Raw genomic sequence first — 44110 nt, forward strand, 5'->3', positions numbered from 1 at the left:
TTTCTGGAAGACGTTGCGCAGGGAAAGGGCAAGGACTTTTTGCAGGAGGTTGCGGACGCCTATCAGGCTGGAAGCGATGCAGCGGATACCCGAGGGAAGTGCGGGTACTCCATCGGGAGCCGCGAATATCTGGACCGCATGGAGCGGGTTGTTTTCCGACAGGATGTCCCAACCATGTACAGCGCCCGCTGGGGAAGCCCGGACTATGACGGGCTGTTGAAAAGTTCGCTGGAATCCATTGCTCACCAGTTGGAGCGGGACTTGGAGCGCAATGAGCGGGAGAACAATTACATCACCGATGATACCGCCAAAGAACTGAAGCTTGCCGTCGGCGAACTGGAGCGCTGCGGCAGCAGCACCGGCTCGGCCAGCAGTAAGATTGAAAAGCTGGCGTGGTTTGTGGGCGGCGACCCGGCAAAAATTCGGGAGCTGCAAAGTGGGCTGAATGCTTTGCATTTATCTAATCAATTGCTGGAAGATGGCGTTTATGGAAAGAAAACAGATTCCGCCCGATCTAATTTTATGGAAGAACTCATTCATGGTACAGTTCCTTCCCTCACATGGGTAGACCCACTGCAAAGTAATTGGACAGGGATTGCCGCTGTGACAAAGACCACAAAGGGTGGGCAGCAATTTTCAAAATTGGTATCGGTAGATTCATCTCTTCCGCTTTTTAGTGCGGATTTACACCCCTATCAAGGGAATCCAAATTATTATCATATTAATGTTAGAACTTCAGCAGAGGCATTTGCATGGCAAAAATCGCTGGCTTCACAGGTAGACCATATGGAGATTTCTAAAGAAGCCTACGATATTTTAAAGGATTTTCAACATTCCGCCAAGGTTGTAAAAACAGCCGGACGCATATTTCTAGTAGCGGGTGCAGCCTTGGACGCACTTGAGCTTGCCAATACGATTGATGATGATTTGCATGATGCAGATGGAAAGATTGGAAAGATTACTTATACGTCTGCCGCCAGCATCGGCGGCAGTTGGGCTGGCGGCGCACTGGGAGCAAAGGGCGGGGCGCTTGCCGGAGCTGCGATTGGAACTGCTATCCTCCCCGGAATTGGTACGGCGATTGGTGGTATTGCCGGAGGATTAATCCTTGGCGTGGCTGGTTCTTACGCCGGATCTTCCCTAGGCAAGTGGGTGATCAATATTACGGAGATTGGAGAATGAATATGTTCTTATGGCATAGTAAAAAAAAAGGGTCTTCTCCCAAGCCGGATGAATTCCGCCTGTCACAGGGCGATTTTCGGGACTATGAAGCTATGCCAGGATTCGTCAGCTATTATGGAATTCCCTCTTTTTTCTACAGGGAAAACGTACCCGAGCAGATAGAAAACGAAGAGAAATTTCATCGGGTTGCTCGCAGTACAATTAAGCGGTTGCTCAAGGGAAGTCCTTCCGTGATTTTGATAAAAGATCTGTCACGCGGAGGCGCAAATTTGTGGAATGATAAAATTCCTGAGATCAGGGAAATGGCAATTTCGGAGGGCGGTAAGCTGCTGGTGGTTCATGATGCCCGCTGCAAACAATATCTGTTTGTTTTTGACGCACTGCCGGATTCGTTTTTTGAGATGATTTATCAACTGATCAATCGAGATTGCCGCTATCAAAATATTTATATCACATATTCAGCTCTAGCAAACGGCAATCAAAAAGACGCTGATATTGCATCAATCAAAGAATCTGCGCTTTTAAACTTGCATATCGATGACGACCATCCGATTTTTATTATACAGGCTGTTCCGGAGTATCCGTTAGAAAAAATTTTCAATACTTTTACTACAACTTGTCAGTCAGTAGAATGGTCATTCTTTCCGCAATGAATTTTAATAATCCACCATGCATAATACATACAGTCTAACAAAAAATCCGCCGTTCTAAAGAACGGCGGATTTTTGCGAGCCACGTCAAATCTGGATATCATCATATTTTAAGAGGAGGACTTGAACTGCCATTACAAACGTAATAGGCAATTCACATGAACCTATCTCTTTACTCTCATTTCCTCTTAGGTGAATATAGGTGCTCGGAACATTCATTGCTTTTTGTGTTTGGATATTAATTTTATGATATCATAGACAAAAGCCGCCATACCCCAAAGCACAAGTGTAGCTCCGACGTAAATATTTATTGTCCATGGGCCTATACGTTCCGTTCGCGCCAATGTCGGGTAGATTAAATATACCCCCAGACCTATAAAACATAACAGCCCGATTATATTTGTTAATATGCTATTTTCTTTACTCAATCCCCAAGCAGCAATAATTATTACAAATGCAATAAGTATAGCATTAAGCCATTCAACACTCCCCATGCTTATCCCTATCAGGCACGCAAAAAACAGCAAATATAGTGGGATGAGCAAGATGAAAAACATTGATTTATTGTTCTTATTCAGCAATGAGCACATCCCCCTATGTATATATGGGCCTTTCTCTCCGCTAAATTGAAAAAGGCTCAGCCTTTGTACTATATCAATACATTGTTTTAGTATAGCATATATCGAGTATAAAACAAACCGGCAAATTTCATATCGAAATTTGCCGGTTTACGTGGTCCGAGTGGAATTACAGGACTTAAAGAAAGCCAGTAAAATCAAGGGTTTACAGGCATCAGACAAGCTGTATTTACAACAAAAAAGGAAATATCCCACGCAAGGGCCGCCCTATGGAGACTATGGGCGGCTTTTGTGTTTGATATAAACTGGGTAACGGCATCATCGCTACCCAAAGGGCTTAATCGAAAGATTAGGCCCTTTTTTCATGCCAAAAGGCAAAAAGGAGGTATTGATAAATGGCAAAGCAGAATAAAGCACCCGAACAGGACAGCGCCCCCGCTGTACAGCAGGATGCAGACATCATGGCCGAGGAGCAGCAGGGCGGGCAGCCAGAGGCCCCGCCTTTTGAGGCGGACACCCAGACGCCCGAAATGACCGCCGACCCCAGTGAGACTGTTACCCCATCGGAAGTCACCGAACAGCTCATTGCCGAGGAAAGCGGCGCAAATGACGCCACCGCAAAGGAGGCCGAGGCCGCCGCTGCGGTGATTGACTTCCCCCAGCAGGAGCCGCCCGAGGAGGATACCCGGCAGGAATGGGAAAAGCCGCTTGCCGAAATTGAGGCCGAGCAGCAGCCCAAGCGCCGGGGCCGCCCGCCCAAGGAGGATAAAGAAACCTCGGGCCAAGTTGGCCCGAAGTCCGAAAAGTCCTCTAAGGGCGAAAAGGCGGCAAAAGCCCCTAAGCCGCCCAAAAGCAAGCCCACCCAAGAGGAACCGCCCACCCCTGTTCAGCCAGAAACCCCGCCCGAGCCGCTGGATGCCACCCGTCCCGGCGAGATGGAGCAGATTATCTATCTCAATCTTTCCGACCTGCACCCGTTCAAAAACCACCCCTTTGAGGTGCGTAACGACGAAGAAATGCAGGCTATGGTTTCCAGCGTCAAAGACAAGGGCGTGACCCAGCCCGCTATTGTCCGCCCCCGTGAAGATGGCGGCTATGAAATCGTATCGGGCCACCGCCGCCACCGGGCCAGCGAATTGGCCGGGATGTTCAATATGCCCTGTATCGTCCGCAATATGACGGATGAACAGGCCATCATGCAGATGGTGGAGGACAACACAAACCAGCGTGAGTATATTTTGCCCAGCGAGCGTTCCAAGGCGCTGAAAATGCAGTTGGATGCCCTCAAGCGGCAGGGGTCGAGAGGCCCCGCCGAGGGTGCGGACGTTGGAAAGCGTTCCAATGAAATCGTGGCCGAGCGCAATAAAATGACCGTCAAGCAGATGCAGCGGTTTATCAAGCTGGGCGACCTTGTTCCCGACTTGATGGAAATGGTGGATAAAAAGGCCATCGGGTTTACCCCAGCGGTGGAGATGGCCTACATCAAGCCAAAGCAGCAGCGGTATATCGCCGTTGCCATCGAGGGGCAGCAGTCCGGCCCCTCCCTCTCGCAGGCCCAGAGGATGCGGGAACTCGACCAAAAGGGAATGTTAAACGCCGATGTCATCGACGGCATCATGCTTGAAGAAAAAAAGGAGGTAGACAAAGTGATTATTTCCAGCCAAGAGTTAGGCCAGTATTTCGGCAAGGACAAGACCCCCCGGGAGATGAAAGACCAGATTTTGGCCCTGCTGGACGATTGGAAGTCCAAGCAGCCGCCCGAGCAGGGCAAGGCCGAGAAAAAAGCCGAGCAAGAGAAGTAACGGACATCGGGCCAATTTGGCCCGATGTTTTGAATGGGTCGGTGGTGGAATATTCCCCGTCGCCGCTATACAGGTAGCACAACCGGGCAAAGTCTGTCAAGGGCCAAGCCGCCGTAGGCGGTGCGTAGCACCCTTGACCGACTTTCCCGGTCGTGCTTTAAGGCCGCCAGCGGCGGGGATATTCCCCCGAGCCACCCCCTTTCCAAGATTGGAAAGGGATGGGGAAAGGTTGACCACCTTGCAGACACTTGAAAGGAGTTGATTTCCATGAGAAGGCCCATCGCATATATCACCGCCGCTTGGAGTGGCGACAACAGGGCCGATACACAGCTTGCCGCCGGGTATTGCCGAGCAGTTTATGAGGCCGGATTTTCCCCGGTCTGCCCCATGCTCTATCTGCCTTTGTTTCTCAATGACGCTATCCCCGAGGAGCATAAAAGCGGCATTGACATTTGCCGGGATATGCTGCGGCGCTCCCATGTGCTGGTGGTCTGCGGCAGCAAGGCCAGCGAGGACGTGAAAAACGACATCGCTACCGCCCAGCGGCTTAATATCACCGCAACCACGCTGGACGGTATTCTGACCGTTAAACGGCAGGGCCAGACGGAGGCCCAGCAGTAGACTTCGGGTATCGGGGTCCCCGCAAAGCCGTGGGCTTTGTGGGGAGAGGAGGAGCAACGGAGCGGCGCAAACTTCGGGCCAATTTGGCCCGAAGTTGCGGAGTGCAGTTTGCGACGACGAGGCCCGATGTCATTTTAGGAAAGGGGGGTATCTTTGCAAGAGGAAGTAAACCACAAAACCGTTGCAATCACCGTCAAGGCAACGAAAGTCACAGGCCGGGTACTGTTGGCCGCCGTTCAAAAGTATCTGGCCTATCTGAAAAAGAAACAGGTGGAGCATTTCACCCCGCAAGGCCGCCAGAGCGTCAAGCAGCTTATGGGCCATAGGGTAAATACCAGCAGCATCCCGCTGAACGGTGATACCCGCCTGTTTGACCGGGTGGCCCGCAAATATGGCGTTGACTATGCCTTTCATAAGGTGGAGGATGGTAAATTTCTGCTGTTCTTTAAGGGAGGTCAAGCTGACGCCATCACCGCCGCTTTTTCCGACTACACAAAGCGGATGATGAACCGGCAACAGGAAAAACGCCCCTCTATCCTCGGGCAGCTCAAAAGGCTGCGGGAACTGGTGCGGGAGAAAGCCCCCACCAAGGAACGGGCAAGGGAGGCGGCGTATGAGGACAGATAACATCAGAAAATACATCCTGCCAAACCTGCCGTATCTGCTGATAGGCTGGGCCGCTTTGAAGATCGGCACAGCCTATCGCCTTGCCGCTGGCGTGTCTTTCGGTGACAAGCTGCTGGGAACGCTGAAAAATATAGGCCCGGCCTTTGAGACAATAGCGCCCGGCCTCGCTCCCTTTGACTGGCTGGTGGGCATATCCGGGGCGTTGTTATTCCGATTTCTCATTTATCAAAAGGTGAAGAACGCAAAGAAGTTTCGCCGGGATGCGGAGTATGGCAGCGCCCGATGGGGTACGCCCGCCGACATCAAGCTCTTTGTAGACCCCAAATTTGAAAACAACGTCATACTCACAGCTACCGAGCAGCTCACCATGAACACCCGGCCCCAAAACCCGGCCAATGCCCGCAATCTCAACTGCGCCGTTATCGGTTCGTCCGGTTCGGGGAAAACCCGTTTTTGGCTGACCCCACAGCTTTTGCAGGCCCATTCCTCCTATGTGGTGGTAGACCCCAAGGGCGGGCTGATAGACCAATGCGGAACCTTTCTACATCGGCATAAGGGCTATATAATCAAGATTTTTAACAGCATCGACTTTTCAAAAAGTATGCACTATAACCCGCTGGCCTACATCAAGAGCGAAAGCGATATTCTAAAGTTTGTCAATACCCTTATCAGCAACACCAAGGGCGATGGCAAGGAGGGCGACCCCTTTTGGACAAAGGCCGAAACGCTTTTGTACTGCGCCCTTATCGGCTATATCGTTTTTGAGGGGCCAGAGGAGGAACGAAACCTCAATACGCTGGTGGAAATGATAAACAGCATGGAAGTAAAGGAGGACGATGAAAGTTTCAAAAATGCCGTTGATTATATGTTTGACGGACTGGCAAAGCGCAAGTCGAACTCGTTTGCGGTGCGCCAATATGCCAAGTACAAATTAGCCAGCGGCAAAACCGCAAAATCCATTTTGATTAGCTGCGGCGCACGCTTGGCCCCCTTTGACATCGGGGAACTGCGGGAGATCATGCGCTACGATGAATTGGAGCTGGACAAGCTGGGCGACCGTAAAACGGCGCTCTTTTTTGTTATCTCGGACACCGACAGCACCTACAATTTCATTGTTGCGCTGGCCTTTTCCCAAATGTTCAATCTCCTGTGTGAGAGGGCCGATACCGTTTTCGGGGGCCGCTTGCCCCATCATGTGCGGGTACTTTGGGATGAGGCCGCAAATACGGGCCAAGTGCCCCAGCTTGAAAAGCTGGTGGCCGTTATTCGCTCCAGAGAATGTAGTCTGTGCCTCCTGTACCAGCAGCTATCGCAATGCAAAGCCATTTACAAGGACAACGCCGAAACGATTATGGGCAACATGGACAGCGTTGTTTTTCTTGGAGGTCGGGAAAGCTCCACCATCAAGGAGATTTCCGAGAACTGGCTGGGCAAGTCCACAATCTCCATGCAGACCGAAAGCCGCACCCGGGGCCAGTCGGAAAGCTACGGCCAGAATATGCAACGGCTGGGGCGGGAACTTCTGACGGCCAGCGAAATAACGACAATGCCCGGGAACAAGTGTATTTTGCAACTTAGAGGATTGCCGCCGTTTTTCTCCCCCAAGTACGACCTAAAGCAGCACCCCAATTACAAGTACACCGCCGAGGCCGACAAGAAAAATGCCTTTGACCTCGGCAAACTGATAAACCGCCGTTTGGCGCTCAATCCCAATGAGCAGTATGCGGCCTACGAAGTGGACGCCACCGCCGAGAGCATGGACGAGGACGAGGACATCCTCAACTATGACGACCTCGACAGCGTGGACGACTTCGAGTAAATAACATAACCTCGGGCCAAGTTGGCCCGAGGTTATGTTTAAACCATCGCTAAAAGCCTCTGTTTTCAATGGCTCTTTCTTTAATGACAATTCTATTTTCGTGACTAAACTCATATATGCTGGCAATAAATATTTGGTTTTTCACCAATTCTTCTGAAATTAATGTTTCAATGAGTTTTGTATTATCATCATCTAATTCTTTGCCTTTTGGGGAATCTAGTACCATGAATAAATGCGTATTCATGTCTTCTTCAATTACTTTCAAAAAAGCAACCTTAAAAGCAAAGACCATTTTTTGGAGTACGGCGCCAGACATTGATTTTAAGTCAGATGTAAAAATAAAATCCTTTTTTAATACCATTTTGTCGTCAACACCAAGCAACTCAGCATATTTGAATACATAATCATATATTTTTTTGATATATGGATTGTCGGCTTTAATTGTTGCTTTTATCTTCGAGCTAATGATTTTCAGTTCGTCAATTGTCTTATCCAGTAATTGTTCGACTAACTTTTGGTCTATGTTTAAAAGTGAAAGTTGCTTGTTGACAATAGTATCACCAGCCTCTTCGCTTGGGAACATAGTAATCTGCATATTCTTAATTTCTAATTCATTCAGTTTTGTTTTGAGATTCGATCTTTCTCGCTTAAGTCGTTCAATATCTGTAACTAAAATGCTTCTACGTGCCTTTAAATACTCGTAGTTAGCAGTTGAATTTACGAGCGTTTCTCTGTTTACTGGTATGATGATATCATTTTGACAAACAGATAAACGCATGGAATCTATATAATCGTAAAATTGCTTTTCTCTTAAAATGACAGCATTTACTTCTTTTAGTGATTTCATAATATCATCAATTTTTAAATCATAAAAAGCAATTTCGTCAGTGAGCATGTTTTCAGTATCAGTTACAAATATTTCTCCATTTTGCTCATGTACTTGCTCACTCAATTCATGCATGTTTAACATAGCCGAGTATATGTCCCTATTTAATTGAAGTTTACTCTTCTCTGCAAGCAAATCGTCAATATCAATTTTGTTTAGTCCAGACAATAATTCCTCAATGCTAAATTTGATTTTGCCTATGACAGTACCTCGATTAAGTAATGACCAACCTTTATCTTGATCAATGTAAATAAACCCCAAAAGATTTTTAAGAACTTTTACATTTTCATATTCAAAAATATACGACAAAAAAGCAAAATGTTCACTTGGTAAAGTATATGAAAATGTATCATTATCGACTTTTAGATTCAATAAATTACCTTCCCGAGATGCTATATATCGTTTGTTCTTTTCAACAAAGGTAATCTCAGTATATATTTGGGCGAAATCAATTCCTTTCATGGTTGGGATGGGATAGCCCAGGGCATAAAATATCAATCGAATATATGTAGATTTTCCCTTGGTGTTTTTTGAGGAAAAGATAAGGTTTTTTTGCGGGACAAAAATATCCTTATTGGTTTCCATTCCCTCTGTTAAGATAAGCTGTTCGATAATCATATCTTCATTCCCGCCCCCTTGCCGATTCTTTGTAGGTTTTTATAATTGCAAATAATTCGGAACATGAAAGCCTTGGTGATATATTCTCTTTCTTCGAGATCTTCAATATTACTAAATTCATTAAGAAACAAGTTATAGTGAGACTTTATAAAAACTTTTTCAACAGCGTCCAGACGATTCTCTTTCTTAAATTGGTTGAACTCTTGTAAGACACTATTGGAAAATTCGAATCTCTCGTGATAGAAGCATTCTGAGCTTTCTAATATTCGTTTTACTTCGTTAGTGATACATTTATCGGGGGTGAAAGTCAAGCAATCGTAAATTTCAGATAATTCGTTATCAATTAAAAATGCTGCGACAGGCCAGACAAAATCTGACTTTTTCAATTTCTTTTGAGATTCAGTATCTTTAATGGTCGAATTATGCTCAAAACGTAGTTGCCAATGCTCAAGCAGACGTTGTTTAATACTAATTGCATCATCTCTACTAAGTTTAATATCATCTACCAAGAAACTGAGAACAGCATCGCTAATTGATTGATATCGATTTTCCTCATTGCCCCAGTATGGATGAATGGTAGATATATATAGTGTGGATTTATCAAAATTTTCAACCATTTCTTTTGCAATTTGAATTCTGCGCCGCTTCTCTTGCTTTGTTTCAGCCGCTAGCTTTTTCTCAATTGATGCTATTGTTGACTGAATTGCTTTGTCTATTTCATCTTTTATACCAGACAAGCAATCAGTGTAAGGAACTACGGAATTATTAAAAACACCTGTAGCGGACTTGAAAGTATCTGGAACATTTGAAATATAAACCAATTTGTTTCCATCTTGCTTATTTCTCGCAAGTGAAACAATGGCATCTTTAAATTTTTCTTTTGTATCCTTAGCTACGGTAAAATCTTGTGATGATTTTGCTTGAGCAAAAACTTTGTTCCCATCCAGTAAAGTTATTTCAATATCCTGTAATTTAGATTCTATCTTAATGTCCTCTGCCTGCTGGATATACTTCAAAAACAAAAATATCCCCGCGTTAGACTGAAAATTCCACCCAAAAGAAGAAGCTGATGCGTCGTTATCAAAAACGCAATATTCTTCGTTCAAATAGTCCGACATATAGCCCCTCCTACACTTTATAAAAATTATTGAAAAGAAAATTTGAATTATAGCTATTATATCTCAAAAAATCACATAAAACAATATGAAAGGGAAGATGCTATTTGGCTCGTGCTCCTCCTAAGTATCCGCCATATATAAACTTCGGGCCAATTTGGCCCGAAGTTGTACCGCCAGAAATGGCGGCTTTTTTATGTTCAAAAATCAAATCAACTGATGGAGGTAACTATCTATGGAATTTTTTTCATCTGCAATCGACACTCTGCAAACCCTCGTGATTGCGCTGGGCGCTGGCCTCGGCGTGTGGGGCGTTGTCAACCTGCTGGAGGGCTACGGGTCGGATAACCCCGGGGCCAATGGGCAGTGTCCATAAGGAAGCAAGAAAATAATGTGATAGATAGCCAACGGACGAATGTATACAAGCAATATTTTTTGCAAAAACACTTGACCCTGTCGTTACGTCATAGTGTATAGTAGTAACATAGAGGTAGCAGAAACGGAGTTTATGATATGGAAATTAAAAGTGTCCGTTCGGACGAAATTTACAAAAAAATATTGAGCGCACCAACAGATAAAAAAGAGGATATTTATCGGTACGAGTTAATGAAGCCCTTTGAATTTAAGTGGTCTTGCTACAATATCCCTTTGAAAGCTCCGCAAAAAAATGGATATGATGTGATTATGGCAAGTAGTATGTTGGGGTTTCTAACACCAACATATGAACGAGTGGTACGCCAAGGACATTTCCAAGAAACGTCGAATAGTCAACAAACTCAAAGGCAATTCGGGTGTGCCTCTCTCCATGCCGCCCTATGGGTACATCAAAGACCCGGACGACCCCAAACGCTGGATAATTGACGAGGAGGCCGCCGCAGTAGTACGCCGCATTTTTCAAATGCGCTATGACGGCTACGGTATCGGGGAAATCTCCACAATACTTTCAGCCAACAAAATCTTGACCCCTACGGCCTACTGGCAAAGCAAAGGCATGGGGCGGGGCGGCAAAAAAACCGCCATTGACCCCAAAAATTGGCGGCACTCCACCATTGCCAAGTTGCTGTCTCTGCAAGGGTATTGCGGCGATGTGATTAACTTCAAGACCTTTTCCAAGTCGTACAAGATGAAAAAGCGCATTGCCAACGACGAACAGAACATGGCGATTTTCAAGGATGTGCATGAGCCAATCATTGAACGGGATATGTGGGAAAGCCTGCAAAAGAAAAAAGGCACTCGCCGCAAGCAACCAACGGTTAGCGGTGAGCGCAGTATATTTGCCGGGCTTTTGAAATGTTCTGATTGTGGTGGCAACCTCAATTTTCATTTCAATCAAGGCAACCACGATATTAAATATTTCAACTGTGGCAACAACAACGGCGGCTATCGCAACTGCCCTACCACACACTATATCCGACAAGACTTTTTAGAGCAGATTGTTTTGCAAGAGGTACAGCGGCTTACGCAGTTTGCAAACGAGTACGAGAACGACTTTGTAAAGTCTATTATCGGCCATTCAATGGACAAGGCGCAAAGTGACCGGGTAAAAAGGCAGAGGGAGTTGGACGCTCTGCTGGCCCGCGACAAAGAACTGGACAGGCTTTTTGAAAAGCTGTACGAGGACAATGTTTCGGGCAAACTCACCGATGAACGCTTTGCAAAGATGTCAAAGCGGTACGAGGAGGAGCAGGGAGAGAACGCCACAAAGGCAAAAGCCCTCAAAAAAGAGTTGAAAGACAATGGCGGCGAACTGATGACCGCAGACCTTTTTCTTGAAATGGTACGCCGCTATACGAATGTCACCGAGCTGTCCCAACGGCTGGTTACGGAACTCATTGACCATATTGTGGTGTACCACGCTGAAAAGGTGAGTGGACGCACAACGCAAAACATTGTCATTCACTATAACTTTATCGGGCCTTTCGCTGTGCCGCAAAAGAAAGACATTCCCGCAACTGCTGTCAAAATCAACACCCGACAGGGCGTAATGCTTGAATACACATCAAAAGCAGGATAAAAAACGGAGTGTCCTTATAGGATACTCAAATCCTATAAGGACACTCCGCATGGTCCGAGTGACAGGGTTCGAACCTGCGGCCTGATGGTCCCAAACCACCCGCGCTACCAACTGCGCTACACCCGGATATTTACTTTTTCGGTTTCTGGAAATTTCACTGTCTGTGATTAAATGCAATTTTGGGGTGCTTTTCGATGGACAATCAAATCCCGCAATCGCCTGTGTTTCAATGGCTTTCGGCATTTCTATTTCACTCAGCTCAGATACCGGCACGGCACTCCCAAACCAGGCGCGCTACCAACTGCGCTACACCCCGATATTCAGTTTCGCGTTGTTTTGGTGTCAGTTCCCAAACCCACCCGTGATGTAGGCACGCCTGCCCAAATCTTGCCTTCACCTATTTATACACCACGGGCGATGCAGCCGATATAACATATATAATTGCTGCCGCGTTGCTATTATACCAGCAACGCGGGCGAAGTTCAAGATAAATTACACGTAGGCGCTCCGTCGCCCTATGTACATATTTGAATCCGAGGCCGTCTCTCAGACTATCTCTTTAATTTTATCCAAATCCGCGCTGCACAGCGCTTCCAGATTGTCAAAAATTTTTTGAGGCGCCCAGTCCCACCATTTTAGACGCAACAAATAGTCTATTAGCTCGTCTTCAAACCGCTTGCGCAGAATTTTGCAGGGGTTCCCCCCGGCAACAGCATAGGGCGGAACATCCCTTGTAACCACGGAGTTTGCCGCAATAATTGCTCCGTCTCCGATGTGCACGCCGGGCATCACGGTGACATTCTGCCCAATCCACACGTCGTTTCCCACCACGGTATCTCCCTTGAATGGCAGGTCTTCCAGCGCCGGCGTCGCTTTCTCCCAGCCGCCGCCCATGATGTTGAAGGGATACGTGGTAACGCTGCACATGCGATGATTTGCGCCATTCATAACAAACTCAATGCCCTTGGCAATGGCGCAGAATTTTCCAATCATCAACTTATCGCCTAAAAACTCATAGTGGTGGGTGACGTGACTCTCAAACTGCTCCGGGCCGGTGTTGTCGTCATAATAGGTGTACTCCCCCACCGAAATATTGGGCCGGGTCACCACATTTTTAATAAAGCACACGCTTTTGATGGCCTCGTTGGGGTAAATTGCGTTGGGATTTGGCCCGTATTGCATTTCAAACCACCACTTTCATTCATCTGTCCGGTTTTGGCGCTGCGTTCCAATCTACCACACGGCCAGTAATGTCCACCCTTTTCCTGTATGTGTTTGGCTCCCTTATGATAACATATTTACGCGCACAGGTAAAGGCATGGCTTTCCTTTCAGGACGCCATGCCTTTTTCCCCTTCATGGAACGTCTGGTTTCCAATCCCGGACGGTGTTCCTTAAATGAACAGGTTCACATTGGACTCCTCCGCGTCGCCAAGGTACGCGCCCACGCCGCCCAGTTCCACGCCCTCGATCAGCTCTTCTTCCTTGATGCCCATGACATCCATGCTCATGGTACAAGCCACGATTTTCACGCCCTGCTTCATAGCCTTTTGAATCAAAGCCTCCAGAGAGTCTACGTTTTTGTCGTTCATGATTTTCTTCATCATGGCAGTTCCCATCCCCGCCATATTCATCCGGGAAATTTTCAGCTTCTCGCTGCCCCGGGGCAGCATTCCGCCAAACATGGATTCCATAAAGGTCTTCTTTATCGGCTGCTTTTCCGCCTTACGCAGGGCCGTCAGCCCCCAGAAGGTGAAGAACATGGTCACAGGACGGCCCATGGCCGCCGCGCCGTTGGCAATGATAAAACTGGCCAGCACCTTATCCAAATCGCCGGAAAAGACGATAATGGTCTTTCCCTGCGGCGTGTCGATCACCTGCGCGCCCGCGCCGACAGGAACGCCCGCCGCGCTTGCCGGAGTAGTTGCCGTCGACTCCGCCATGCCTTTGCGCACCAGAGCCACATAATCCGTCCCCCGCCGCTCGCTGACAATCAGCGTGTTTCCCGTGCGGCGGCACCATGCCCCGATATCCTTCACAAAGCCGGGGTCGGAGGCGGTGACCTCCAGCGTCTCCCCGTCCCCCATCTCCTTCATGGTTTCAAATACCTTCATGATGGGGCCGGGGCATTGCAGTCCGTTGCAGTCCAGCCGGATTGTCTCTTTGGGGACGACGGGTGCGGCGCTTTCCGCCGCCTGCCCGTTGTCTGAAACCGGCGGGGCCGACTGAACAGTCTCCCCAAACTGCCGATAGTGGGTGGACTGGTAGAACCGTGTCCCGGCGGGATAAAGCAGGATATTGGTGAAGCCCTTTTGCATCAGGACGCGGGACGCGTTATAGGAGCGCACACCAATGGCGCAGAACACCAAAACGGGCTTCGTGCGGTCCACCTCGTCCAGCCGGTCCCGCAGCTCTCCAAGAGGGATGTGAAGGGCGCTTTCCAGCGGAAACGCCATCCGCTCCGCGTCCTCCCGCACATCCAGCAAAACCGCATCCGGAAGCTTTTCCACCGCGTCCCAATCCGAGAAACGAATTTTCCCGGTAAGGACGTTTTCCGCTGTAAAGCCCAACATATTTACAGGGTCTTTGGCGGAGGAATAGGGCGGAGCATAGGCAAGTTCCAGCTCCGTCAGCTCCCGAACGCCGCCGCCAAGCCGCAGGGTTGCCGCGATGGTGTCAATCCGTTTATCCACGCCGTCATAGCCCACGATCTGCGCGCCGAACAGCTTCTTTCCGTCCATGGAGAACAAAAGCTTCAAAAACATTGGCACCGCGCCGGGATAATAGCCCGCGTGGGAGTTCTGGGTAATCACCGCCCGCTCATAGTCCCGGCCCGGAAGCATCCCACGCTGTGTAAGCGTCTTTTCGTTCACACCCGTAGTCCCGGCGGTTAGGTCAAAAACCTTGAAAATTGAGGTGCTCTGGGCGCCCCGGTAAACCGAGTTTCCTCCTGTGATGTTGTCCGCCGCAATGCGGCCCTGCTTGTTGGCGGGGCCTGCCAGCGGAGCCATGGCTCGCCCGCCGAACACCAGCTCGCCCACCTCCGCGATGTCGCCCACGGCGTAAATATCCGGGTCCGCCGTGCGCAAAGAATCGTCTACCACCACGCCGCCGCGCTGATTCAGCTCCAGCCCCGCGGCCTTGGCAAGCTCATTGTTGGGGCGCACGCCGATGGACAGCACCACGAAATCCACGGTGACCTCCCGTCCGCTTTTCAGCACGATGGTCACCTGCTTCCCGTCGTCCCTGAAAGAGTCCACCCCGTCGCCAAGGAACAGATGCACGCCGTTTGCCTCGATGTTTTCATGCAAAACTTGAGCCATCTCGTAGTCCATAGGGGCCATCACCTGATCCAGCATTTCCACAATGGTGGTGTCCAGACCCGAATGGTGAAGGTTTTCCGCCACCTCCAGTCCGATAAATCCGCCGCCGATGACCGCAGCCGAGCGTGCGCCGCTCTCCCGAGCCATGGCACGCAGCCGATCCGTGTCCGGCACGGTCCACAGGGTACGGATACGAGGAGAGTCAATCCCGGGGATGGGCGGGCGGATGGGAGAAGATCCGGTGGCCAACACCAGCTTGTCGTAAGGTTCCTGATAGACCTCCCCCGTGGCAAGATTTTTAATTTCTACGGTCTTTTCATTCCGGTCAATGAAAAGAGCCTCGTTCTGCGTGCGCACATCCACCCGAAACCGCTGGCGCATCACCTCGGGCTTTTGCACCAGCAGCGCGTCCCGGGAGCGAATCACGTCTCCCACATAATAAGGCAGCCCGCAGTTGGCGTAGGATATGTACTCCCCCCGCTCCAGCAGAACGATTTCCGCCGCCTCGTCCAGTCGGCGCAGCCGCGCAGCGCAGCTTGCTCCTCCGGCGACGCCGCCGATAATTACCACCTTTGACATAGCTTCTCCTCCTTGTCGTGCAGCCCTCTTTGGGCGCACGTCTATTTTTTAACAGTATATGCCCGCCGGCCCGGTTTTTCTGTGACGTTGTCACCGTCAGCGGCGGATTCCTGCCCGGTTAAAAAATTGACAGGCGGAAAATAACGGGTATAATCATAGTAGTATATAAACAGGCGGCGCTTTTTCAAAAGGCCGCATTGACGGGAGGCGTTGGCGCATGGAGCTGGAGGAATATTTTCCGGTTTGGAAGGAGCTGACCGAGAGAGAGCGGGCGCTGCTGGCGGGCGCGGCGGTGCGGCGCTCTGCGCCCAAGGGGACGCTTCTGCACGCCGGTGTCGCGGACTGCGTGGGCCTGATGATCGTGCGCTCCGGCCAGTTAAGGGCGTTCATTCTCTCCGACGAGGGGAAGGAAATCACCATTTACCGCCTGTTCGAGCGGGATATGTGCCTGTTTTCCGCCTCCTGCATCATGAAGAACATTCAGTTTGACATTGCCGTGGAAGCGGAGAAGGACGCGGAGCTGTGGGTGATTCCCTCGGACGTATATAAGCGGCTTTCCGACAGCTCCCTTGCTGTGGCAAATTACACCAATCAGTTGATGGCCGCGCGGTTTTCCGAGGTGATGTGGCTGGTGGAGCAGATTATGTGGAAGAGCTTTGACAAGCGCCTTGCGGAATTTCTGCTGGCGGAGAGCACGCTGGACGGCGGCGACGTGCTGCGCATCACCCACGACAAAATTGCCGCGCATCTGGGAACAGCCCGGGAGGTGGTCACTCGGATGCTGCGCTATTTCCAGTCGGAGGGCATGGTGTCCCTCTCCCGGGGCGCTGTGGAGCTGACGGACCGGGAGAGACTTCAGGCACTGGCAGACTGAAACACCAAAATTTCTATGGTCTATTTTTCCGAAAAGGATTGTATCCTATCATGATTCAAGAGGCTGAGGAAGTAAATTCCTCAGCCTCTTGCTTTGCATCGCCCGCAGGCGGTGAATCCATTTTTAAAAGCCACGGGGCGGATTTCTTGACCGCGTTTACTCGCCCAGATACTTCATAATCGCCTCGCCCATATAGTGGGCGGTGCCGGTTCCATAGCTGTCCAGCGTCTCTGCAAAGCGGTCATCCGCGCCGTATAGCCGCCCCATGTTCTGGAGCTTTTCTCGGTCGCAGCCGCCATGGTACGTGGCCATGTGCGCCTGCCATTTCTCCACCAGCGCCTGTGCCTCCGGGCAGCCGGGGTCATTTTCCGGGGCCAGATTCGCAAACGCCTGCGCCAGCCGGTCTGTTCCCGCCTGCTCGCCGCTGGCGCCGATATAGTCTGCCATCGCGTGTCCTCCTCAGCTTCCGCACTCGGCGGAAATTTTATTGAAAAGCGAAAGAAGCTCCTCCATGGAGGTCTGCTTCTTTTCCGCTCCCGCCCGGTCCAGCACCGCCTGTCCCCGGTCCATCATCAGCAGCCGGTCGCCGTATTCCACGGCGTAGCGCAGGTTGTGGGTCACCATCATGGCGGTGAGCCGCTTCTCCCGCACGATTTTGTTCGTGAGAAACATAATCACCTCGGCGGTTTTGGGGTCCAGCGCCGCCGTGTGCTCATCCAGAATCAAAAAGCGCAGGGGCGTCATGGTGGCCATCAGCAGCGCCACTGCCTGCCGCTGTCCGCCGGAGAGGGACCCCATTTTTACGTTCAGCTTATCCTCCAGCCCCAGTCCCAAACCCTCCAGCTCGGTGCGGTACGAGTCGATACGCTTTTTGTTCACGCCCCGGCCAAAGCCGAAAGACTTCCCCTTGTTATCCGCAAGAGACAGGTTTTCCAGCATGGTCAGATTGGGGCAGGTCCCCATGGACGGATTCTGGTACACCCGGCCCATGGTGGCATAGCGCTGAAAGTCCTTCTTTCTAAGAATGCTCTCGCCCGCCACCAGCACGTCTCCACTCTCCACGGCGATGGACCCGCAGATAATGTTCAGCAAGGACGTTTTGCCGGAGCCATTGCTGCCCACGATGGACACAAACTGCCCGTCCTCCACGGAGAGGGAGAATCTGTCGAACAGGCATTGCTCCATCATGGAGCCGGGGTTGTAGATTTTTGTAACCTCCCGCACCTCAAGCATGGATAATCTCCTCTCCCTTCCGGCCCGAAGCCACCAGCACCAGCAAAAACAGCACGGCAGTGATCAGCTTCATCATATTGGGGGGCAGGCCCAGGCTCAGTGCCATAGCGATGCACAGCTTGTAGAGGACGCTGCCCACAATGACGGCGGTGGTCCCCTTCACAAAACTGAGGCGGCGGAACAGGGCCACGCCGATAATCACCGAGGCAAGGCCGAACACCACCTGCCCGGTGCCCATGGTTGCGGAGAAGCTGCGGGTTTCGTGGCACACCAGCGCTCCGCCCAGAGCAACCAAAGAATTTGACAGCACCAATCCCTGAAGCTTCACATTGCCCCGGTCCTTGGCAAGGGAAGTGACGAGCGCTGCGTTGTCCCCCACCGCCCGGAGAAGCAATCCCGCTTTGGTGGTAAAAAACGCGTCCATCAGCAGCTTTACGGCAAGAACGACCACAAGCGACACAATCAGCTTGCGGTACGTCAGGCTCAGGCCCCCAAGCAGCGCCATGGTGGGTTCTGCGGTAAAGATGGTGTCCACACTGCGCTCCACCGTCAGGTTGGAGCCTGCAATCTGCAAGTTGATGGAAAACAGGGCCGTCATGGTGATGATGCCCGCCAAAAGATCGCGGACATGCAGCTTCACATGGATGAAGCCGGTAAACAGCCCCGCCAGCGCCCCCACCACAAGCGCCGCCAGCAGCGTCAGGTACGGGTTAACGCCCCGGGTCAGCAGCACGGCGGTGACTGCCGCCCCCAGAGGAAAGCTGCCGTCCACGCTCAGATCGGGGAAGTCCAGAATGGAATAGGTGATGTACACGCCGAATGAAATCAGCGCATAAATCAGTCCCTGTATCAGGGTACCCACAATCAGGTCGGTCATGCACGGCCCCTCCTTTTTAAGCATTTTACGCTGGGAATCAAACGCGCCGCGCGGTACTCCGCCGCTTTCGCGGCAGAGTACCGGCGCGGAGCTTTGGGCCTTTAGAATCAGGCCGCCGTGTCAACCTCCACCGCGCTTTGTGCGATGTCGGCGGGGAGAGTGATTCCCATGCCGTCCAGCGCGTCGGAATTGACATAGTTGCTGTAAGATGCAATGGTTTCAAAGGGGATGTCGGAGCAGGTGGCCTCGCCCCGGATCACCTTGGCAGCCATGGCGCCGGTCTGGCGGCCCAACTGGACATAGTCGATTCCGGCGGCGGCAACACAGCCCAGCTTTACCTGCTCAATTTCAGAGCCGTACACGGGCACGCCCGCCTCGTTGGTCTTTTCCAGAATCGCGGCCAGCACGCCCACCACGTTGTTGTCGGTGAGGTTGGAGAAGCAGTCTACCTTGCGGGAGAGCAGCGTGTCTGCGGCCTGTGGCACCTCCGCCTGCGCGGTGACGCCCACGGCGTCGATGGTGAACCCGTAGTCTCCGGCCTTGGCCTCATACTCGGCAACGGCGGACACGGAGTTTGGCTCGCTGGTGGTGTACAGAATGCCAATGGTCTTGGCATCGGGCTGCAAGGCCCGGATAAGCTGAAGCTGTTCGCTCACCGGCAGCAGGTCGGACGTGCCGGTGACGTTGCCGGAGGCAAGACCCGCGGCGGCGGGGTCGGTGACGGCCACGAAAATCACGGGGATATCCTTCTCCTCGGCGGCGGCATAGCAGGCCATGGCGGAGGGAGTGGCCACGCCCACCATCATATCCACGTTGTCGGCGGAAAACTTTCCCGCAATCTGTGTGTTCACGTTGTCGTCAAATCCGCCGTTCTGATAGTCCACGGTGTAGTCCACGTTCTCCACAAGGCCCGCTTCGGTCAGGCCCTCAAGGAAGCCCTCCCGGCAGTTGTCCAGCGAGGCGTGCTGCCCATATTGCAGCAGGCCGATTTTAAAAGGCTCCTTGGCGGGAGCAGAAGACCCGGCTGCGGAGGAGGATGCACCGCGGTTGCCGCAGGCGGCAAGGCTCAGAGTCATGGCGGCGGCGAGGGCAAACGTCAAAAACTTTTTCATCGTTAAAATCTCCAATCTGTTTTATAAAAATTCAAGGCTTGTGTAAAGGCTTCTTGGGGACGGCTTTCAAGCTGCGCCATCGGCGCCATCGTTTTTCACGCATATGGTTCCCTCCCTCAAAATATAACAAAAAAAGCCCTGCCCCAATCTTTATTGGGACAAGACTTTCATCCTGCGGTACCACCCAAGTTGACGCAAAGCGCCCGCTCGTTTCACGTACTTGACATACGCGCCGTGTGGATAACGGGTACGGCTCCCGTCGGTCGCTACTCGCTTCTCGCTTTCGCTCCGCCCTCGGCAGTCCATTCGGCTGGGGTTCCCTGCCGCGATCTCACCATCCGCGACTCTCTTAAAGGGCTGGCCCTCTGGCTTACTTCTCTGCCTCACAGGTTTTTGATTGATTGTTTTGCATTATATGCGGGTCTTCTTGGTTTGTCAACCGTCAATTTTTACAAAGCCGGGACCACCGCGAACCGCCGCTTCATAAAAAGTGACTTTCCGTCTCTGCGTCGCGTGCTTTACGGGCAAGGCCAACGCTTCGCAGGCAAAGCCCGGCACTTCCCGGCATAAAGTCTAAAGCTTTACGGACCAAGATTTGGCGCTTCATGAGCAAGGTCTGCCGCTTCAATGACAAGCTGTACTGCTTTACATGCAATGCCACGCGTGGAAAAATCAGAGACCTGCGCGGGTCTTCCCCGTGCCATTTTCTCGTAAAGCCCTTCACTGCTCCGCTTTTTCCCGGGCGGGGCAAGCCCGCCCGGGGGATTCACCGCGTCAGGAGAGCAGAACCTGATCGGACTCCTCCTGCACCCCGGCGACCTCCGCAAATTTTTGCAGAAGGTCCGCCTTGGTGAGCTTTTTCTTTTCCTCGCCGGAGATATCCAGAATAATGCGTCCCGCGTTCATCATGATGAGCCGGTTGCCGTGGCGGATGGCGTCCTGCATGTTGTGTGTAATCATCAGGGCCGTCAGTCCGTTTTCCTGCACGATGCGGTCGGACAGCTCCAGCACCTTTGCCGCCGTGGCGGGGTCCAGTGCCGCCGTGTGCTCATCCAGCAGCAACAGCTTCGGCTTTTGCAGCGCGGCCATCAGCAGTGTCAATGCCTGACGCTGGCCACCGGACAGAAGACTTGCTTTCACGGTCATCCGGTCTTCCAGTCCAAGACCCAGAATTTCCAGCCGTTCCCGGTAAAAGGTCCGCTCCTTTTTTGTCACGCCCCACCTAAGGCCCCGCTTCCGCCCCCGGCGATAGGCAAGGGCCAGATTTTCCTCAATCTGCATGTTTGGGGCCGTGCCCATCATGGGGTCCTGAAACACCCGCCCGATAAATGGTGCTCGGCGAAATTCCGGCAGGCCGGTCACGTCCGTCCCGTCGATGAGGATGCTCCCCTGATCCACGGGCCACACGCCTGCCACCGCGTTGAGCATGGTGGACTTGCCCGCCCCGTTGCCGCCAATGACGGTGACAAAATCCCCCTCGCCAAGGTGCAGGTCAAGGCCCTGAAGGGCCTTTTTTTCGTTGATGGTGCCGGGGTTAAAGGTCTTACAGATATGGTTGATCTCAAGCATGCTTGCTCTCCTCCTTCCCCGCGGCTCTGCCCCGTCGGCCTGCCAGCTTGAAAGAGCTTTTGGCCTGCGCCTGCAAATAGGGCACAGCCAAAAACACCGCCACGATAATGGCTGTGAACAGCTTCAGGTCGTTGGAATTCAGCTTCAGCCACAAAATCAGGGTCATCACCGCATAGTACAGCACGCCGCCCGCGATGATAAAGCCCAGCCGCACCCCGAAATTTGTTCCCTTGCGAAAAATTGCGGTACACACCACCTCGCCGATAATCACGGCGGCAAGGCCGATGACAATGGCTCCTCGGCCCATGTTCACGTCCGCAAAACCCTGATACTGGGTCATCAGGCCCCCGGCCAGCGCCACCAGTCCATTGGACAGGCCAAGGCCCAATACCTTCATTGAGTCGATGTTAATGCCAAGGGCGCGGCTCATGGCGGGATTGGAGCCGGTGGCGCGGATGGCGCTGCCCTGCTCTGTGCCAAAGTACCAATACAGCACCGCGATAAGCACCGCGGCGATGGCCAGTCCCGTCAAAATCGCGGTAGGAACATGGCGGGAGGTGATAAAAACGGGGAATTTGTCGGGGTTTACGGATTTATTGGCCGCCATCCCCATAATGTGCAGATTGATGGAATACAATGCGAACTGCGTCAGGATTCCCGCCAGAATCGCCGGGATGCCAAACCGCGTATGAAGCAGTCCAGTGCAAAGCCCTGCCAGCATCCCAGCGAGAATCGCAGCCAGCACCGCCGCCCAAGCGGGCCAGCCTCCCAGAATCAGCATGGCGGTCACCGCGCCGCCGGTGGTGAAGGAACCGTCCACCGTCAGATCGGCGATGTCCAGCAGACGAAAGGTGATGTACACGCCCAGCGCCATCACACCCCAGACAATCCCCTGCGCCACGCCGCCGGGCAGGCTCTTCATCAAATTGACCGGGTCCAGCGAAGCAAAATATGCCGCGAGTTCCATGGTTTTCTCCTCTTTTCAGTCATTTTCCTCGGCAGCAGGGGAATGGGGGGTCGACACCCCATTCCTCCGCTGTCGATTCCCCGCCCGGAAGCAAAGGCCCTTGCGCCCGGGCGGGAAAATCGGCAGATACAGGACTTTTTTTAGCCCTCGATGGCGGTATACCCGTCAGGGATAGTGATACCCAGCGCCGCCGCGCGGTCCGCGTCATACTTCTTCACGGGGCTGGGATAGTACTCCACGGGCATGGTAGAGATATCGCTCTCACCGGTGAGAATTTTCACGGCCATTTCACCAGTGGTGCGGCCCAACTCGTAGTAGTCGATGGAGAGTGTGGCGATGCCGCAACCCTTACAGATGCCCTCCTCGCCGGCGATGATGGGCACGCCCGCGGGCTGGGCCACGTTGTTGATGGCCTCGGTGCAGCTTGCAGCAGTGTTGTCGGTGGGGATGTAAATCACGTCGCTTTCGTTGCAGGCGGTGGTGGTGACGGCGGCCACGTCGTTGGAGTCCGCAAAGGTATAGGTGTTCACGGTGAGGCCCGCCTTCTCAAGCTCGGCCTTCACCACCTCGGCCTGATAGACAGAGTTGGGCTCGCCGGAGCAGTAGAGAATGCCAACTGTCTTCGCACCCGGCACCAGCTCGGTGACCATGGCGGCCTGCTGGTCCAGCGGAGGCAAGTCGGAAGTACCGGAGATATTTCCGCCCACGGTGCCGTTAAAATTGTCGATGCTCAGAGCCACACCATACTCAGTGACGGAGGTACCCAGAATGGGAATCTCACTGGTGGCGGAAGCCGCCGCCTGAAGGGCGGGGGTTGCGTTTGCCATAATCAGGTCCACGTTGGAGGAAACCATCTGGGTGGCCATGGTGGAGCAGGTGGCAGAGTCGTTGGCGGCGTTCTGCACATCAATCGTTACCTGATCGCCCAGTTTCTCCTTCAAAACATCCTGAAAGCCCTGCGTGGCGGCGTCCAGCGCGGGATGCTGCACCAGCTGAATCACACCCACCTGATAGACCTTTTCTCCGCCGGATGCGGCAGCTGAGCCGGATGCAGACCCGGACACGGCAGGAGCAGTCTGCCCGCAGGCGGCCAGACCCAGTGCCATGGCGCAGGCCAGCGCAAGGGAAAGCAGCTTCTTTTTCATACGAAATACTTCCTTTCATCTCAAAAACGAATCGGTTTGAAGTCCAATCAGACCCCAAAGCTATAAAAAACGGCCCCGTCCAAAGGACGGAGCCGCCTTCCATACAAAAAGCAAAACTCGGTCTTTCAGTCGGTTTCCTGCTTTAAAGCAGTGTAATAGCGGCCCGCAAAGCGGACCTTGGTAAAGTAGCGGAAGGAGACGCAGACAATCAGACTTCTGTTCATGGGATAGCGCTCCTTTCTGCCGTCTACCGGCCCGACATTCCGAATTTCTTTTACAGTATATAGCTTTAAACAGCTAAATTCAATTGTCATTTTATATAAAATAGGTCGAATATTTTTTTACTATTTTTACGAATTTAAAAAAACGCCGGGAAATTCCCGCTCCTCGTTGACAAGTGCGCTGGAATGCGATATAAGTATAACGTATTTTTACAGCGTGCCCCGGCGGGCGGAGCGCCGCGCTCCGCCGGTTTGGAGCAGCGATCCGCGGCGGGAAGACGCGTGTGGCCCTGCCCCGAAAATCAAAGACCGCAGACCGTGGATTGCGCTGAAGCCCTTGTAAACCGGGGCCCCTTCACCGCAAGCTATCCACGGTATTTTTATTTTTTCAGGCGGAAAGACGGGAAAACGGAACAATCGGAAAGGAACAGGTGAACGGCTATGGCGACAAAATTTGTATTTGTGACCGGCGGTGTGGTGTCAGGCCTTGGGAAGGGCATCTGCGCCGCGTCCTTGGGGCGGCTTTTGAAGCAGCGGGGCGTGCGAGTGCGAAACCAGAAATTTGACCCTTATATCAATGTGGACCCCGGCACCATGAGCCCCTATCAGCACGGCGAGGTCTTCGTCACCGACGACGGGGCGGAAACGGATTTGGACCTTGGCCACTACGAGCGGTTCGTGGACGAGACGCTGACGGGAAACGCCTCTGTCTCCTCCGGTAAAATCTACTGGTCCGTTTTAAACCGCGAGCGCCGGGGAGACTATCTGGGCGCCACAGTGCAGATCATCCCCCACATCACCGATGAAATCAAGACCCGTATCTACGCCATGGCCGACGAAGAGGTGGACGTGGTCATCTGCGAAATCGGCGGCACCGTGGGCGACATTGAATCCCAGCCCTTTCTGGAAGCCATCCGTCAGGTGGCTGCGGAGCAGCCGCAGGGCAGCGTGGTGTTCATCCATGTGCCCCTCATCGTTCAGATTCCCGGCAGCGGCGAGCTGAAAAGCAAGCCCACCCAGCACTCCGTTAAGGAGCTTTTGTCCTTGGGCATTCAGCCGGACATTCTGGTGTGCCGAAGCGACACGCCCATCAGCGATGACATGCGCCGGAAAATTGCCCTGTTCTGCAACGTAAGTCCCGACTGCGTGATTCAAAACGCCACAGCGCAGACGCTGTATGAGGTTCCTCTGCTGCTACAGAAGGAAGGGCTGGACGAGGCGGTTTGCCGCCGCCTTGGTCTGATTACGCCCCAGCCCGACCTGCGGGAGTGGGCCGCCATGGTCCGGCGGGAAAAGGCCGCCAAGCGGCGGGTGGAAATTGCGCTGGTGGGGAAATATACCCAGCTTCACGACGCGTATCTCTCTGTTGTGGAGTCTTTGAACCACGCTGGCATTGCAAATAGCGCGGTGGTGGGTATTCGCTGGATCGACTCCGAGACGGTGACAGAGGATAACGCACAAGAAATTCTTGCGGGCTGCGCAGGCATTCTTGTCCCCGGCGGCTTTGGCGACCGGGGGATCGAGGGAATGATCGCCGCCGTGCGGTACGCCCGGGAAAATGGCGTGCCTTTCTTCGGCATCTGCCTTGGCATGCAAATGGCGGTCATTGAGTTTGCCCGCCACGTTGTGGGAAAAACCGACGCAAACTCCTCCGAGTTTTCGGAAACCACATCCTATCCCGTCATCGCCCTGATGCCCGATCAGGTGAACGTGACGGAAAAGGGCGGCACCATGCGCCTTGGAAAATACCCCTGCGTGCTGTCAGACGGCACCCTCAGCCACGAGCTATACGGCGCGGAAGAGATTTCGGAGCGCCACCGGCACCGGTACGAGTTTAACAACGCCTGCCGCGCGGAGCTGGAGGCCCAGGGCATGAAGCTGGCGGGCCTGTCCCCTGACGGCAGGCTGGTGGAAATTGTGGAGCTTCCCGAGCACCCCTGGTTTGTGGGCGCGCAGTTCCACCCGGAGTTTAAAAGCCGGCCCGACCGGCCCCATCCCCTATTTTACGGCTTCGTACAGGCCGCCGCTGAACAGCAGGTCTAAGGCCCGTTAACAGGTGAAATAAGCATTCTGCACTCGCGGATGAAAGGAAGGTTTTTATGAATCATTTCAGCCGGATTGCACAGGCAATGGAGGCCCGGGGTCTGGACGCCATGATGCTTACCGGAGAGGCCAACCGGTTTTACGCCTCGGGCTTCCGCTCCTCCGGAACGGACGGGGCAGCCCTCGTAACCAAAGGCAAAACCTACTATTTTACCGACGCGCGCTATACCGAAGCGGCGGCGCGGGTTGTGGAACACGCCGAAATCCGGGAGGTGCGGCCCGGTCGGAGCTACACAGCCCTGATCAACGAGGCCCTTGCAGAGCAGGGCGCGAACGTCGTCGGCTTTGAAGACACGTATATGACCGTGGCGGACTATGAGGGATACCGCAAGGCCCTTCACTGCGAGCTGACTCCTGCGGCGGACCTGCTTTTTGACCTGCGCCGGGTGAAGGACGACGAGGAGCAATCGGCATTGATATCCGCCCAGCGCATTGCCGAGCAGGCACTGGAGGATATTCTCAAGGAAATCCGCCCCGGCAAAACGGAGAAGGAAATTGCCGCCCGGCTCCAATACCTCATGTTACACTATGGAGCGGAGGACATGTCCTTTGACCCCATCGTGGTGTCCGGTCCCAACGGGAGCCTGCCCCACGGGGTCCCCAGTCTCCGTGAAATTCAAAACGGTGAATTTGTCACCATGGACTTCGGCTGTATCTTCCATGGCTACTGCTCGGACATGACCCGCACCGTGGCGGTGGGGTCTGTGTCGGAAGAAATGCGCCGGGTGTACGAAACCGTGCTGGCGGCCCAGAAGGCGGGAATCGCCGCCGCTGCGGCGGGCGTGACGGGCCGGGCCGTGGACGGCGCGGCGCGACAGGTCATTGAGGACGCGGGCTACGGTGACTATTTCAGCCACAGCTTTGGCCATGGCGTGGGGGTGGAGATTCACGAATCTCCCAACGCCTCCGCCCGGAATGAAGAGCCTTTGCCGGCCGGGGCGGTCATCTCGGCGGAGCCGGGGATTTACCTGCCGGGGCGGCTGGGCGTGCGCATCGAGGACGTGATTATTTTGAAGGACGGCGGATGCACGGACATCACCCACGCGCCCAAGGAGCTGCTTGTCCTGTAACGGTTTTCTCCCTTTCACGCACCGCGCGACATGTTTTTTCAGGATATTGACGCAAAAAACACGGACGCCTTTGGCGTCCGTGTTTTCTATTGATCAGAGCCGGTCTGGGTTTATTCGCACTCCACAAGGCCCGCGGTGATGATGGCCATGGAGTAGACCTCCTGAGCATTGCAGCCCCGCGAGAGGTCGTTGATGGGGGCGTTCAGGCCCTGAAGAATGGGGCCGTATGCCTCAAAGGAACCCAAACGCTGCGCAATCTTATAGCCGATGTTGCCGGCGTTGATGTCGGGGAAAATGAAGGTGTTGGCATGCCCGGCCACCGGGGAAGCGGGGCACTTGGTGTGGGCCACATGGGGAGAGACAGCCGCGTCGAACTGCATCTCGCCGTCCATGGCAAGCTCAGGCGCGGCGGCATGGGCCTTGAGATAAGCGCCCCGCATCCGGTCCACATCCTCGCCCTTGCCGGAGCCAAGGGTGGAGTAGCTCAAAAACGCGATCTTGGGGTCAATGCCAAACTGCTGGGCAGTGGCTGCGGTCTCCAGCGCGATTTCCACCAACTCATCCTCGGTGGGCTTGATGTTGATGGCGCAGTCGCCCATGGCCAGCACCTCGCGGTCGCCGGTGGCAGAGGGCCGGACCAGAATGAAGCAGGAGGAGACAATCTTGCTACCCGGCTTGGTCTTGATGATTTGGAGCGCGGGGCGAACGGTGTCGGCGGTGGAATAGGTGGCGCCGCCAAGCAGCGCGTCCGCATAGCCCATCTTCACCAGCATGGTGCCGAAGTAGTTGGGCTGCTTCAGCACCTTGCGGCACTGATCCTCGTCCATCTTGCCCTTGCGCAGCTCCATCAGCAGCGCTACCATCTTCTCCATGTCCGCAAAGTCGGCCGGGTTGATAATCTCGGCGCCCCGGATATTAAAGCCGATGTCTTCGGCCACGACGGAAATCTCCTCCGGAACGCCCACCAGCACGGGGGTGAGGAACGTACCGGACAGCAGGCGGGCGGAAGCCTCCAGCACGCGGGGATCCGTACCCTCAGTGAAGACAATTCTGCGGGGGTTGGTTTTCAGCTTCTTGATCAGAAATTCAAACATTCATTTTTCCTCCAATAAATTACCGAAACAACGATTTTCATGGGACTTTTACATTACTTCTCATTATACACAACTCAAAAAGCCGGTCAACCAGAAATTTTAAAAAATCAGAAAAAAGACGACGAAAAATTCTCATTGCTTACGTATTTTTTCGTGAACTCTGAATGATATTCAGTCGCAACCCCATTCGCAGACACGTACGGAGCGCTGCGTCCCGTCAAATCATTGTTTTTCAAGGGCTTTCGCATGAAAAAGTCTGCTCTCGGGCAGACTATTTTTGCACAAGCCTTATCTAAACGGAAAGGGAGCGGTTTCTATGAAAAAGCGGCAAAGCCGCGCAAAGGCCAATCAAACCCCTATGGAGCAGGCCCGGTCCATGACAGACCTTTCCTCGCAGCAGACCGACCCGCTAGGGAGTTACACCGGCCGTCCGGCGGACCCCCTCGACCCGCCGGTGCAGGATGCTGACGACCTGTAAGGCCCAACCGTCTTCTATCTAAAGTACAAGCCGCCTTTTGGCGGGGCGGCTTTTTACGTTTGAGAGGGGGTCTTGCTTGCTCTTTTTGCCTCATACATCTTTTTGTCGGCCATCTTGATCATTTCCTCCGCCGTAAGCGGCATTTCCGTCATAGACTGTATTCCAAACGAGGCTGTGATTTTCACGGTTTCATTTTCTACGGGGATTTTCACCGCGTCAATGTCTTTTTTTATTCTCTCCACCGTGTTGAGTGCTCCGGCTTCGTCCGCGCTGTTCAGGCAAACGACAAACTCGTCTCCGCCATATCTGGCAACCCAGTCCGTTTCAGCGCGTGTGCAGGCCTTCATGGCATTGGCTACCTGCTGCAACGTAAAATCCCCCATGTCGTGGCCATAGGTGTCGTTGATTACTTTCAGATTGTCAACATCAATAAAAATGACGGACAAAGGCTGATGTGCCAAGGTTGCTTTTACAATATCAACGGGCAATCTGTCCTCCACGAAGCGGCGGTTATATACATCAGTCAAATGATCCATCACCACCATGCTGTTGATATCGTGTATAACATGGCGCATCATTTGCCCTTCTTGGTAAGTTCCGCTGCCAATCATCAGGCTGTCCGTGGCGTTTTTTAATAATTCGAGGGTAATTGTGCCTTCCTCCGACTCTATGGGAATCGCAGTAACCAGCATAATTTTGTCAGGCTTTTGCTCAAGCTTCATGAAGCTCTTGTTTTCGTTATAGGCGCGAACAGAGATACAGTTATCGCATATTTTGCCGTTCTTCCAATAATCGTAACAGATTTGTTCCGTCTCTTTTACTTGCTTGGTTTGGTATTCCAAAACCTTTTTGTGAACGGGGTCAACCAGCCGCACTGCATCATACATTTTGCTGAAAAAAATGAGATCGTGCTCAAGTGCACTGAGGGTCAGCTTCTCGGGCATAACGTCTACTCCTACTAACATTACTTATCAATCAAACTTGGCATATATGATGCAGCGGTGCTGTGCGCCGCTGCGGTACATTTTCCAATTAAATGGAGCTTCCCGGTCGTTATTCCACAGGCGCACGGCGCTGCCTTGGTATATTTTTCAATAAGGTAACCACAGTTTTGCGGTCATTATATCATGACCTTGCTTAAACTACAACCGTCCACAATCCCCATATCCTGCGTGGATCCATTCTGACGCGGACGCTTGAACACTAAGAATTATAGTGCGCTTGCGTCAAACAAGCAACCCCTTTTTATTCTCAAAAGCTACCTTCCAAAGCAATTTTAAAAGCCCCCCTGCCAGTAATCAGGCAGGGGGGGCGCCAAGCCTTCTTTGTACGTTTGTTCCCAATCCATCCGGCGCGGACGCAACTGCCTCTGCATGAAGGCGCGCGAACCGGCGCATTCTGCGGCAATGGGTACCCCTGACCTTCTCAGCGGCAAGGATAGTTTTCGTCGCTCACACCCATGGTAAATTCGCATATGCTGATATTGGGTAACACAGGCCAGTGAGCGCGAGGTGTATTTATGAATGACAAGCGAGGGTATATTACAGTGAGGTGTCTAGCCCCATGCGCAGAGAATTTCGAGATTGTTGTGCTTGATGCGGAAGATCAAACGGTCTTTCAAGGCAAAACCGCTCGGAATGGGACAGCCGCATTCCATGTGTACTCTCCCGGCGAACACCGGATATGCGTACGCGCAAAAGACTGGCTGAGTCCCATGGCCGCCACAAAGTGGCTGTTTTTTTGCCCCAACAGGTTTTATACCGTATATTTCCTGTTTAATTCCTTCCTTTTGAAGTCTGGTTTTACAATGGCCACTTTTCGTCTGACTGATCAATACTACGGCGGCCTACCAATTCAAAAAGGAGATATTCAATTATGCCGAGTCCCTATGTAGTCAATATTATTGACGGCGAAGGCTCCAGTAGAATTCTAAACGGGTCTTACGCCGTTACCGCCGATGTGGGCGGGTATGACAATGCCTCCATTAACCCGGACAGCCAAGTCATTTCAGCCGGCACCGACGCCTATGATTTTTTAGTCGCAGCAACCGGAACCCTGACGCTCCATGTCACGGAGGAAGGCACTTCCGGCGGCACCGCCGTGGTGGGCGCAACCTTTGTCCGGTGCGATTCCGGCGGCACGGCTTATGGTGATCCGGTTGTTTCCGTCGCAGGCGGAAACGCCGAATTCCCCTTCGTCCCCTTTGCGGCCAGCGGCGCGCCGACAATCTATTATAGGCAGACTCTCTCTGCGGATGACCATGAATTCGACGCCACCCTGAAGAGCTTGACCATGACCGCCTCCACGGAAACCGTGGAAGTAGCCAACCCGCTGGCGGCCTTGAGAACCATGAACCTGACGGACGCCAACTATGCCGGCCTGCCCATTGAAACCGGCGACCTCACCTTCACAGCAAACTGATCTCATTTTGACACGTAGACCGGGACTTTAAAATATTCTTATACCGCCCCGCCAAAAAGGCGGGGCGGCTTCCTTTTTAATAGATGAACATCCGGGGCCCTCCCCCACCACTGCCAACGCATAGCTTCTGAGAAATGTCTTTGCGGCAGAAGACCTTTTGCCGCTGTCAAACCTTAATGAAATTGGATACGATGGTCCATACCCCCATGCACATGATGAAAATAAAGACCCAGGATTTGACCCGGGCCAAATCCGCTCGCTTATAAAGGCCGACGCGCCCCAACCACAGTCCCAGCAGCAGTCCGCCCGCAGCCATCAGCGACCAGACAAGCACCTGCCCCGTCACCTGCCCGTTGACGGCGCGAACACACACGGAGTACAGGTTGGTGGTCAGAAAGAAAAACTGAAGGGTCCCCACATACGCTTCCTTGCTTTCCAGCGTGCTCAGGCAGTAGAGTGCCGCCGGAGGCGCGCTGACGGAGAACAGCCCTCCGAACAGGCCCGCCAGCGCCCCGGTAACGATTCCCGCTTTAGGGGTGGCGGAGATGCGGGTTTTGTCGGCTGTCAGCAGATAGTAAAGCCCCACCAGCACCAGAAACAGGCCAAAAATAACGCTTAAAACCAGTTTGGGCGCCCCCGCCGACCACACGGCGGCAAAGGGCATCACCAAAAAATACGCCACGATCAACCACAATACATGCTTTGGCCGCGCGTCTTTGCGGTATTGAAAAAACATGGTGGAGGACGCCACCAGCGACAGCACCGCACAAACCGTGGAGGACACTGGAATGCTGGGCAGAAATAGCGGGAAAAACGCCATTACCACCGCCGCATAGCCAAACCCGATGGCCGCCTGCAAAAATCCGCCTGCAAAGGATGCCAGCACCAGCCAGAGAAAAACGAGCTCCATACGCAAAGCCCTCCTTGACCGGCGGGTTTGCCGGTAGAATGTGCCGGTTATAAGTACGATATGCCTGCTATTATAGGGTCCGCAGGTGAACGGTATGATTGTAGCTGATATTCAGGCAAAAAGCAACGGTTCTTTCTCCCCGGCTTTTTGCAGGGCTGCTAGGAAAGGACTTCCCTTTGCGCCAGCAGCGCAGCGCCGTAGGCCCCGACATATCGCCCCTCCGGCAGACAGCGGACGGTGTGTCGCAGCTTTTTTCCAAGTATCCGGGCAAAAAAAGAAAGATGGCTCAGTCCCCCGGTGAGCAAAACCGTTTCCTCCAGCGGCAGCCGCTCGGCAAGCTGGGCCACCTTTTCCGCCACGCTGTCCACAATTCCGGCGGCAATGTCCTCTCGGGGATGGCCCGCGCCGATGTAGCCGATAATCTCCGACTCTGCAAACACCGTGCACAAAGAGCTGATGGGCAGCACCTTTCCTCCCTCCGCCAGAGCGAACAGCGCATCGATTTCGCACTCCAGCCGGTTTGCCATGACCTCCACAAATTTTCCCGTCCCGGCGGAGCATTTGTCGTTCATCAGAAAATCGTCCGCCGCGCCGTCGCGGATATGGATGGCCTTGGTGTCTTGCCCGCCCACGTCGATCACCGTGCAGGTGGGAAACTGAGCGGCGCAGCCAGTCGCGAAGCAGGTGATCTCCGTAATCTGCTTTGCCGCGTAGTCCACCGCCCGGCGACCGTAGCCGGTGGAGACGACCGCAGCCTCCTCCACCCGCACGCCCCGCTCCAGCAGGCGGCGGGCAATCTCTTTTGCCGTTTCCGGGCTGCTCCAGCCGGTGGGGAGCACAAAGCGCGTCTCCCCCGGGCCAAGAACCGCCACCTTGGCGGCGGTGGAGCCGATGTCAATTCCGACGCAGGTTCTCTCATTCATTCTTGCTTCTCCCAATTCAGCAGTAGCGGTCACGGTGGGGGTTGATCTGCCGGGGCAGAGCAACAATCCGGTCAATCTCCGCCTCCGACTCCGGAATGCAGCGCTCCAGCTCCACGATATCCTCCGCCCGTACCAGCAGGGATATCCCGCAGCAGGCGCTGGCCAGCCGGGGGGTGGGGGAAATCCGAACCGGAATCCCCCGCCCCCGGGCGTATTGATAGAGCTTCAGCCCCTCGGTGTGATTCGGAAAGAGCACGTAATAATCCTGCTCCTCCGCCTGTCCGTCCATTATTTCAGCATCTCCACAAATGCGCCGATGCGGGTACGAAGCTGCTCGGCGTCTGTATCGGTATAGTCGGTTTCAAGACCCAGCACGGGGATGCCCCTCTCCTTCATGGCCCGCTCCACGTCCCGGCCCTCGGTGTCGTACAGGGTGCAGAATTTCAGGTTCGCGTCAATCACGCCATCCACATGATAGGCCTCGGCAAGGCGCAGAATGTCGTCAATGCGGCCCGTGTTGGGGGTAAAGCAGGCGCAGTTGTTCTTCATGTACCGGTCTGCCAGATTGTGAATCTGCTCATCCAGCGTTGTGCCGCTCTCGTCCACCAGATTCTCAAAATACCGGGTGCCGGTGCAGTTCTCTTCGCATACCACCGCCGCGCCAGAGGTTTCAATAATGTGATGCAGCTTCCAGTTAGGGATCGCCATAGGCGTGCCGGTGACGAGAATCCGCTTGGTTCCCTTGGGGAATACGCCCATGCCGTCTTTGATGCGCTGCTCCAGCTCGTCGGCCAGCTTGTTGGCCATCTCGGCGCAGCGAACGGGGTCGTCGTAAAACGCAATCTGCATCATCAACAGCGCGTCTTTGCCGCTGATGGGGGTAGGGTCGGCCTTGCGGCACTCAAACACCCGGGCAAGCGCCTTGCGCTTATTATTCAGCATTTTAATGGAAGCCGCCAGCTTTTCGGGAGTGATGGTGTTTCCAGTGAACTCTTCCACGGTATGTAAAAAGGCGCGGATTTCGTCTTCCCACTTCCGATAGTCCTGCTCCCGCTTCATCTGGGGCATGTCCATCACGTGAATGGGGACTTCTTCCTTCAAAATCTCCCACGCCTTCTTCTTTCCGTCGCAGGTCGTCTCGCCCACGTACATGTCCGCAATGCGGAAGAAGGGGCAGGTTTTGCCAACCCGCGCGCCCACGGAGGCCTTAATCAGGGGACACATGTTTTTGGGCAGAACCTTCTCCCCCGCGCCCACCCAGAACTGGGATCCGCCGCACAGGCCGGTGGCGATGGCATCGGCTGCAAACACCACCTCGTCGGGCACGAAGATGCAGAAGGTACCCAACACCTTGCCGCCCTTTTTCTGGTGCTCAATCAGCTCGGCGGGCCGAACGCCGTGAATCTCAGACACCACAAAGTCGTAAAACGCCATGCCCTCCGGGCGGTTTTCCTGAGAGAGATAGGTGTCGCCAAACGCCGCGGGAAGCACCTCGCAAAGTTGGTCGTGCGTCTCTAAATCCATCCCTAAGCTCTTCCACATCTCACGATAATCTGCCATGACAATCCCCTCTTTTTCCTAAAATTACCCGACTCTATGTGCAGCTTGCCTATAGAGTCGGGTGCCATGGGGCCATTATATCATTAAAATTTCATAAGCATCATTTTGTTTCACAATACACGGCCTGTACTATCGAAACTATCAATAATAATACGGTCGTCTTATTCCTTTTTATAAACGAATCAACAAACTGCGCCCTCTTCTAATAAACGGTATTGACGATTTGGCCTTTAATGGCCTAAAATAAAGAAAACCATCGGCACGGAAAACGCGCGGGCAGCCGCGCGGGGGCTGGGAAAGGCGTCCGAAGCCGCGACTTTTCGTTCTTCGGCGGCTCTTTCCCCATAAAGGAGAACATGAACAAAAGACAACAACAAACCAAGCGCATCTGGGAAGTGGATTTTTTGCGGGGTGTGGCTTTGCTTGCCATGGTGTACTACCATGTCGTCTATGACCTGCGAGAATTTTACAGCGTTCCCGTCAGCTATTCCGACGGTGTGAATTTTTACGTAGGGAGAGGGTCCGCCCTGCTTTTCATGCTGCTTGCGGGACTTAGCTGCACTCTGACCACAAAAAACGCAAAGCGGGGGCTGAAGGTATTGGGACTGGGGCTGGTCATCACCGCCGCCACGGCGCTTTACGACTCCAGCCACGCCGTCACCTTCGGCATTCTGCACTTTTTGGGAACCAGTATGCTCCTGTATCCACTGGTGTCCCGGCTGGGGCCGGTCCTTCTGGCGCTGCTTGGAACCGCGGTTTTCTTTCTGGGTCGCCTGACAGCGCAGGCCCAGGTGTCGGTGGGCTTTCTGTTTCCGCTGGGTCTGCGGGGCGAGGGCTTTATCTCCTCCGACTATTATCCCCTGCTCCCCTGGTTCGGCGTGTTTTTGTGCGGCGCCGCTCTGGGAAAGCTGCTGTACGCGGAAAAGCGCAGCCTGCTGAATTCCTCCCCGCCGGACACACTGCTGAACAGGCTGGGAAGGCACACGCTCCCGATTTATCTGATTCATCAGCCCGTCATTATGCTGGTGCTCTTTCTGCTTTCGCTCCTGACGGGGTAAGGCCTCGAAGTCTTCGCGTGCGAAAAAAGCGCCGGGTCTTTCCCGCGTAAGTGCTCCGCTCGCTTTGAAAGCTGGCAAAAGCGGCTGAATCGAAAGATTCAGCCGCTTTTTTGTGTGCTTTTCCGGAGTCGTCCGCTCATTCAACAGTCGGGCCAGCCCTAGAGTATTTCCACAGGCCAAGCCAAACCGACTCAGGCCGCGCGGTGGGCCTCAGATGGTGGTCCAGCCGCCGTCAATGGCCAGATACTGGCCGGTGGTATAGCTGGATGCGTCCGACGCGAAGTAAATCACGGCTCCGTCCAGCTCGCCGGGCTTACCGGGCCTTCCCATGGGGCAATAGGCCTGAACAGCCAGCTTAAATGCGTCGGTCGTAATGACCGACTGAGTCATCTCGCTGGGGAAATAAGCGGGGCCGATGGCGTTGACGGTGATGTTATGCTGCGCCCATTCGTTGGCAAGGGCCTTTGTCAGCATCAGAACGCCGCCCTTGGACGCGCAATAGGCCGAGATGGGAGAGCCTGCCATCGCCACCATGGAATGAATGGAGCCAAGGTTGACAATTTTTCCGTAATTCTGCTCGATCATCACCTTGCCCACCTCGCGGGCCACGTAGTATACCGCGTCCAGATTGATTCGGGTGGTGGAAAGCCACTCCTCGTCGGTCTGCGTGGCGGCAGGAATCCCCTTGCCCACGCCCGCATTGTTCACCAGAATATCAATTCTGCCGAATTCTTTTTTCACCGTATTGACCATGGTGGCAATCTGCTTGGAATCCGTCACGTCGCAGGGTACGGCAAGACACCGCACGCCCATGGCCTCAATTTCCTGTTTTACCTGCTCCAGCCGGTCCGTCCGGCGGGCGGTAATGGCAATGTCCGCTCCCTGATTTGCCAGCGCTTTCGCAAATTGAACGCCAAGGCCCGAGGAAGCGCCGGTAACCAATGCCACGCGGCCTTTCAGGTCGAAGTAGTTTGTCATCAGTAAAACCCCTTTCTTTATTTGTAGGTTAATAGCATTATAAAATATTTTCACGCCATAAAAAGATATAATTTGAAAACTTTTATCAAAATGAGTCGAAAATTTTTCTTGAAAAGCCCTGCGGAAAGAGGCCTTTCCGCAAAATTACCGCTTACCCGAAACATGCTTCCACAGTGAGTACCCCGACATGGAAAGCGGTCTGTCGGCCAGATAGCTCATGGTCAGGTACCACCGCAGGTCATGCCCCTCCATTTTTACAAAGGTAATTTCGTCGATACTCTTCATTCCGGCAATCGAGAAATCCGCCAGCAGGGAAATTCCGTTGTTTCCCGGCTCCAGAAGGTAGTCTCCGATGGAGCTGAGGGCCGGAAGCTCCAAAACCTTTTTGGGCGACAGCCCGATTTCCTTCAGATGATTCCAGATAACCGCATTGATAAAATACGTTTTCGGCGGAATGAGAAACAGCATTTCCGTGATTCGTGGAAAATCGGCCTTTGCCAAAAGCAGCGGATGCTCCCGGGTCCCCGCCCGCCCGCAGGCCAGGCTGCTGTTTCGGTTGCACGCCAGAAACAGGCGCTCCTCCTGAATGATGAAGCTGATGAGCCGCGCATCCTCCGGCGCCTGCGTATGAAAAAATGCCACGTCCACCTCGCCTCTGAGCAGATCTTCCTTGACGGACAGACTGGTGCCGTCCCGAATCGTCAACTGCTTTTCAGAATTTGTGTGAAGAAAGCCCTGCACAAACTCGCGGAACAGCATAGGCGTAAGCTGTGTGGGAATGCCGATGGAAAGCGTCTTTTCCGTCGCCTTTTTGTGGGCCTGAAGCCGGTTTTCAAACCGCCGTTCCGCTTCCGTAACCTCCCGCACGTATTCCAGATACAGCTTTCCCTCCTCGGTCAGGCGAAGGGGCGTGCACGTCCTGTCCAGCAGCTTTACCCCCAGCCCCTCTTCAAGGCGGTTTAAATACTGGGACAGGGATGGCTGAGAAACGTGAAGTTCCTGGGCCGCCTTTGAAATGTTCTGAATTTCGGCAATGGCAATAAAATAGGACATTCTTCTGGAATACATGCGCTCCCCCCTTTTCGGTTTTGTACAGTTGGCGTAACGTCTTCGTTATTTCTTTGCTACGTTATCATTATATCACAGTAGCGTGACAAAATGGAATGTCTCCCAAAAACATTGTCGAAATAATTGTTTTTGGAGGCCTGTATCGCTCTTTCGGCACAAAGGGGCATGGAGATTTCTTTCTCTCCATGCCCCTTTGTTATACGGCTCATTCCAGTTTTTCAGGTTTGCTCAATCCGCCGTCTCCAGCTCACTTTTTTCAAAAAACAGCTTGGATGTGGAAATCAGCGTCATCAAAACCATACCGATGGCACACCCAAGCGGAGAAACCCACGCCGGCGTGGTGCTGGTGGTGCTGGTCTGCCCCACAAGGCCAATGGTCATCTGCACCATCTGGAAGCTGAACGCCCCAAAGCACACCGTTTCAATCAGTCTCTGGATTTTCACCACGGTCCGGTAGGCACCGACGCGGCCCTTTTTTTTCAGAGAGTCGTCCAGCAGCTCCAGCCGCATCAATCCCCCCTCGGCACACATCATGGCAGAGCCGATGAAATAGACGTAAATGCACAGCGTCCTCAGAAATTCATCGGACCAGCTTAAAGAGAGCTTGAAGCAGTATCGCAGCACCACGCTGACGGTCATAATGATAATGCCCGCAAGGCCCGCCAAACCCAGAAACCCGTCAATGCCGCTTTTTAGTTTACGCATTTCTTTCAAGTTAATCTACCCCTTTATCCTCGCCGCCGCGTTGGCGTTTCAGCGAATGGACGCCAGATAATCCTGCGTCGTCTTCAGAGCGGTGTCGTTCCCCAGACGGGTGGTAAAAAGCTCGTACACAGGGCCCACCAGCGCGGCGAAGGAGGCGCGGTCCGGCTCGTAGTTGATCTCCACGCCGTTGTCCTCCAGCAGCTTCAGGTTCACCTTTTCGCTGTCGGCGTTCAACTGGCGCTCGATGTCCCGGGACTCTTCAGATGCCTTCTGCACTGCGGATTGCTGATCGGCGCTCAGCTTGTCCCAGCTATTCTGGTTGATAAAAAAGGGCATGGCGGTGTAGGAGTGATACGTCATGGAGAGATAATCCTGCACCTCATACATCTTCTGAGAAGCGATGGAGGACAGGGCGTTTTCCTGCGCGTCAACGGTTCCCTGCTGCAAGGCGGTGAACACCTCGCCCATGTCCAGCGCCATGGGGATAGCGCCGAAGGCCTCCCAGGTGGCGGTCTGTGTCTCGGAAACCACGGTTCTGATCTTCAGGCCCTTCATATCCGCGGGTGTGTTGATGGGGCCGCGGCTGTTGGTCACATGGCGCATCCCGGATTCCCAGTAGCACAGAAGCTTGATGCCGGTACCGTCAAATTTGTCCTTGAGCAAGTCGCCGGGCGCATTGTCCAGCGCGTCGTGAACCTCGTCATAGGTGTCAAACAGGAAGGGCAACTCAAACACCTGAATGTCCGGCACAATGCCTGAGAAATAGGATGTGCCGGTGGACACGATGTCGATGGTCCCCTGCTTGCAGGCATCCACGCAGGAGGCCACAGAGCCCAGCTCCGTGTTAAAGTAGCAGTCCACCGTCACGGTGCCGCCGGAGTATTCGGAGCACAGCTCCGCAAACTTCTTCAGCGCTTCGCCGGAAGGACTGTCCTCCGTCAATCCGGCCACAATGGCCGTCAAGGTCACGGGCTTGTCCGAGGAGACTGTCTCCCCTTCGGAGCCGCCTCCGGAGGTATTTCCGCCGCTCTGAGAGCCGCAGCCGCTGAGAACCAGTGTCATTGCAAGGAACAAAGCCGCAAGTTTTTTCATGTCTGTCGCTTCCTTTCTTTATTTCAACAACGTTGGCAGATATGTTACAATTCCGGGAATAAACATCACCAGCAGCATTCCGATGACGGTCACAGTGATAAAGGGTATAATCTTTTTAATGACCATGTGCACAGGCCGGTTTCCAAGCTGGGCCCCCATGAAAAGGTTGAGGCCCATAGGCGGCGTAATCAGGCCAATGCAGGTTCCCGTCACCATCAGTCCGCCCAAATGCACCAGCGAGACGCCATACTGCGCTGCAACGGGGACCAGAATGGGCGTGAGAATCGTGACGATGGGAATCGAGTCGATGAAGCAGCCGGCAATGAGGATAATCACGGCGGCAACCAGCAGGAACAGGTATTTGTTGTCCGTCATGTTGAGGAACATGGAGGCCGCCAGCTTTGCGATATGCTCACGGGTGATGACCCATGAGAAGGCGCCTGATGCGCCCACGATGAACATAATGCCCGCCGCGCTTTTGAGGGACTTGGACAGCGCCGCCATCAGCATCCCAAAATCCATTTCCTTGTAAATGAACAAGCCCACAATGATAGAGTAGAAGCAGGAGACGCCCGCCGCCTCGGTGGGCGTGAAAACGCCGGAATAAATGCCGCCCAGAATAATAGCCGGGGAAAGCAGTGCCCAGAAGGAATCCTTAAAGCCTCGAAGCACATTTTTAATATGAAAGGACCCCTCGCCCTTGTAGCCGTGCTTACGGCAAATCAGCACTGCCACAATGGCCACCAGCGCGGCCTGAAGCACGCCGGGTCCCACGCCCGCCATCAGCATGGTGCTGACGGACTCATTGGCAATGGTGGCGTAAATCACCATGACGATGCTGGGCGGAATCAGCGGGCCGAAAATGCCCGCTGTCCCTTGCAGTGCACAGGCAAAATCCTTGTCATAGCCCGCCTTGATCATCTCTGGAACCATGATTCCCCCCACGGCGGCACAGGCCGCCACGCCGGAGCCGGTCATGGCCGCGAAAAACACGCTTGCCACCACCACTACCAGCGCAAGCCCTCCGGTGAAGTGCCCCACCAGAGACTTGGAGAAGGAGATTACCCGCCGGGAAATCCCTCCATACTCCATCAAAACGCCCGCCATAACGAAAAACGGAACCGCCAGCAGTGTAAAGGTGTTGACGCTGGCATAAATCTGCTGCGCCACAATAATCGGGGAAATATTGGTAAACAGCAGAACATACAAGAATGCGGAGCCGCCCAGCGCAATCGCAATCGGCGCCCCTAAAAACAGCAGAATAAAAAAGCTTGCAAACAGCAATATCGTACCCAAGCGATTCCCTCCTAAATCTCTTTTTTACGCGAAGCAACCGCGTCAGTACAGCTTCGGAATTTCCACGCTCTTATTAAAGGAGTATTCCGGAGAGGGAAACGCTCCGTTCAGCGTCTCCTCGTGGAAGCGGTTCAGTCCGGCAACCATCTCCTGGCGAATCCCGGCAAAATGCTTTACAAACTTGGGCTTAAAGCCGTTGTACATTCCCAGAAGGTCCTGCGTCACCAGCACCTGACAGTCCACATACGGCCCCGCGCCGATTCCCAGCAGCGGCACGGAAACCGCCTCGCCCACGGCCTTGGACACCATGCTGGGCATACACTCCAGAACGATAGCCACAACGCCGGCCTCTTCCAGCGCCTTGGCGTCCCGAATCAGTTGGGCCGCGCCTTCCGGCGTTCCGCCCTGCACCTTGAACCCGCCTACGGAGGTGGCGGTCTGTGGGGTCAGCCCGATGTGCCCCACCACAGAGATTCCCGCATCCACAATGCGGCGAATGGTGGGGGCCACGGTTTCGCCGCCCTCCAGCTTCACGCAGTCGCACCCGGTTTCCATCAAAATCCGGTTGGCGCTGGAAATCGCCTGCTCTGCGTTGATGTTATAGGAGCCGAAGGGCATGTCCCCAATCACCATGGTATCCGGCGCGCCCAGCACCACCGGCTTGATGAATCCGATCATCTCATCCAGCGTAATGCCCACGGTGGTGCTGCGCCCCAGCATGACCATGGCGGCGGAATCTCCCACCAGAATAATTTCCGTGTCGCTTTCGTTGACGATGGAGGCCGTTGTGTAGTCGTATGCCGTGACAAAGGTGTATTTCTTTCCCTCTTCCCTAAACTTTTTAAAATCGGGAATTTTCATCTTGACCTTTTCCATGTGTCTCTCCCCCTCACAGTTCCCCGAACCCTCGGATTCACAATTGTTCCGCGGCTGTGCGCGGTTTCGTCGTGCCCGGTAAAAGGCGTCGACTGTACCGATTTAGCTTGGTAATATCATATATGGAAAAGGAACACATTTAAAATACTATTTTTGTGAGAAATTATAACCTTTTAGTTATAATTCTGCTTTTCTCGTCTTCTGCCGCAATTCCTTGTACACCTGCGCTTTCCGGCTTAATCGGCGGCGGAGCGCCACCGCCAATTAAGCCGCCAGATTCCCGCTTTGAGAACCTGACGGCTATTGAAATCCGGAACCCCGTTTTATATGTCTTAGGCGCTCTGGATGCCGCGGGAGCGCCCTTCAAAAGTTGCCTTTGAGGAAAGATCGAAGCTCCTTCCTCTCATAAAAGCGACCGGTCCCTGCAAGCATCGGCGCTTGCAGGGACCGGGCTGGAGCGTTTGATTACAGCTTGCAGGAGGCCACGGCTCTGTATCCGGCGGGCAGGCCCAAATCCTTGTCATAGGCGCCCAGGGTCCAGGTGCGCTTTCCCAGCGTCTGTTCTGCCACGGCGGCAAAATGCAGCATCACGATTCCAAGATTGAGCTTCTGCTCGTTTTCATCGGTATAGCCGTCGTCCTTGGAAATCAGGACCACCGCTCCCCCGTCCAGCACAAACCCGTAGGGCTGGCGGTTGAGATAGCTGGGCGCAAGGCTGGCGGCGTAAAGCGCCTGCCACAGGGGATGGTCCATATCGCCGATTTCCTCGTCCACTCCGGCCTTGTTGCCCCACTTGCCGGAATACACCAAACTTTCAATTCCCAGACGGGGGGAATAGAATTCCCGCTTCACAGCGTCCACCTTGGAAATGTTCTGAATGTTGAGGAAGAGCCGCTTGGCGGCCTTTTTCTCAACGCCGAACGCAGCCAGAACCACCACGCGCCTGTCGGATTCGATTCCCAGCGCTTTTTTCACAGCCTCTCCATCCTTAAAGGTGAGCCAGCAGGTGCCCAAATTCAGCTCCGTCATGTGCAGAATGAGGTCCTCCGCAATAAAGCCCGCATTTTCGGCCATATGCTCCGCCTCATCGGACAAAATCACAAAATAATCGGCGTTTCCGATCATAAAATCGTTGTAGCCCGCCGCACCCTTCAGCTTTTCCCGGGAGTCGGACCCGAACAGGCGAAGCTCTGTGCCGATGGAGGACACAAGCCTTCCGCACTTGCTTTCGTAATACTCGTTTATCTCCGCCAGGGTGGTATCGGGGACCTTTGTATCCTGAAATTCCCGCACGGATTTGCGGTTTTGAATCATTGCGCTGTAATCCATAGTTTGATTCCTCCTGTCAAATTTCGGCCTGTTCTTTCCGGAGAATTTCAGGCGTATTTTCTTTCTCCAGTATTCACTGATTTTGGAAAAAAGTCAACCGTCAAAATCAATCAATCGGAAAAATGTATCTCCGCATCTCCACAGCCAGAATAAGCGGGTGGCTATGGGCCACCCGCGGGCAAGCGTCAGCTCTTCTCAGCGCCGCCGTCATGGGCGCAATGAACCCGGACCACCCAGAAAATTGCCCCGCAGCCGCAAAGCCTCGCGGGACGGGATATCCTGCCGCACGAGGACAAAAAAAGAGAGGGCCGCTCGGTCGGCCCTCTCTTTTTTGTCAATAGTCACCGTTGTAGCTGGTGCCATGGGGAGTGGTCCAGCTATAATCGCCCAGAAGCTCGGCCTTGGTGGGCTCGCCTCCGGCCACACGGAGCATCAGCTCATAGAGCTCTTTTCCGCTCTCTTGCAATGACTTTTCCCCATAGAGCATGGGCTTTGTAGAATAGTCGATCATGTCGGAAAGCATCTCCGCGGTGCGGGGATTGCCGGTAATTTTGATGGTGGTCATGCAGGCGTTTCCGATGGGGTTTCCCCGCCCGGTGGTGAACAGGCAGATGTGGCAGCCGCTCATGGCCAGCGTGGTGGTGGCATACGCGTCGTTGGCGCCCTGGGCCTGATTGATGCCCCACATGCCGGGCCGGGGAGGACGCTGTCCGCAGTCCAGAATGCCCAGCATCCGGCCATGGCCCTTGGTCTTGAAGCTGCCCAGATTCTTCTCCGTCATGGTGGTCAACCCTCCTGCCTTGTTGCCGGGCGTGGGGTTCACCTGAGAGAGGCCCTTGCCGCCTCTGCGGGCGCAGTCCTCATTGAAAAAGTCGCCAATCTCCATCAGGCGCATTCCCACCTCATAGGAGCCTGCATCCGTGGGATAGCCGCCCCGTCCGCAGATTTCCACGTTGGTGCCGCCGATGGCGGTGTGACGGTCGATGGCGTCTCCGGCGACGGGGTTGGCGGACAGGCCGCTGGTCCAGTCGGAGCCGCCGTTATAGCCGCTGATGACAAGGCCACTGAGGGGGCATGGCTCCCGCTTCTGGGCGGCGGCCTGTGCCTTAAGCTCGTTTACGGCCTTGATGCCCTCTTTAATGGCGTTGGTGGCGCCGCCGTCGGCCTGCATGCTGATGCTCACCACGGGACGGCCGGTAGCGCGGATTACGCCCGCCACATCCTCCGGGTCGGTCTGCTGGCAGCCAAGGGCCAGCAGCACCACACCGAAGGTGTTGGGGTGAGTGCGGGTGGTGATGAAGCCGTCCCGGGTGCGGGCAAAGTGGTCGGGAAACTCAC

General features: G+C 53.8%; 39 protein-coding genes, 1 tRNA gene and 1 pseudogene. 14 read left to right on the forward strand and 27 right to left on the reverse strand.

Translation table 11 applies throughout. The features are described 5' to 3' along the window. Positions 1-174 precede the first annotated feature (174 nt). Both RTK01_RS03635 and RTK01_RS03640 read left to right on the forward strand, forming a co-directional pair. Entirely contained in the window at positions 175-1182 is a 1008-nt protein-coding gene (locus RTK01_RS03635) for a hypothetical protein (RefSeq protein WP_312279673.1), read from the forward strand. Next, entirely contained in the window at positions 1179-1835 is a 657-nt protein-coding gene (locus RTK01_RS03640) for a hypothetical protein (RefSeq protein ID WP_312279674.1), read from the forward strand. The genes RTK01_RS03635 and RTK01_RS03640 overlap by 4 nt, the downstream gene beginning before the upstream one ends. Before the next feature lie 212 nt (positions 1836-2047). Here RTK01_RS03640 and RTK01_RS03645 read toward each other — a convergent pair whose 3' ends face one another. Further along, positions 2048-2413, reverse strand: a complete 366-nt coding sequence (locus RTK01_RS03645) for a hypothetical protein (RefSeq protein ID WP_312279675.1) — start codon at positions 2411-2413, stop codon at positions 2048-2050. A 392-nt stretch (positions 2414-2805) separates the two neighbouring features. Between RTK01_RS03645 and RTK01_RS03650 the strand changes: the two genes are divergently transcribed. The 4 genes from RTK01_RS03650 (at position 2806) to RTK01_RS03665 (ending at position 7279) form a co-directional block, all read left to right on the forward strand. Beyond that, positions 2806-4212 (forward strand): ParB/RepB/Spo0J family partition protein, encoded by a 1407-nt coding sequence (locus tag RTK01_RS03650; RefSeq protein WP_312279676.1) that lies wholly within the window; start codon positions 2806-2808, stop codon positions 4210-4212. 267 nt (positions 4213-4479) lie between these two features. Further along, positions 4480-4833: a hypothetical protein gene (locus RTK01_RS03655; RefSeq protein ID WP_312279677.1), complete on the forward strand. Its 354-nt coding sequence runs from the start codon at positions 4480-4482 to the stop codon at positions 4831-4833. Positions 4834-4986: 153 nt separating this feature from the next. Next, on the forward strand, positions 4987-5460 hold the full coding sequence (locus RTK01_RS03660) for a PcfB family protein (RefSeq protein WP_312279678.1): 474 nt from the start codon (positions 4987-4989) through the stop codon (positions 5458-5460). Next, positions 5447-7279 carry a VirD4-like conjugal transfer protein, CD1115 family gene (locus RTK01_RS03665; RefSeq protein ID WP_312279679.1) on the forward strand — a complete coding sequence of 611 codons (1833 nt, stop codon included), beginning with the start codon at positions 5447-5449 and terminating at the stop codon, positions 7277-7279. The genes RTK01_RS03660 and RTK01_RS03665 overlap by 14 nt, the downstream gene beginning before the upstream one ends. Positions 7280-7328: 49 nt before the next feature. Here RTK01_RS03665 and RTK01_RS03670 read toward each other — a convergent pair whose 3' ends face one another. Together RTK01_RS03670 and RTK01_RS03675 are read right to left on the reverse strand one after the other, a co-directional pair. Further along, entirely contained in the window at positions 7329-8783 is a 1455-nt protein-coding gene (locus RTK01_RS03670) for a hypothetical protein (protein WP_312279680.1), read from the reverse strand. Next, complete coding sequence (locus RTK01_RS03675) at positions 8780-9901, reverse strand: hypothetical protein (RefSeq protein WP_312279681.1); 1122 nt, start codon at positions 9899-9901, stop codon at positions 8780-8782. The genes RTK01_RS03670 and RTK01_RS03675 overlap by 4 nt, the downstream gene beginning before the upstream one ends. A gap of 232 nt (positions 9902-10133) precedes the next feature. Here RTK01_RS03675 and RTK01_RS03680 point away from each other — a divergent pair. Together RTK01_RS03680 and RTK01_RS03690 are read left to right on the forward strand one after the other, a co-directional pair. Next, a pseudogene (locus tag RTK01_RS03680) lies at positions 10134-10265 on the forward strand (Maff2 family mobile element protein); the annotation flags it as partial. Positions 10266-10619: 354 nt separating this feature from the next. After that, positions 10620-11912 (forward strand): DUF4368 domain-containing protein, encoded by a 1293-nt coding sequence (locus tag RTK01_RS03690; RefSeq protein ID WP_312279682.1) that lies wholly within the window; start codon positions 10620-10622, stop codon positions 11910-11912. Between the two features lie 50 nt (positions 11913-11962). Here RTK01_RS03690 and RTK01_RS03695 read toward each other — a convergent pair. The 3 genes from RTK01_RS03695 to RTK01_RS03705 form a co-directional block, all read right to left on the reverse strand. Beyond that, positions 11963-12038 (reverse strand) — tRNA-Pro (locus RTK01_RS03695). 420 nt (positions 12039-12458) lie between these two features. Next, complete coding sequence (locus tag RTK01_RS03700) at positions 12459-13094, reverse strand: Vat family streptogramin A O-acetyltransferase (RefSeq protein ID WP_312279683.1); 636 nt, start codon at positions 13092-13094, stop codon at positions 12459-12461. A gap of 211 nt (positions 13095-13305) precedes the next feature. Further along, on the reverse strand, positions 13306-15813 hold the full coding sequence (locus tag RTK01_RS03705; protein ID WP_312279684.1) for an FAD-dependent oxidoreductase: 2508 nt from the start codon (positions 15811-15813) through the stop codon (positions 13306-13308). Between the two features lie 217 nt (positions 15814-16030). On the opposite strand from RTK01_RS03705, the gene RTK01_RS03710 reads away from it, so the two are divergent. Then, a complete protein-coding gene (locus tag RTK01_RS03710) occupies positions 16031-16687 on the forward strand; it encodes a Crp/Fnr family transcriptional regulator (RefSeq protein ID WP_312279685.1) in 657 nt (218 codons plus the stop codon). A 156-nt stretch (positions 16688-16843) separates the two neighbouring features. Here RTK01_RS03710 and RTK01_RS03715 read toward each other — a convergent pair whose 3' ends face one another. From RTK01_RS03715 to RTK01_RS03745, 7 genes are all read right to left on the reverse strand, one after another. Continuing rightward, positions 16844-17134 (reverse strand): TipAS antibiotic-recognition domain-containing protein, encoded by a 291-nt coding sequence (locus tag RTK01_RS03715; protein ID WP_312279686.1) that lies wholly within the window; start codon positions 17132-17134, stop codon positions 16844-16846. A gap of 12 nt (positions 17135-17146) precedes the next feature. After that, a complete protein-coding gene (locus RTK01_RS03720) occupies positions 17147-17920 on the reverse strand; it encodes an ATP-binding cassette domain-containing protein (protein ID WP_312279687.1) in 774 nt (257 codons plus the stop codon). Then, positions 17913-18797, reverse strand: coding sequence for an ABC transporter permease subunit (locus RTK01_RS03725; protein ID WP_312279688.1), 885 nt, complete (start codon positions 18795-18797; stop codon positions 17913-17915). The genes RTK01_RS03720 and RTK01_RS03725 overlap by 8 nt, the downstream gene beginning before the upstream one ends. A 107-nt stretch (positions 18798-18904) precedes the next feature. After that, positions 18905-19909 (reverse strand): ABC transporter substrate-binding protein, encoded by a 1005-nt coding sequence (locus tag RTK01_RS03730; RefSeq protein WP_312279689.1) that lies wholly within the window; start codon positions 19907-19909, stop codon positions 18905-18907. A gap of 774 nt (positions 19910-20683) precedes the next feature. Then, positions 20684-21478, reverse strand: coding sequence for an ABC transporter ATP-binding protein (locus RTK01_RS03735; protein WP_312279690.1), 795 nt, complete (start codon positions 21476-21478; stop codon positions 20684-20686). Continuing rightward, positions 21471-22445: an ABC transporter permease subunit gene (locus tag RTK01_RS03740; protein ID WP_312279691.1), complete on the reverse strand. Its 975-nt coding sequence runs from the start codon at positions 22443-22445 to the stop codon at positions 21471-21473. The genes RTK01_RS03735 and RTK01_RS03740 overlap by 8 nt, the downstream gene beginning before the upstream one ends. Before the next feature lie 140 nt (positions 22446-22585). Next, entirely contained in the window at positions 22586-23590 is a 1005-nt protein-coding gene (locus RTK01_RS03745) for an ABC transporter substrate-binding protein (RefSeq protein WP_312279692.1), read from the reverse strand. 662 nt (positions 23591-24252) lie between these two features. Between RTK01_RS03745 and RTK01_RS03750 the strand changes: the two genes are divergently transcribed. Further along, complete coding sequence (locus tag RTK01_RS03750; protein ID WP_312279693.1) at positions 24253-25854, forward strand: CTP synthase; 1602 nt, start codon at positions 24253-24255, stop codon at positions 25852-25854. A gap of 56 nt (positions 25855-25910) precedes the next feature. Next, positions 25911-26984 (forward strand): aminopeptidase P family protein, encoded by a 1074-nt coding sequence (locus tag RTK01_RS03755; RefSeq protein ID WP_312279694.1) that lies wholly within the window; start codon positions 25911-25913, stop codon positions 26982-26984. Positions 26985-27094: 110 nt separating this feature from the next. Here RTK01_RS03755 and pta read toward each other — a convergent pair whose 3' ends face one another. After that, positions 27095-28078, reverse strand: coding sequence for a phosphate acetyltransferase (gene pta / locus RTK01_RS03760; RefSeq protein WP_312279695.1), 984 nt, complete (start codon positions 28076-28078; stop codon positions 27095-27097). A gap of 316 nt (positions 28079-28394) precedes the next feature. On the opposite strand from pta, the gene RTK01_RS03765 reads away from it, so the two are divergent. After that, positions 28395-28556, forward strand: a complete 162-nt coding sequence (locus RTK01_RS03765) for a hypothetical protein (protein ID WP_312279696.1) — start codon at positions 28395-28397, stop codon at positions 28554-28556. 53 nt (positions 28557-28609) lie between these two features. Here the strand turns inward: RTK01_RS03765 and RTK01_RS03770 are convergent, their stop codons facing one another. After that, a complete protein-coding gene (locus RTK01_RS03770; RefSeq protein ID WP_312279697.1) occupies positions 28610-29500 on the reverse strand; it encodes a GGDEF domain-containing protein in 891 nt (296 codons plus the stop codon). A gap of 931 nt (positions 29501-30431) precedes the next feature. Between RTK01_RS03770 and RTK01_RS03775 the strand changes: the two genes are divergently transcribed. Next, positions 30432-30977, forward strand: coding sequence for a hypothetical protein (locus RTK01_RS03775; protein ID WP_312279698.1), 546 nt, complete (start codon positions 30432-30434; stop codon positions 30975-30977). Between the two features lie 166 nt (positions 30978-31143). On the opposite strand, the gene RTK01_RS03780 is transcribed toward RTK01_RS03775, so the two are convergent. The 4 genes from RTK01_RS03780 to RTK01_RS03795 all read right to left on the reverse strand — a co-directional run bounded on the left by RTK01_RS03780 (position 31144) and on the right by RTK01_RS03795 (position 34370). Next, the gene (locus RTK01_RS03780) at positions 31144-31887 is read right to left on the reverse strand and encodes a sulfite exporter TauE/SafE family protein (RefSeq protein ID WP_312279699.1); all 744 of its coding nucleotides are present in this window, start codon (positions 31885-31887) and stop codon (positions 31144-31146) included. Positions 31888-32045: 158 nt separating this feature from the next. Further along, positions 32046-32810, reverse strand: coding sequence for an acyl-CoA dehydratase activase (locus tag RTK01_RS03785; protein WP_312279700.1), 765 nt, complete (start codon positions 32808-32810; stop codon positions 32046-32048). 16 nt (positions 32811-32826) lie between these two features. Then, positions 32827-33099 carry a DUF3343 domain-containing protein gene (locus RTK01_RS03790; protein ID WP_312279701.1) on the reverse strand — a complete coding sequence of 91 codons (273 nt, stop codon included), beginning with the start codon at positions 33097-33099 and terminating at the stop codon, positions 32827-32829. Next, complete coding sequence (locus RTK01_RS03795; protein WP_312279702.1) at positions 33099-34370, reverse strand: double-cubane-cluster-containing anaerobic reductase; 1272 nt, start codon at positions 34368-34370, stop codon at positions 33099-33101. The genes RTK01_RS03790 and RTK01_RS03795 overlap by 1 nt, the downstream gene beginning before the upstream one ends. A 356-nt stretch (positions 34371-34726) precedes the next feature. Between RTK01_RS03795 and RTK01_RS03800 the strand changes: the two genes are divergently transcribed. Continuing rightward, positions 34727-35428 (forward strand): heparan-alpha-glucosaminide N-acetyltransferase, encoded by a 702-nt coding sequence (locus tag RTK01_RS03800; RefSeq protein WP_312279703.1) that lies wholly within the window; start codon positions 34727-34729, stop codon positions 35426-35428. Between the two features lie 210 nt (positions 35429-35638). Here RTK01_RS03800 and RTK01_RS03805 read toward each other — a convergent pair whose 3' ends face one another. From RTK01_RS03805 to RTK01_RS03840, 8 genes are all read right to left on the reverse strand, one after another. Then, the gene (locus RTK01_RS03805) at positions 35639-36406 is read right to left on the reverse strand and encodes a glucose 1-dehydrogenase (RefSeq protein WP_312279704.1); all 768 of its coding nucleotides are present in this window, start codon (positions 36404-36406) and stop codon (positions 35639-35641) included. 144 nt (positions 36407-36550) lie between these two features. Then, positions 36551-37474, reverse strand: a complete 924-nt coding sequence (locus RTK01_RS03810) for a LysR family transcriptional regulator (RefSeq protein WP_312279705.1) — start codon at positions 37472-37474, stop codon at positions 36551-36553. Positions 37475-37702: 228 nt separating this feature from the next. Then, positions 37703-38179, reverse strand: a complete 477-nt coding sequence (locus tag RTK01_RS03815) for a TRAP transporter small permease (RefSeq protein ID WP_312279711.1) — start codon at positions 38177-38179, stop codon at positions 37703-37705. A gap of 48 nt (positions 38180-38227) precedes the next feature. Then, complete coding sequence (locus RTK01_RS03820; RefSeq protein ID WP_312279706.1) at positions 38228-39271, reverse strand: DctP family TRAP transporter solute-binding subunit; 1044 nt, start codon at positions 39269-39271, stop codon at positions 38228-38230. Between the two features lie 18 nt (positions 39272-39289). Continuing rightward, on the reverse strand, positions 39290-40567 hold the full coding sequence (locus tag RTK01_RS03825) for a TRAP transporter large permease (protein WP_312279707.1): 1278 nt from the start codon (positions 40565-40567) through the stop codon (positions 39290-39292). 42 nt (positions 40568-40609) lie between these two features. Beyond that, a complete protein-coding gene (gene panB / locus RTK01_RS03830) occupies positions 40610-41443 on the reverse strand; it encodes a 3-methyl-2-oxobutanoate hydroxymethyltransferase (protein WP_312279708.1) in 834 nt (277 codons plus the stop codon). Positions 41444-41908: 465 nt separating this feature from the next. Next, positions 41909-42772 (reverse strand): nitroreductase family protein, encoded by an 864-nt coding sequence (locus RTK01_RS03835; RefSeq protein ID WP_312279709.1) that lies wholly within the window; start codon positions 42770-42772, stop codon positions 41909-41911. 334 nt (positions 42773-43106) lie between these two features. Further along, positions 43107-44110, reverse strand: a 1004-nt coding sequence (locus tag RTK01_RS03840; RefSeq protein ID WP_312279710.1) for a UxaA family hydrolase, incomplete at its 5' end; no start/stop codon positions are given.

Source organism: Oscillibacter sp., assembly GCF_031978065.1.
In the GTDB taxonomy this organism is placed as follows: Bacteria; Bacillota; Clostridia; order Oscillospirales; family Oscillospiraceae; genus Oscillibacter.

Bases quoted from the DNA above. Each gene is read 5' to 3' on its own strand.
- RTK01_RS03635 (WP_312279673.1), top strand. From the start codon at position 175: ATGTACAGCGCCCGCTGGGGAAGCCCGGACTATGACGGGCTGTTGAAA.
- RTK01_RS03640 (WP_312279674.1), top strand. From the start codon at position 1,179: ATGAATATGTTCTTATGGCATAGTAAAAAAAAAGGGTCTTCTCCCAAG.
- RTK01_RS03650 (WP_312279676.1), top strand. From the start codon at position 2,806: ATGGCAAAGCAGAATAAAGCACCCGAACAGGACAGCGCCCCCGCTGTA.
- RTK01_RS03655 (WP_312279677.1), top strand. From the start codon at position 4,480: ATGAGAAGGCCCATCGCATATATCACCGCCGCTTGGAGTGGCGACAAC.
- RTK01_RS03665 (WP_312279679.1), top strand. From the start codon at position 5,447: ATGAGGACAGATAACATCAGAAAATACATCCTGCCAAACCTGCCGTAT.
- RTK01_RS03670 (WP_312279680.1), bottom strand. From the start codon at position 8,783: ATGATTATCGAACAGCTTATCTTAACAGAGGGAATGGAAACCAATAAG.
- RTK01_RS03675 (WP_312279681.1), bottom strand. From the start codon at position 9,901: ATGTCGGACTATTTGAACGAAGAATATTGCGTTTTTGATAACGACGCA.
- RTK01_RS03690 (WP_312279682.1), top strand. From the start codon at position 10,620: ATGAACGAGTGGTACGCCAAGGACATTTCCAAGAAACGTCGAATAGTC.
- RTK01_RS03700 (WP_312279683.1), bottom strand. From the start codon at position 13,094: ATGCAATACGGGCCAAATCCCAACGCAATTTACCCCAACGAGGCCATC.
- RTK01_RS03705 (WP_312279684.1), bottom strand. From the start codon at position 15,813: ATGTCAAAGGTGGTAATTATCGGCGGCGTCGCCGGAGGAGCAAGCTGC.
- RTK01_RS03710 (WP_312279685.1), top strand. From the start codon at position 16,031: ATGGAGCTGGAGGAATATTTTCCGGTTTGGAAGGAGCTGACCGAGAGA.
- RTK01_RS03715 (WP_312279686.1), bottom strand. From the start codon at position 17,134: ATGGCAGACTATATCGGCGCCAGCGGCGAGCAGGCGGGAACAGACCGG.
- RTK01_RS03720 (WP_312279687.1), bottom strand. From the start codon at position 17,920: ATGCTTGAGGTGCGGGAGGTTACAAAAATCTACAACCCCGGCTCCATG.
- RTK01_RS03725 (WP_312279688.1), bottom strand. From the start codon at position 18,797: ATGACCGACCTGATTGTGGGTACCCTGATACAGGGACTGATTTATGCG.
- RTK01_RS03730 (WP_312279689.1), bottom strand. From the start codon at position 19,909: ATGAAAAAGTTTTTGACGTTTGCCCTCGCCGCCGCCATGACTCTGAGC.
- RTK01_RS03735 (WP_312279690.1), bottom strand. From the start codon at position 21,478: ATGCTTGAGATCAACCATATCTGTAAGACCTTTAACCCCGGCACCATC.
- RTK01_RS03740 (WP_312279691.1), bottom strand. From the start codon at position 22,445: ATGGAACTCGCGGCATATTTTGCTTCGCTGGACCCGGTCAATTTGATG.
- RTK01_RS03745 (WP_312279692.1), bottom strand. From the start codon at position 23,590: ATGAAAAAGAAGCTGCTTTCCCTTGCGCTGGCCTGCGCCATGGCACTG.
- RTK01_RS03750 (WP_312279693.1), top strand. From the start codon at position 24,253: ATGGCGACAAAATTTGTATTTGTGACCGGCGGTGTGGTGTCAGGCCTT.
- RTK01_RS03755 (WP_312279694.1), top strand. From the start codon at position 25,911: ATGAATCATTTCAGCCGGATTGCACAGGCAATGGAGGCCCGGGGTCTG.
- pta (WP_312279695.1), bottom strand. From the start codon at position 28,078: ATGTTTGAATTTCTGATCAAGAAGCTGAAAACCAACCCCCGCAGAATT.
- RTK01_RS03765 (WP_312279696.1), top strand. From the start codon at position 28,395: ATGAAAAAGCGGCAAAGCCGCGCAAAGGCCAATCAAACCCCTATGGAG.
- RTK01_RS03770 (WP_312279697.1), bottom strand. From the start codon at position 29,500: ATGCCCGAGAAGCTGACCCTCAGTGCACTTGAGCACGATCTCATTTTT.
- RTK01_RS03775 (WP_312279698.1), top strand. From the start codon at position 30,432: ATGCCGAGTCCCTATGTAGTCAATATTATTGACGGCGAAGGCTCCAGT.
- RTK01_RS03780 (WP_312279699.1), bottom strand. From the start codon at position 31,887: ATGGAGCTCGTTTTTCTCTGGCTGGTGCTGGCATCCTTTGCAGGCGGA.
- RTK01_RS03785 (WP_312279700.1), bottom strand. From the start codon at position 32,810: ATGAATGAGAGAACCTGCGTCGGAATTGACATCGGCTCCACCGCCGCC.
- RTK01_RS03790 (WP_312279701.1), bottom strand. From the start codon at position 33,099: ATGGACGGACAGGCGGAGGAGCAGGATTATTACGTGCTCTTTCCGAAT.
- RTK01_RS03795 (WP_312279702.1), bottom strand. From the start codon at position 34,370: ATGGCAGATTATCGTGAGATGTGGAAGAGCTTAGGGATGGATTTAGAG.
- RTK01_RS03800 (WP_312279703.1), top strand. From the start codon at position 34,727: ATGAACAAAAGACAACAACAAACCAAGCGCATCTGGGAAGTGGATTTT.
- RTK01_RS03805 (WP_312279704.1), bottom strand. From the start codon at position 36,406: ATGACAAACTACTTCGACCTGAAAGGCCGCGTGGCATTGGTTACCGGC.
- RTK01_RS03810 (WP_312279705.1), bottom strand. From the start codon at position 37,474: ATGTATTCCAGAAGAATGTCCTATTTTATTGCCATTGCCGAAATTCAG.
- RTK01_RS03815 (WP_312279711.1), bottom strand. From the start codon at position 38,179: ATGCGTAAACTAAAAAGCGGCATTGACGGGTTTCTGGGTTTGGCGGGC.
- RTK01_RS03820 (WP_312279706.1), bottom strand. From the start codon at position 39,271: ATGAAAAAACTTGCGGCTTTGTTCCTTGCAATGACACTGGTTCTCAGC.
- panB (WP_312279708.1), bottom strand. From the start codon at position 41,443: ATGGAAAAGGTCAAGATGAAAATTCCCGATTTTAAAAAGTTTAGGGAA.
- RTK01_RS03835 (WP_312279709.1), bottom strand. From the start codon at position 42,772: ATGGATTACAGCGCAATGATTCAAAACCGCAAATCCGTGCGGGAATTT.